This window comes from Micromonospora marina, assembly GCF_900091565.1.
In the GTDB taxonomy this organism is placed as follows: Bacteria; Actinomycetota; Actinomycetes; order Mycobacteriales; family Micromonosporaceae; genus Micromonospora; species Micromonospora marina.
In genome coordinates, this window is sequence record NZ_FMCV01000016.1 from 1 (window position 1) to 57671 (window position 57671).

The 57671-nt window shown below is 75.4% G+C and carries 6 protein-coding genes (1 of these 6 running past the window's edge); all 6 read left to right on the plus strand.

The features are described from left to right. Positions 1-8949 (plus strand): type I polyketide synthase (locus GA0070215_RS18550; protein WP_141708215.1); only part of this gene is annotated, 8949 nt, incomplete at its 5' end. Positions 8950-8960: 11 nt separating this feature from the next. Beyond that, positions 8961-20201, plus strand: coding sequence for a type I polyketide synthase (locus GA0070215_RS18555; protein WP_482194116.1), 11241 nt, complete (start codon positions 8961-8963; stop codon positions 20199-20201). Positions 20202-20247: 46 nt separating this feature from the next. Beyond that, the gene (locus tag GA0070215_RS18560; RefSeq protein WP_091047927.1) at positions 20248-34380 is read left to right on the plus strand and encodes a type I polyketide synthase; all 14133 of its coding nucleotides are present in this window, start codon (positions 20248-20250) and stop codon (positions 34378-34380) included. Between the two features lie 47 nt (positions 34381-34427). Beyond that, entirely contained in the window at positions 34428-45377 is a 10950-nt protein-coding gene (locus tag GA0070215_RS18565) for a type I polyketide synthase (protein WP_091047932.1), read from the plus strand. A gap of 36 nt (positions 45378-45413) precedes the next feature. Continuing rightward, positions 45414-50408: a type I polyketide synthase gene (locus GA0070215_RS18570; RefSeq protein WP_091047936.1), complete on the plus strand. Its 4995-nt coding sequence runs from the start codon at positions 45414-45416 to the stop codon at positions 50406-50408. Between the two features lie 46 nt (positions 50409-50454). After that, on the plus strand, positions 50455-57671 hold the 5' portion of the coding sequence (locus tag GA0070215_RS18575) for a type I polyketide synthase (protein ID WP_091047939.1). The gene runs 2272 nt beyond the window's last position; only the first 7217 of its 9489 coding nucleotides appear in the window; it begins with the start codon at positions 50455-50457; the stop codon falls past the right edge of the window.

Sequence of the window (57671 nt, forward strand, 5' to 3'; positions counted from 1 at the left end):
GATCCGCAGCAGCGGTTGCTGCTGGAGGCGTCGTGGGAGTCGTTCGAGTCCGCCGGGCTGGACCCGCAGCAGTTGCGGGGCAGCCGGACGGGTGTGTTCGCGGGTGTGATGTATCACGACTATGCGTCGCAGCTCATGGGGTTGGCCGACGAGGTGGAGGGATACGTCGGTACGGGTACGTCGGGCAGCGTGTTGTCGGGTCGGGTGGCGTACACGTTCGGCTTGGAGGGCCCGGCGGTCACGGTGGACACCGCCTGTTCGTCCAGTCTCGTCGCGTTGCATCTGGCCGCGCAGGCGTTGCGCAGTGGCGAGTGTGATCTGGCGTTGGCCGGTGGCGTGACCGTCATGGCGACGCCCGGCACGTTCATCGAGTTCTCGCGGCAGCGTGGCCTGTCGGCCGACGGCCGCTGCCGGTCGTTCGCGGCGTCGGCGGACGGTACGGGTTGGTCCGAGGGTGTGGGCGTGTTGCTCGTGCAGCGACTCTCCGACGCGCAGCGGGAGGGCCGGCGGATCCACGCCGTGGTGCGGGGCACGGCGGTGAACCAGGATGGTGCCTCGAACGGGCTGACGGCCCCCAACGGCCCGTCGCAGCAGCGGGTGATCCGGCAGGCCCTCGCGAACGCGCGGCTCACCACCGCCGACGTGGACGCCGTGGAGGCGCACGGCACCGGCACGACCCTGGGTGACCCGATCGAGGCGCAGGCGTTGCTGGCGACGTACGGGCAGGACCGGCCCGCCGACCGGCCGCTCTGGCTGGGCTCGATCAAGTCGAACATCGGGCACACGCAGGCGGCAGCCGGTGTGGCCGGTGTGATCAAGATGGTGTTGGCGATGCGCCACGGCGTCGTCCCGGCGACGCTGCACGTGGACGAGGCATCCCCGCACGTCGACTGGACGGCCGGGGCGGTCGCCCTCGCTACCGGGCCGACGCCGTGGCCGCGGATGGGCCGGCCGCGTCGGGCAGGGGTGTCGTCGTTCGGGATCTCCGGCACCAACGCGCACGTGATCATCGAGCAGCCGCCCGCCGAGACGGTCGGCGCGCGGCCCACCGACCGGCCGCGCGCCGACCTCGTACCCCTCGTGCTCTCCGCCGTGGACGCCCCGGCGCTGCGCGACCAGGCGGCCCGGCTGGGCGCGCACCTCGCGGCGCACCCGGAGCTGGCGCCGGCCGACGTCGCGCGCGCCCTGGTCACCACCCGGGCCACGTTCGACCACCGCGCCGTCGTCCTCGGCCGCGACACCGTCGACCTGACGCGGGCCCTGGAGTCGTTCCACCTCGGCGAGGCCACCGCCGCCGTCACCGGCGTCGCGGCGCGCGCCGCCGACCCGGTCCTCGTCTTCCCCGGCCACGGCGACCCGTGGCCCGCCGCGACCGTCGAGCTGCTGGACCGGGCACCGGAGTTCGCCGCCGCGATCGTCGCCTGCGAGGCGGCCCTCGCCCCCCACGTGGACTGGTCGCTCGCCGCCGTGCTGCGCGGCGCGGACGGCGCCCCCACCCCGGCCGACCCCGAAGTGGCGCCGGCCGTCCGGTGGGCCGTGGCCGTCTCGCTGGGACGCTGGTGGCGCTCCCTCGGCGTACGACCCGCCGCCGTGCTCGGGCACGCTCACGGCGCGCTCGCGGCCGCCTGCGTGGCCGGCGCGCTGTCGCTGGAGGACGCGGCGAGGACGATCGCCCTCGCCAGCCCGGCGGAGGACGGCGCGGACGCGCTGGCCGGCATCACCCTCCGGGCGGCCGAGGTGCCGCTGTACCCGGCGACGACCGGCGGCCCGGTCGACACCGACGGCCTCGACGCCGCCCGCTGGTACCGGGACCTGACCGCCGACGCCGACGCGGAACCGGCCGTACGCGCCCTGCTCGACGAGGGCCACCGGGTCCTCCTCGAGGCTGCCCCGGCGACCGTGCTGGCAGCCGGCATCCGCGAGAGCGCGCGGGCCGACGACGCCGTCGTGGTGGCCGCCGACGACACCGTGGCCGGCGGCTGGCAGCGCATGCTGACGGTCCTCGCCGGGCTGCACGTGCACGGCGTGCCCGTCGACTGGACGGCGATCCTGGGCGCCCCCACCGGCCCGCCGCTCCCGCTGCCCACGTACGCCTTCCAGCGTCAGCGCTACTGGCCGCAGCCGACGGCGGCGACCGCCCCCGCCCCCGCCGGCACCGACGAGGCGGACCGGCACTTCTGGGAGGCAGTGGAACGCGCCGACGCGTCTGCCCTGGCCGCCGCCATGCGCATCGACGAGGCCACGGTCAGCTCCCTCGACCCCGCGCTGCCGCTGCTGTCCTCCTGGCGCCGGCGCCGCCGCGACGAGTCCACCGTGGACTCGTGGCGCTACCGGGTGACCTGGAAGCCGCTGGCCGTCGCGCCGGAGGCCACCCTCGCCGGCACGTGGCTGCTGGTCGTGCCGGCCGCCGAAGCCGAGCACCCCCTGGTCGACGGCGTCGCCCGGGCGCTGGGCGAGGGCGGGGCCGAGGTCGTCCGGATCGACGTGCCGGAGACGGGCCGGCCGGCGCTGGCCGAGCGGCTGGCGCGTACCGGCGGGCCCGTCGCCGGAGTGCTCTCCCTGCTCGGCCTGGACGACGCGCCGCACCCGGCCCACCCGGTCGTCCCGGCGGGTCTGGCCGCCACGTACGCCCTGGTCCAGGCCCTCGGCGACACCGGCGTCACCGCCCCGCTGTGGTGCGCCACCACCGGCGCGGTCTCGGCCGGCCGCGCCGACCAGCTCGACCGCCCCCGCCAGGCGATGCTCTGGGGGCTCGGCCGGGTGGTCGCCCTGGAACACCCGGACCGCTGGGGCGGACTGCTGGACCTGCCCGCCGAGCTGGACCCCCGGGACCGGGCCCGGCTCGGGGCGGTGCTGGCAGGCGTCGACGCGGAGGACCAGCTGGCGCTGCGCCCCTCCGGGGTGTTCGCCCGGCGACTGGTCCGCGCCCGCGCCGAGCGCACCGCGACGCAGGACTGGCGTCCCGCCAGCGGCGCCGTCCTGGTAACCGGCGGCCTCGGGTCCATCGGGGCCCAGGTGGCCCGCTGGCTGGCCCGCGAGGGCGTGGGTGAGCTGGTGCTGACCGGCCGCCAGGGCCCCGCCACGCCCGGCGCCGACGAGCTGGCCGACGAACTGCGCGCCACCGGCACCACAGTCACCGTGGCCGCCTGCGACGTCGCCGACGCGGCCGCCGTACGGGCCCTCGTCGGGCGGCTCGCCGGGCAGGGCACCCGCGTCGGGGCCGTGTTCCACATCGCCGGCGTCGCCCACGCCGCGCCCGTCGCGGCCACCGACGTCGCCGACCTCGCCGACGCCCTGCGGGCCAAGGTGGCGGGCGCGGTCAACCTCGACGAGGCGTACGGCGACGAACTGTCGGCGTTCGTGCTCTTCTCCTCCGGCGCGGGCGTCTGGGGCGGCGGGCACCAGGGCGGCTACGCCGCCGCCAACGCCTTCCTCGACGCGCTCGCCGAGGACCGGCGACGGCGCGGACGGGCCGCCACCGCCATCGCCTGGGGCGCCTGGGACGGCGGCGGCATGGTCGACGCCGAGGGCGCCGCCGACCAGATGTTCCGCTCGGGAGTCCGGGCCATGCGCCCCGACCTCGCGGTCTCCGTCCTGGCCGAGGCGCTCGACCACGGCGACACCACGCTCACCGTGGCGGACATCGCCTGGGACCGGTTCCTGCAGACCTACACGCTGGCCCGCCCCCGGCCGCTGATCGCCGACATTCCCGAGGCGGCCCGGCTGCTGGCGGCCGGGCAGCGCGACGGCGGCACGCCCGACGCGGCGTCCCCGCTCCGCGGCCGGCTGGCCGGCCTCGCCGCCCCGGAACGCCGCCGGGTCCTGCTCGACCTCGTACGCGTCCACGCGGCGGCGGTGCTGCGCCTGTCCTCGCCGCAGGCGCTGGCGGCGGACCGGTCGTTCCGGGAGATCGGCTTCGACTCGCTCAGCGCCGTCGAGATGCGCAACCGCCTCGCCGAGGCGGTGGGGCTGAACCTGCCGGCGACCCTGGTGTTCGACCGCCCGACGCCCGACGCCCTCGCCGAGCACCTGGCGGGCAGGCTCGCGGGCGACGACACCCCGGCGGCCGAGCCCGTGCGGTCCGCCACCGCGCTGGACGAGCCGATCGCCGTCGTCTCGATGAGCTGCCGCTACCCCGGCGGCGTCGCCGGCCCCGAGGACCTGTGGCGACTCGTCGCCGAGGGACGCGACGGCATAGCGGAGTTCCCGACCGACCGGGGCTGGGACCTGGCAGCCATCTACGACCCCGATCCCGACCGGCCCGGCACCTCGTACGTGCGCGAGGGCGGCTTCCTCACCGACGCCGCCGGCTTCGACGCCGCCCTGTTCGGCATCTCCCCGCGCGAGGCGATGGTGATGGACCCGCAGCAACGGGTGCTGCTGGAGAGCGCCTGGGAGCTGTTCGAGCGGGCCGGCACCGCGCCCGCCGACATGCGGGAGACAAACACCGGCGTCTTCGTCGGCACCAACGGCCAGGACTACGCGACGCTGCTGATGGCCGCCCGGGTCGAGACCGAGGGCTACCAGGCCACCGGCAACGTCGCCGCCGTCATCAGCGGTCGGCTGGCCTACCACTTCGGGTTGCAGGGCCCCGCCGTCAGCGTCGACACCGCCTGCTCGTCGTCGCTGGTGGCGCTGCACCTGGCCTGCCAGTCCCTGCGGCAGGGCGAGTGCGACGTCGCGGTCGCCGGCGGCGTGACGGTGATGGCCACCCCCGGCCCGTTCCTGGAGTTCGCCCGGCAACGGGGGCTCGCCCTCGACGGCCGGTGCAAGTCGTTCGCCGGGGCCGCCGACGGCACCGGCTGGGGCGAGGGCGTCGGCTTGGTGATGTTGCAGCGGCTCTCCGACGCCCAACGCGACGGCCGGCGGATCCTCGCCGTCGTGCGCGGCTCGGCGATGAACCAGGACGGCGCCAGCAACGGCCTGACCGCCCCCAACGGGCCCGCGCAGGAGCGGGTGATCAACCAGGCGCTGGCCAACGCGCGGTTGAGCGCCGTCGACGTGGACGCCGTCGACGGGCACGGCACCGGCACCCGGCTCGGCGACCCGATCGAGGCGCAGGCCCTGCTGGCCACGTACGGGCGGCAGCGCCCCGCCGACCGGCCGCTCTGGCTCGGCTCGGTGAAGTCGAACATCGGCCACACCCAGGCAGCCGCCGGCGTCTCCGGCGTGATCAAGATGGTGCTGGCCCTCCAGCACGACCTGCTGCCGCCCACCCTGCACGTGGACGAGCCGTCGCCGCACGTGGACTGGTCGGCCGGCGCCGTCGCGCTGCTGACCGAGGCGCAGCCGTGGCCGGACGTGGACCGGCCGCGCCGCGCCGGCGTGTCGTCGTTCGGGGTCAGCGGCACCAACGTGCACGTCATCCTCGAACAGGCGCCCGCCACGCCCCCGGCCGACACCGGCGCCGCCCGTCCGGCCGGCGCCGACGCGCCCACCACCAGCTCCAGCCGCGGCACGCTCGGCGCCGCCGAGGGGACGCCGCTGCTGCCGTGGCTCGTATCGGCAGACACCGCCGACAGCCTGCGGGCACAGGCGGCCCGGCTGGCCGACTGGCTGCCGGGCAGCGGGACGCCCGCCGCCGACGCGGCCCGGGCACTGGCCACCGGACGGTCCCCGCTGCGGCACCGCGCGGTGCTGCTCGCCGCCGACGCCGACGCCGCCCTCGCCGGCCTGCGGGCCCTGGCCGCCGGGCAGGACCACCCCGGGCTCACCCGGGGCGCCGCCGAGCCCGGCGGCGCGCTGGCGGCGCTCTTCTCCGGCCAGGGCGCGCAGCACGCCGGGATGGGCCGACGCCTGTGGGAGACGTTCCCCGTCTTCGCGGCGACCCTCGACGAGGCGTGCCAGCACCTGGACGCGTACCTGCCGCGGCCGCTGCGCACGGTGCTGTTCGCCGAGCCCGGCACCGCCGAGGCCGACCTGCTCGACCAGACCGTCTTCACCCAGGCCGGGCTCTTCGCGGTCGAGGTGGCGCTGTTCCGGCTGCTCGAACACTGGGGGATCCGGCCCGACTTCGTGGCCGGGCACTCGGTCGGGGAGATCAGCGCGGCCCACGTCGCCGGGGTGCTCGACCTGGCCGACGCCTGCGCGCTCGTCGGCAACCGGGGGCGCCTGATGCAGGCCCTGCCACCCGGCGGCGGGATGCTCGCCGTCGCCGCGCCCGAGGTCGACGTGCTGCGGGCCCTGTCCGGCACGCCGGGACAGCCCGCCGTCGCCGCCGTCAACGGGCCGGCCGCCGTCGTCGTCGCCGGGGCCGAAGACGTGCTGACCGAACTGGCCGCCCACTTCACCGACCTCGGCGTACGCACCAAGCGGCTGCGGGTCAGCCACGCCTTCCACAGCCCGCTGATGGAGCCGATGCTCGCCGAGTTCGCGGCCGTCGCGGCGACCCTGTCGTACGCCCCGCCGACGGTGCCGCTGGTGTCGAACCTGACCGGCACGGTCGTCGACCCCGAGCAGCTCTGCACACCCGACTACTGGGTCCGCCACGTCCGCGAGGCGGTCCGCTTCGCCGACACCGTGACCCACATGTACTCCCACGGGGTGACCCGGTTCCTGGAGATCGGGCCGGACACCGTGCTGACCGCCCTGACCGCCGACGCGCTGCCGGTGGACGCGCCGGTCGTCGTGACCGGCGTGCAGCGGCCCGGCCAGGACGAGGTGGCCACCCTGCTCGGCGCGGTGGCCCGGCTGCACTGCCACGGCGTGCCCGTACGTTTCCCGGCACTGCTGCCCGCCGCCGCCCCGGTGGACCTGCCCACGTACGCGTTCGCCCACCAGCGGTTCTGGCCGACTCTCGACGCCGCGGCGACCCACACCCCCGCCGCCGCGCACGACGACGTCGACTCGGCGTTCTGGCGGGCCGTGGCATCCGGCGACGGCGACGCGCTCGCCGGCCGGCTCGGCCTCGACGCGGACCGGCCGCTGCGGGAACTGCTGCCGGACCTGGACCGGTGGCGGCGCCAGCAGCAGGAGGACACCCTCGCCGGCGGCTGGCGCTACCGGATCACCTGGCGCCCGCGGGCGCTCGTCGCGGGTGCCGTCGACGGCACGTGGACCCTGGTGCACAGCGGTACGGACCAGCCGGTCGTCGACCGGCTCGCCGAACTGCTCACCGCGCGGGGCGGCACCGTGCGGCAGCTCGCCGTCGACCCGGCGACGACCGACCGGAGCGCGCTCGCCGGGCAGCTCGCCGCCCCGGCGCCCACCCGGATCGTGTCGCTGCTCGCCCTCGACGAGCGGGCGCACCCCGACCGCCCGGCCGTGCCGCTGGGCCTGACCGCGAACCTGGCCCTGGTGCAGGCGGTCACGGACGCCCTGCCACCGGTGCCGCTGTGGCTGCTGACCCGGCAGGCCGTGGCCACCGGCGCCGACGACCCCGTCGCCCACCCCGCCCAGGCCACCACATGGGGCCTCGGCCTGGTGACCGCGCTGGAACACCCCCGGCACTGGGGCGGCCTGCTGGACCTGCCCGCCACCCTGGACACCGCCGCCGAGGGAGTCCTGGCGGCCCTCACCGCCGCCGGCGACGAGGACCAGCTCGCGGTGCGCGACTCCGGGACGTACCTGCGGCGGCTGGAGCGCGCGCCCCGCGCCGAGGCGCCGGCCGGCTGGCAGGCGCCGGGCACCGTCCTGGTCACCGGCGGCACCGGCGCCGTCGGCCGGTACGCCGCCGGCTGGTTCGCCCGGCACGGCGCGCGGCGACTGCTGCTGGTCAGCCGGCGCGGCGCGACGGCCCCCGGCGCGGACGAGGCGGTGGCGGAACTGGCCGCCCTCGGTGCCGAGGCGCGGGTGCTGGCCTGCGACCTGGCCGACCGGGACGCGGTCGCCGACCTGATCCGTGGGCTGCGCGCCGACGGTGAGACCGTGCACGCCGTGGTGCACGCCGCCGGGGTGGGCCGGCTCGCCCCGGTCACCGCCGTGACCGAGGCGGAACTCGCCGACGTCGTCTCCGGAAAGATCGCCGGCGCACGGCACCTCGACGAGTTCCTCGACCCGGAGCCGCTCGACCTGGTCGTGCACTTCTCCTCCATCGCGGCCGTCTGGGGCGTCGGCGACCACGGGGCGTACGCCGCCGGCAACGCCTTCCTGGACGCCTGGGCGCAGTCCCGGCCGGCCGGGCGGGCCCGGCACCTCTCGGTGAACTGGGGACCGTGGGCCGGCGGCGGCATGGTGACCGACGCGCACGCGGCGGCCATGAGCCGGCGCGGGGTGTCCCTGCTCGACCGGGAACCGGCGATGGCCGCCCTGCGCGCCGGCCTCGACGGCGACGACACCGCCCTCACCGTCGCCGACATCGACTGGGAACGCTTCGCGCCGGTGTTCGCCTCCGCCCGGCCCCGGCCGCTGATCAGCGAGATCGCCGAGGTGGCCGCCCAGGCCGCGGCGGCGCGCGCCGACGCCGAGGGCGGCGACCACGTCGCCGGCGAACTGCGCAAGCGGCTCGGCGAGCTGTCGCAGGCCGAACAGGCACGGCTGCTGGTCGATCTCATCCGCACCGCCGCGGGCGAGGTCATCGGCCACGACAGCCCGTACGCAGTGGAGGCCGGGCGGCCCTTCCGGGACCTCGGCTTCGACTCGCTCACCGCCGTGGAGCTGCGGGGCCGGCTGGCCCGCTCGACCGGGCTCAGCCTGCCCAGCTCGGTGGTGTTCGACCACCCGACCCCGCAGGCGCTGGCCGAGCACCTGCGGGCCGAACTGCTCGACGAAGTGTCGGTGGAGGCGCTGCCCACCCTCACGGAGCTGGACCAGTTGGAGAGCGCCCTCGCGCTGCGCGACCCGGACGACATCGGCCGGGTGCGGATCACGATGCGCCTGCACAGCCTGCTCGAACGGCTCGGCGCCGCCGAGGAACGTCGGGAGGACGCCGCCGAGGTGGCCGGCCGGCTGCGGGCGGCCAGCAACCAGGAGCTGTTCGACCTCATCGACCAGGACCTCGGGCTCTCCTGAGCCGCCCGGGGATCTGTGGTGTCACGAGAAAGCGAGATGTCATGGCGGACGAAGATCGGCTGCGTGAATACCTGACGCGGGTCGTCGCCGAGCTGCAGCAGACCCGCCAACGGCTGCGCGAGGTCACCGCCGAGGAGTCCGAGCCGGTGGCGATCGTGGCGATGAGCTGCCGCTACCCGGGCGGCATCAGCTCGCCCGAGGAGCTCTGGGAGTTCGTCTCGTCCGGCGGGGACGCCATCGGCGACTTTCCCACCGACCGCGGCTGGGACCTGGACCGGCTCTACCACGCCGACCCGGACAACGCCGGCACCTCGTACACCACCGCCGGCGGCTTCCTGCGCGACGCGGGGCAGTTCGACGCCGCGCTCTTCGGCATCTCGCCGCGTGAGGCGGTCGCCATGGACCCGCAGCAGCGGCTGCTGCTGGAGGTCACCTGGGAGCTGTTCGAACGCGCCGGAATCGCCCCGCTGTCGCTGCGTGGCAGCCGCTCCGGCGTCTTCGTGGGCACGTCCGGGCAGGACTACGCCGCCGTGCTCCACCGGGCGCCCGGCGTCGAGGGGTACGTGCTGACCGGCACCGCCGCCAGTGTCGTGTCCGGTCGGCTGGCGTACACGTTCGGCCTCGAAGGCCCGTCGGTCACCGTGGACACCGCCTGCTCGTCGGCGTCGGTCGCCATCCATCTCGCCTGCCAGGCGCTGCGCCAGCGCGAGTGTGGTCTCGCCCTGGCCGGCGGCGCGACCGTGCTGGCCACCCCCGGCCCGTTCGTCGAGTTCTCCCGGCAGCGCGGCCTCGCCGCCGACGGCCGGTGCAAGTCGTTCGCCGCCTCCGCCGACGGCACCGGCTGGTCCGAGGGCGTCGGCATGCTGCTGCTGGAACGGCTCAGCGACGCCCGCCGCAACGGCCACCCCGTGCTCGGCGTCATCCGCAGCTCGGCGGTCAACTCCGACGGCGCGTCGAACGGCCTCACCGCCCCCAACGGCCCGTCCCAGCAGCGGGTCATCCGGCAGGCCCTGGCCGGCGCGAAGCTCACCCCCGACCTGGTCGACGTCGTGGAGGCGCACGGCACGGGCACCACCCTCGGCGATCCGATCGAGGCCCAGGCCCTGCTCGCCACGTACGGCCGGGAGCGGGGCGACGCCGCGCCGCTGCTGCTCGGCTCGATCAAGTCCAACATCGGGCACACGCAGGCCGCCGCCGGCATCGCCGGTGTGATCAAGATGGTGCTGGCGATGCGGCACGGCGTCGTGCCGGCCACCCTGCACGTCGACGAGCCCACCCCGCACGTGGACTGGGCCGCCGGCGCGGTCACCCTCGTCACCGAGGCCACGCCGTGGCCGGCCGTGGACCGGCCGCGACGGGCCGCCGTCTCGTCGTTCGGGATGAGCGGCACCAACACCCACCTCATCCTCGAACAGCCCGAACCGGCCGGCGTCGAGGCGGACCACCCGGTGGCGCCCGCGCCGGTGCTACTCACCGGCCGCACCCGCACCGCGCTGCGCCGCCAGGCCGAGCGCTGGTCGGCCTACGTCGCCGACGACGCGCACCTGCGCCCGGCCGACGTCGCCTGGACCTCGGCGGTCTCCCGCTCGCCCCTGGAGCACCGGGCGGTCGTGCTCGCCGACGACCGCGACGGCCTGCTCGCCGCGCTGCACGCCCTCGCCGACGACCGGCCCGCCCCCGGGCTGGTCACCGGCGCCGCCGCCGACCGCGGCGGGGTCGCGTTCCTCTTCTCCGGCCAGGGCGCCCAGCGCGCCGGCGCGGGCCGGGAGCTGTACGAGGCGTACCCGGTCTTCGCGGAGGCGCTCGACGAGGTCTGCGGCCACCTCGACCACCGGCTGCCCCGGCCGCTGAAGCCGCTGCTGTTCGCCGAGCCCGGCACCGCCGAGGCCGACCTGCTCGACCAGACCGTCTTCACCCAGGCCGCGCTGTTCGCCGTCGAGGTGGCGCTGCACCGGCTGCTCGGCTCCTGGGGGCTGGCCCCCGACGTGGTCGCCGGGCACTCCGTCGGTGAGCTGACCGCCGCCCACGTGGCCGGCGTGCTCAGCCTCGACGACGCGTGCGCCCTCGTCGCCGCCCGGGGGCGGCTCATGCAGGACCTGCCCACCGGCGGCGCGATGCTCGCCGTGGCCGCCGACGAGGCCCGGGTCGCCGAGTCGATCGCCGCGCTGACCGGCCGGGTCGCCGTCGCCGCCGTCAACGGCCCCGACGCCGTCGTCGTCTCCGGCGACGCGGCGGCCATCGACGAGCTGGCGGAACTCTGGACCGGCCGGGGGGTGAAGGTGCGGCGGCTGCGGGTCAGCCACGCCTTCCACAGCCCGCTGATGGAGCCGATGCTCGCCGAGTTCGCCGCCGTCGCCGCCCGCCTCGACCTGCGTGCCCCCACCCTGCCGGTGGTGTCCAACGTGACCGGCGAGCTGGCCGACCCGGCACAGCTCACCGACCCCGGCTACTGGGTGCGCCACGTCCGGGAGGCGGTCCGCTTCGCCGACGGCGTACGCGCCCTGCGGGCCCACGGCGTCGGCACCTTCGTGGAGGTCGGGCCGGACGCCGTGCTCACCGCCAGCGTCCAGGAGACCCTCGCCGGGATCGAGACCGACGCCGTCGACGCCGCCTCCGCCGTGGTGGTGCCGGTGCTGCGCCGGGACCGCCCGGACCGCCGTGCCCTGCTCGCCGCCCTCGCCCGGTTGCACGTCGCCGGCACCCCGCCGCACTGGGCGGACGTCCTCGCCGGCCGGCTCGTCGACCTGCCCACCTACCCGTTCGAGGGGCAGCACTACTGGGTGCCGGCCGAGGCGCCCGCCGACGACACCACGACGGGCGGGGCCGGCGCGCTCGACCGCCGGTTCTGGGCGGCCGTCGAACGCGCCGACCTCGACGCGCTGCGCGACACCCTCGCCGTCACCGACACCGCCGCCGCCGAGTCGCTGCGTACCCTGCTGCCCGTCCTCGCCGACTGGCGGCGGCAGCGGCAGGAACACTCGGTCCTCGACGGCTGGCGGTACCGGGAGGAATGGCAGGTGGCCCCCGAGCCCGCCTCCGCCCGGCTGGCCGGCACCTGGCTGCTGGCGCTGCCCGCCGACGACGCCGACGACCCGGCGGCACGGGCCGTCCGGGCCGCGCTGACCGGCGCCGGCGCCGACGTGCTGCCACTGACCGTGGAGCCGGACGCCGACCGGGCCGGCCTCGCGGCGGCCCTCGCCGGCACCGAGCCCACCGGCGTCGTGTCCCTGCTCGCCGGGGAACCACGCACCGCCGACGGCACCGTCCTGCCCGGCCTGGCCGCCACCCTCGCCCTCGTGCAGGCGCTCGGCGACGCCGGCGTGGCGGCGCCGCTGTGGCTGGTCACCCGGGGCGCGGTCGCCGCCGCCTCGTACGACCGGCTCGCCGACCCGGCGCAGGCCGCGATCTGGGGCCTCGGCCGGGTCGTCGGCGTCGAGGCGCCGCACCGCTGGGGCGGCCTGGTCGACCTGCCGTCCGACCCCGACGACCGGGCCGCCTTCCGGCTCGCCGCGATCCTCACCGGCTCGACCGGTGAGGACCAGCTCGCCGTACGCGGCCCCGGCGTCTTCGCCCGCCGCCTCGTCCGCGCCGCCCTCGGCGACCGTCCGCCGGCGCGCCGGTTCACGCCCACCGGAACCGCCCTGATCACCGGTGGCACCGGCGGGCTCGGCGCGCGCGCCGCCCGCTGGCTCGCCGCCGCCGGAGCCGAGCACGTCGTGCTGGTCAGCCGGCGCGGACCCGACGCCCCCGGCGCCGCCGAGCTGGAGGCCGAGCTGGCCGGCCTCGGGGCCCGGGTCACCGTCGCCGCCTGCGACATCGCCGACCGGGCCGCCCTCGCCGACCTGCTCGACCGGGTCGAGTCCGACGGCCCGCCGGTGCGTACCGTCGTGCACACCGCCGGCGTCGCGCAGTCCACCCCGCTGGCGGAGGTCACCCCCGCCGAGCTGGCCGAGGTGACAGTCGGCAAGACCGCCGGGGCCACCCACCTCGCCGGCCTGCTCGCCGACCGGGAGCTGGACGCCTTCGTCGTCTACTCGTCCATCGCCGCCACCTGGGGCAGTGGCGGGCAGGCCGGGTACGCGGCCGGCAACGCCTACCTGGACGCGCTCGTGCGGCGGCGGCGCGCCGACGGCCGGGCCGGCACCGCCATCGCCTGGGGCCCCTGGTCCGACGGCGGCATGCACGCGGCGGACGCCGAGCGCAACCTGCGCCGCCGGGGCCTGCCCGCCATGGACCCGGCCGTCGCCGTGGCCGCGTTGCAGCAGGCCCTCGACCACGACGACGTCACAGTGACGGTGGCCGACGTGGACTGGACCCGGTTCGCCCCCGCGTACGCCTCCGCGCGCCGCCGGCCGCTGCTGGAGGGCGTACCGGAGGCGCGGGCCGCCCTCGACGGCGGCGCCGCGGCCGACGACGGCGACGACGGCCCGGCGGCCACGCTGCGCCGCCGCCTCGCCGCGCTGACCCCGGCCCGCCGCGAGGAGATCGTCGCCGACCTGGTCCGCGAACTCGCCGCCGACGTGCTCGGCCACGACGGCGGGGCTGCCGCCGTGGGCGCGACCACCGCGTTCCGCGACCTCGGCTTCGACTCGTTGACCGCCGTGGAGCTGCGCAACCGGCTCGTCGCCGCCACCGGGCAGGCGCTGCCCACCACCCTGGTCTTCGACCACCCCACCCCGGTGGTGCTGTCCCGCTTCCTGCTCGCCGGCCTCTTCGGCGCCGACGCCGGGGCTGCTCCCGCAGCCGTCCCGGCCGCCGTGGGCGACGACGAGCCGGTGGCCATCGTCGCTACGGCCTGCCGCTACCCCGGTGGCGTCGACGGCCCCGAACGGCTGTGGCGCCTCGTCGCCGACGGCGTCGACGCGATCGGCGACTTCCCGACCGACCGGGGCTGGGACCTCGACCGGCTCTACGACCCCGACCCGGCCAACCCCGGCACCACGTACGCCGACAAGGGCGGCTTCCTGCACGGGGCGGGCGAGTTCGATGCCGGTTTCTTCGGGATCTCGCCGCGCGAGGCGGCGGCGATGGATCCGCAGCAGCGGTTGTTGCTGGAGGTTTCGTGGGAGGTGGTCGAGCGGGCAGGGGTTGAGCCTGGGGTTCTGCGGGGTTCGCGAACAGGGGTGTTCGTGGGCACGAATGGTCAGGACTATGGGGCCCTGCTGATGGCTGCGGGGGAGCAGGCCGAAGGGTTCGGGGCCACGGGCAACGCCGCGAGTGTGGTGTCGGGCCGGGTGGCGTACGCGTTGGGGTTGGAGGGGCCGGCGGTGTCGGTGGACACGGCGTGTTCGTCGTCGCTTGTGGCGTTGCACCTGGCGGTGCAGTCGCTGCGGCGTGGCGAGTGCGACCTGGCTCTCGCCGGCGGCGTCACGGTCATGGCCACCCCCGGCACCTTCTTCGAGTTCTCCCGGCAGCGGGGTCTCGCGGCTGACGGCCGGTGCAAGGCGTTCGCGGCGGGCGCGGATGGCACGGGCTGGGGTGAGGGTGTGGGTGTGCTGCTGGTGGAGCGGTTGTCGGACGCGCGGCGCAATGGTCATGAGGTGTTGGCGATCGTGCGGGGCAGCGCCGTCAACCAGGATGGTGCGTCGAACGGGTTGACCGCCCCGAACGGTCCGTCGCAGCAGCGGGTGATCCGGCAGGCCCTCGTGGACGCCCGGTTGGGCAGCGCGGATGTCGACGTGGTCGAGGCGCACGGCACGGGTACGACGCTCGGTGACCCGATCGAGGCGCAGGCCCTGCTGGCGACCTACGGCCAGGGCCGCGAGGGCGGCGAGCCGCTGCTGCTCGGTTCGGTCAAGTCGAACATCGGTCACACGCAGGCCGCCTCGGGCGTCGCTGGTGTGATCAAGATGGTGCTGGCGATGCGGGAGGGCGTGGTCCCGGCGACGCTGCACGTGGACGAGCCGTCCCCGCACATCGACTGGACGTCCGGCGCGGTGGAACTGGTGACGCAGTCGCGTCCGTGGCCGGTGGTGGACCGGGCGCGCCGGGCGGCGGTGTCGTCGTTCGGCATGTCCGGCACGAACGCGCACGTGATCATCGAGCAGGCCGACGGGATGGCCGAGGTCGTCGCTCCGGTCGAGCACGGCCCGGGCCTGGTTGCCTCGGATGTCGTGGTGTGGCCGGTGTCGGCACGGTCGAAGAGTGCGCTCGCGGGGCAGGCGGCCCGGCTCGCGGACTTCCTGCGCGAGCGCGGCGACGGCGGCGCCGGTCAGCTCCGGCGGACCGCCGGAGCCGTGGTGGATGCGGCGGCGGTGGGTTGGTCCCTCGCCGTCACCAGGTCGGTGTTCGACCAGCGGGCGGCTGTGGTCGGGTCGGGTATGGAGGAGTTGCTGGCGGGGCTGGACGCTCTGGCGTCGGGGTCGCCGGCGGGGAACGTCGTGACGGGTATGGCCGCCGGAACCGGTGCGGTGTTCGTGTTTCCGGGTCAGGGTGCGCAGTCGGTGCGGATGGCGGCGGGTCTGGTGGGTCGGACGCCGGTGTTCGACGCGCGTCTGGGGGAGTGTCAGCGGGCTCTCGCGCCGTATCTGGATGTGGACCTTGTTGCGGTGTTGACCGGTGAGGATGAGTCGTGGTTGGCGCGGGTGGAGGTCGTGCAGCCGGTGTTGTGGGCCGTCGGTATGGCGCTGGCGGCGGTGTGGCAGCACGTGGGTGTGGTTCCGGTGGCGGTGGTTGGTCATTCGCAGGGTGAGATCGGTGCGGCGTGTGTGGCGGGGATCCTCAGCCTGGAGGACGCGGCGAGGGCGGTGGCGTTGCGGTCGCGGGCGTTGACGGTGTTGCGGGGTACTGGGGCGATGGCGTCGGTTGATCTTTCTGCGGAGGCGGTGGCGGAGCGGTTGTCGGGGTTTCCGGGTGTTGGGGTGGCGGCGGTGAACGGTCCGTCGACTGTGGTGGTGTCGGGTCCGCCGCAGCCGGTTGCGGATCTGGTGGCGGCGTGTCAGGTCGATGGGGTGCGGGCGCGGTTGATTCCGGTGGACTATGCGTCGCATTCGGTGGCGGTGCGGGAGGTGGCGGAGGGGTTGCGCGCCGATCTGGCCGGTGTGACGCCGCGGCCCGGCAACGTTCGGATGGTGTCGACGGTGACCGGTGACTGGGTGGACCCGTTCTCGATGACGGCGGACTACTGGTACGACAACCTGCGGCAGACGGTGCGGTTCGACGCGGCTGTGCGGGTGGCGGTCGGGGCGGGGCACACGACGTTCGTGGAGATCAGTCCGCATCCGGTGTTGACGATGCCGGTGACGGCGATCCTGGACGACGCCGGTGTCACCGGGCACATCCTGGGCAGCCTGCGTCGTGGTGACGACGATCCGATGCGGTTGCTGACGAACCTCGCCACCGCCCATACGATCGGTCTGCCCGTCGACCTGACGGCCGTCCTCGCCGAGACCGGCGTGGTGGCACTGCCCACCTACGCCTTCGAACGGGGACGCTACTGGCTGGACGCTCCCGCGCACCTCGTACGCGACGTCGGCTCGGCCGGTCTCCAGGACACCGGGCACCCGCTGCTCAGCGCGGCCGTACCCGTCGCAGACGACGGGACGGTGGTGCTGACCGGTCGGCTGTCGGTGCGTACCCACCCGTGGCTGGCCGACCACGCCGTCGGCGGGGCGGTGATCGTCCCGGGCACCGGCGTCGTCGACATGGTGGTCCGGGCCGGCGACGAGGTCGACGCCGGCCAGGTGGGCGACCTGACGCTGATCAACCCGCTGGTGCTTCCCGCGACCGGCGCGGTGCAGGTGCAGGTACGCGTGGGCCCGCCCGCCGACAGCGGCGAGCGGAGCGTCACCGTGCACTCCCGCCCCGAGGAGGACGCCGACGCCGAGTGGACCCGGCACGCCGAGGGACTCCTGCTGCCGCAGCTGCCCGCCCCGGCGGCCGTACCGGGGCAGTGGCCGCCGGCCGACGCCGTCGAGGTCGACGCCGACCTGGACGCCTGGTACGTGCAGACGGCCGAGGGTGGCCTCGGCTACGGCCCCTCCTTCCGGGGGCTGCGCCGGGTGTGGCGCGGTGACGGCGAGGTCTACGCCGAGGTGGCCCTGCCCGAGGAGGTGAGCGCCGACGCGTCCCGCTTCGGGCTGCACCCGGCCCTGTTCGACGCGGCCCTCCAGGCCGGCGGGGTCACCGCCCTGCTCGGCGACGCGGCGGACACTCCCGGGGCGGGCTGGATGCCGTTCGCCTTCCGTTCGGTCGCCCTGCACGCCCACGGCGCCACCCGGCTGCGGGCGCGGCTGCGCCCCCTCGGCCCGGACACCGTCGCGGTCACGCTCGCCGACACCGCCGGCCAGCCGGTCGCCACCGTCGAGTCGCTGACGTTCCGCCCGGTCGCGGCGGGCCGAGCGGACGAGGCCGCCGCCCTGCGCCGCACGTCGGTGTTCCACCTGGACTGGACGCCGCTGACGGACACCGGCGCGGCGGCCGGGGAAGCCCGCTGGGCGCTGCTCGGCGACGACACCCTCGGCCTCGCCGGGGCCCTCGCCGCCGCCGGGCAGCCGGTGCGGTCCCACGCCGACCTGGCGGCCCTGGTCGCCGAGATCGGGGAGTCCGGGGACGTACCCGATGTGGTGCTGGACCTGCGCTCCGGCGCGGAGTCGGACCCGCAGCGGGCCGCTGAGGCCGCGCACGACGCGGCCCGCGACGCCCTCGCGCTGGTGCGGCAGTGGCTGGGCGAGCCCCGGCTGGAGCGGTCCCGGCTGGTGCTGCACACCCGGGGCGCCGTCGGCGCGGCCCCGGGCGAGGCTCCCTGCGACCTGGCCCAGGCGAGCCTGTGGGGGCTGGTCCGCTCGGCGCAGTCCGAACACCCCGGCCGGTTCACGCTGCTCGACACCGACGACGCCGCCGCCTCCCTGGCGGCCGTCCCGGCGGCCGTCGCCTCCGGCGAGCCGCAGCTCGCGCTGCGTGACGGCGCGCCGCTCGTGCCCCGGCTGGCCCGGGCCTGTGACGCCGGTGTGTTGCCGCTGCCCGCCGACGAGGTGCCGTGGCGCCTCGACGTCACCGAGAAGGGCACGCTGGAGAACCTCGCCCTGCTGCCCGGCCCGGAGGCGGGCGGGGAGCTGCCGGCGGGCCACGTCCTGGTCGGGATGCGCGCCTCCGGGCTGAACTTCCGCGACGTGGTGCTGGCCCTCGGCATGGTCCCCGACCAGGAGGTGCTGGGCAACGAGGGCGCCGGCGTGGTGCTCGGCGTGGGGCCGGGCGTCGCCGACCTCACCCCCGGCGACCGGGTGATGGGCATTTTCTCCGGCTCGTTCGCCTCGGCGGCGGTCACCGACCGCCGGCTGGTCACCCGCATCCCCGACGGCTGGTCCTACACCGACGCCGCCGCCGTGCCCGTGGTCTTCCTGACCGCCTGGTACGGGCTGGTGGAGCTGGCCCGGCTGCGCGCGGGCGAGTCCGTGCTCGTGCACGCGGCGGCCGGCGGCGTGGGCATGGCCGCCGTGCAGATCGCCCGCCACCTCGGCGCGGAGGTCTACGGCACGGCCGGCCCCGGCAAGTGGCCGGCGCTGCGCGACACCGGCTTCGACGACGCGCACCTCGCCTCCTCCCGCAGCCTCGACTTCGCCGACGAGTTCGCCCACCGCACCGGCGGGCGGGGCGTCGACGTGGTGCTCAACGCCCTGCGCGGTGAGTACGTCGACGCGTCGCTGCGGCTGCTCGCCGACGGCGGCCGGTTCGTCGAGATGGGCAAGACCGACAAGCGGGACCCGCGGCGGGTCGCCGCCGACCACCCGGGCGTCAGCTACCAGGTCTTCGATCTCATCGAGGCCGGCCCGGAGAAGATCGGCGCGATGCTGGGCGGGCTGATGGCGCTTTTCGCCGCCGGTGCGCTGCGGCCCCTGCCCCGGCGCACCTGGGACGTGCGGCGCGCCCCCGAGGCGTTCCGCTTCCTCAGCCAGGCCCGGCACGTCGGCAAGCTGGCCCTGAGCATTCCGCAGGCGCCCCGGCTCGACGGCACGGTCCTGGTCTCCGGGGCGACCGGCACCCTCGGCGCGCTGCTCTGCCGGCACCTGGTCACCGCGCACGGCGCCCGGCAGCTGCTGCTGGTCAGCCGGCGCGGCCCGGACGCCGAGGGCGCCGACGAGCTGCTCGCCGACCTGAAGGCGCGCGGCGCGGACGTGTCGATCGTCGCCGCCGACCTGGCCGACCCGGACGCCGTGGCGGACGTACTGTCCATGGTGGACCGGCGGCACCCGCTGCGCGCCGTCGTGCACGCCGCCGGCGTCCTCGACGACGCCACAGTCGAGTCGCTCACCCCCGACCGCCTCGCCGCGGTGCTGCGGCCCAAGGTCGACGTGGCGTGGAACCTGCACCGGGCCACCCTCGGCCACGACCTGAGCGCGTTCGTGCTCTTCTCCGCCGCCGCGGGCGTGTTCGGCGGTCCGGGCCAGGGCAACTACGCCGCCGGCAACGCGTTCCTCGACGCCCTGGCGGAGCACCGGCGGGCCCTCGGCCTGCCGGCGGTCGCGCTGGCGTGGGGCCGCTGGGCACAGGCCAGCGGCATGACGGGCCATCTCGACTCGGCCGACATCCGCCGCCTCGACCGGGGCGGCATGGCGGCGCTCTCCGACGCCGAGGGGCTCGCCCTGTTCGATGCTCTCTGGCGCTCGGAGCGGGCGACACTCATGCCCGCCAAGATCGTCACCGGCGTGGCCGCGCCCGGGTCGCCCGTACACCCGCTGCTGACCAACCTGGTCCGCGCCGCCGGCCGCCGGGCCGCGGCCGGCGAGGCCGCCGACGGGCAGGCGTACGCCGAGACGCTGCGCGCCCTGCCCGACGACAAGCGGGTACGCGCCCTGCGCGACCTGGTGCTGGCGCACGTGGCGGTCGTCCTCGGCCACGGCGACCCGGCCGGCATCGAGCCGACCCGCGCGTTCCGGGAGCTCGGCTTCGACTCGCTGACCGCCGTGGAGCTACGCAACCGGCTCGGCGCGGCCACCGGGCTGCGGCTGCCGGCGACGCTGGTCTTCGACAACCCGACGCCCGAGGCGCTCGCCGTCCACCTGGCCGGGCAGTTCGCCCCGGTGAGCCCGCCCGGCGAGCCGTCGGCGGCGGGCCGGGAACTCGACCGGCTGGAGGCGGCGCTCGTCGGGCTGGACCCGGCCGACGACGAGTTCCGCCGGATCACCGACCGGCTGCACGGCCTGCTGGGCCGGCTGACCGAGCGGCAGGCGGACGCGGACGGCGACGACGACCTGGAGTCGGCCACCGCCGAGAACATCTTCGACCTGATCGACCGCGAGCTGGAGACGTCGTGAGCACCAGCCGCAACGACATCGGCATGCCGAGTGAGGTAGGTCCACGGTGAGCAACGAGGACGAGAGGTACGTCGAGTACCTGAAGCGTACGACCTCGGAGCTGCGGCGTACCCGGCGTCGGCTGCGCGAGCTGGAGAGCCGGGACTCCGAGCCCATCGCCATCGTGGCGATGAGCTGCCGCTACCCGGGTGGCGTCGACAGCCCCGAGGCGCTGTGGCAGCTCGTGCACGACGGCGGCGACGGGATCGGGCCGTTCCCCGCCGACCGGGGCTGGGACCTGGAGAACCTCTTCCACCCCGATCCCGACCACCCGGGCACCAGTTACGTGCGCGAGGGCGGCTTCGTCTACTCCGCCGCCGACTTCGACGCCGACCTGTTCGGCATCTCGCCCCGCGAGGCCGTCGCCATGGACCCGCAGCAGCGGCTGCTGCTGGAGGCATCCTGGGAGGCGTTCGAGCGGGCCGGGCTGCCGCTGCCGGCCGTCCGGGGCAGCCGTGCCGGCGTCTTCGTCGGGGCGTCGTCGCACGGCTACGACGGCATGATGGCGCAGGCCGAGAACGGCGAGGGCCACCTGCTCACCGGCAACGCCACGAGTGTCATCTCCGGCCGCGTCGCGTACACCCTCGGGCTGGAGGGGCCGGCGGTCACCGTCGACACCGCCTGCTCGTCCTCGCTCGTCGCCATCCACCTGGCCGCGCAGGCCCTGCGCAACGGCGACTGCGAGCTGGCCCTGGCGGGCGGCGTGACGGTGATGCCCACCCCGGCGGTCTTCGTCGGCTTCAGCCGGCAGCGCGGTCTCGCCGCCGACGGGCGGTGCAAGGCGTTCGCCGCCGCCGCGGACGGCACCTCGTGGTCCGAGGGCGTCGGCATGCTGCTGCTCACCCGGCTCTCCGACGCGCAGCGGCACGGCTACCCGGTGCTCGCCGTGGTACGCGGTAGCGCGGTCAACTCCGACGGCGCGTCCAACGGGCTCAGCGCCCCGCACGGCCCCTCCCAGGTGCGGGTCATCCGCCAGGCCCTCGGCAACGCCCGGCTCACGCCCGATCAGGTCGACGTGGTGGAGGCGCACGGCACGGGCACCCGGCTCGGCGACCCCATCGAGGCGCAGGCGCTGCTGGCCACGTACGGGCAGGACCGCGACGAGGCCGCGCCGCTGCTACTCGGGTCGGTGAAGTCGAACATCGGTCACGCCCAGGCCGCCGCCGGCGTGGCCGGTGTGATCAAGATGGTGATGGCGATGCGGCACGGCGTCGTGCCGCCCACCCTGCACGTCGACGAGCCGTCCCCGCAGATCGACTGGACCGCCGGGGCCGTCACCATCGCCACCGCCGCCACGCCGTGGCCGGCCGTGGACCGGCCGCGCCGGGCCGCCGTGTCGTCGTTCGGCGTCTCCGGCACCAACGCGCACACCATCATCGAGCAGGCCCCGGCTCCCGCCGAGACCGAGACCGAGCCCGAGCCGAGGGGCCCGGCGGTCCGCACGGTGGCCCCCGTGCTGCTCTCCGCCCGCTCCGACGCCGCGCTCGCCGCCCAGGCGGGCCGCTGGGCCGCCCGGTTCGCCGACGACGACACCCTGCGCCCGCTCGACGTGGCCTTCTCGTCGGTGACCTCCCGCTCCACCCTGGACCGCCGCGCCGTACTGTCCGCGACCGGCCGCAACGACCTGCTCGCGGGGCTGCGCGCCCTCGCCGCCGGGGAACCGGCCGGCACCGTCGTGCTCGGCGCCGGCGCGCCGCGCGGCCAACTCGCGGTCCTCTTCTCCGGTCAGGGTGCGCAGCGTGCCGGCATGGGCCGCGAACTGTACGCCGAGTTCCCTGTCTTCGCCGCCGCCCTCGACGAGGCGTGCGGGCACCTGGACAGGGCCCTGCCGCGCCCCCTGCGCGAGGTGCTCTTCGCCGAGTCGGGTTCGGTCGAGGCGGAGTTGTTGGACCGGACGGTGTTCACGCAGGCCGGGCTGTTCGCCGTCGAGGTGGCGTTGTTCCGGCTGGTCGAGTCCTTCGGCGTCGCCCCCGACCTGGTCGGCGGCCACTCGGTCGGCGAGGTCACGGCCGCGCACGTGGCCGGGGTGTTGTCGCTGGAGCACGCCTGCGCGTTGGTGGCGGCGCGGGGCCGGTTGATGCAGGCGTTGCCCGCCGGTGGTGGGATGCTGGCCGTCGCGGCGGCTGAGGCCGAGGTGGCGGCCACCCTGGACGGGTTGGCCGGTGTGGGGATCGCGGCCGTGAACGGGCCCGCGTCGGTCGTGGTCTCCGGCGCCGTCGAGGCCCTCGACGAGGTGGAGCGGGTCTGGCGTGAGCGGGGCGTCCGCACACGTCGGCTCGCGGTCAGTCATGCGTTCCACAGTCCGTTGATGGAGCCGATGCTCGTCCGGTTCCGCGCGGTGCTCGACAAGCTCACCTTCGCCGCGCCGTCGCTGCCGGTCGTGTCGAACGTGACCGGGGCGCCGGCCGACACCGACGAGATCCGCACGCCCGACTACTGGGTGCGGCACGTGCGCGAGGCCGTACGTTTCGCCGACGGGGTGGCGGCGCTGCGCGCTGCCGGGGTGGACACGTTCCTGGAGGTCGGCCCGCGTAGCGTGCTGACCGCGATGGTCGGCGACATCCTGCCCGCCGAGGACGCCGTGCTGGCCGTCGCCGCGCAGCGCGCGGACCGGCCCGCCGTGCACGGGCTGCTGGCCGGGCTGGCCGAGTTGCATGTGCACGGGGCGGCCGTCGACTGGCGGCAGTGGTTCGTCGACACCGGCGCGCGGCGGGTGGACCTGCCCACGTACGCGTTCCAGCACCAGCGCTACTGGCCCGAGGCCGGCGGCAGCGCCGTGACCGCCGTGCCGGGCGACGCCGCCGAGGGAGACTTCTGGGCGGCCGTCGAGCGTGGCGACCTGACCGGGGTCGCCGCCCACCTGGCCGTGCAGGACGATCCCGCGGCAGTGGAGGCCCTCGCCCCGGCCGTACCGGTGCTGTCGTCGTGGCGGCGGGCCCGGCAACGCGACGCCGTGGTGGACGGCTGGACCTACCGGGTCGAGTGGGAGCCCGTACGCCCCGCCGCCGTGCCGGCGCTGACCGGCCGCTGGCTCGTCGTCACCGCCGACAACGACGACGCCGGGGCGGCCGGCACGCTGACCGGTGCCGGCGCGCCCGTCGACACCCTGACCGTCGCCCCGGGCGTCGATCGCGCCGAGCTGACCGGACTGCTGCACGGCCACGGCGAGCAGGGCTGGACCGGCGTGCTCTGCGTGCTGCCCGCGACCGACCGGGCGCTGCCGGACGCCCCGGCCGTCTCCGTCGGCGCCGCGCTGCTGCTCACCCTCACCCAGGCGCTCGCCGACGCCGGACTGCCCGGCCGGCTCTGGTGCCTCACCCGGGGTGCCGTGCGCGCCGGGGCCGGCGAGACCCTCACCGACCCGTGGGCCGCCCTGGCCTGGGGCCTCGGGCGGGTCGTCGCCCTCGAACAGCCGGACCGCTGGGGCGGACTGGTCGACCTGCCCGCCCGCGCCGACCGCGCCACGGCCGCCGCGCTGCTCGCCGTCCTCGCCGACGCCGGGCACGACCAGGTGGCGATCCGCCCCCAGGGCGTCCTCGGCCGGCGGCTGGTGCCGGCCGTGCCGCCCGTGGGTGCGGGTTGGCGGCCTGCCGGGACGGTGCTGGTGACCGGTGGTACGGGTGCGTTGGGTCGGCATGTGGCGCGCTGGTTGCTGGCGAACGGGGCCGGTGAGGTGGTGCTGGCTTCGCGGCGGGGTCCGGGGGCGCCGGGTGCGGCGGAGTTGGTGGCCGAGTTGGGTGCGGTGCGGGTGGTGGCGTGTGACGTCACCGACCGGGTGGCGGTCGAGGCTCTGGTCTCCGGGCTGCCGGAGCTGACCGCCGTCGTGCACACCGCCGGCGTGATCGACGACGGCGTCCTCGACGGGCTCGACCTGACCCGGATGCAGGCCGTCCTCGACGGCAAGGTCCGCGCCGCCCGGGTCCTGCACGAGGCCACCGCCCACCGCGACCTCGACGCGTTCGTGTTCTTCTCCTCCCTCGCCGGCGTCATCGGCAGTGCCGGGCAGGGCAACTACGCGGCGGCCAACGCCTATCTCGACGCGTTCGCGGCCTGGCGACGCGACCAGGGCCTGCCCGCCACCGCCATCGCCTGGGGCGCCTGGGCCGAGGACGGCATGGCCGCCGCGCTGACCGCCCGGCTCGCCCGGGGCGGCGTCGACGCGCTCCCCGCCGCCGAGGCCGTCACCGCCCTCGGCCGGCTGGTCAACACCGCCGAACCGGCGGTCACCGTCGCCGCCGTCGACTGGGGACGCCTCGCCGCCTCCTGGGGCCGGCCCACGCCACTGATCGCCGCGCTGCCCGGGGTGCCCGCCGTGCCCACCGGCCCCGCCCGCGCCGTGGTGGTCGGCCGGTCCCTGCCGCAGCTCGCCGACCTCGTACGCACCCAGGCCGCCGTCGTGCTCGGCTACCCGGCCGGCCAGCCGCTGCCCGAGCGCACCTTCCGTGACCTCGGCTTCGACTCGCTCACCGCCGTCGAGCTGCGCAACCGGCTGACCGCCGAGACCGGCATGACCCTGCCCGCCACGCTGGTCTTCGATCACCCCACAGTCGCCGAACTCGCCGCCCACCTGTACGGCCTCACCGCCGGGCACACCACCGGTGAGGTGGTCGCCGACGGCACCGGCCGCGACCGCGAACCGATCGCCATCGTCGCGATGAGCTGCCGCTTCCCCGGCGGGGTCACCTCGCCCGAGCAGCTCTGGGACCTGCTGGCCACCGGCACCGACGCGCTGAGCCTGATGCCCGGCGAGCGCGGCTGGAACCTCGCCGAGCTGTACCACCCCGACCCCGAGCATCTCGGTACCAGCTACGTCCGGGAGGGCGGCTTCGTCGCCGGCGCCGGCGAGTTCGACCCGGCGTTCTTCGGCATCAGCCCTCGCGAGGCCCTCGCCATGGACCCGCAGCAGCGGCTGCTGCTGGAGGCCACCTGGGAGGCGTTCGAGCGGGCCCGGATCGACCCGACCGCCCTGCGCGGCAGCCGCACCGGCGTGTACGTCGGCACCAACGGCCAGGACTACGGCTCGCTGCTGATGGCCACCGGGGACGTCGACGAGAACTACCTCGCCACCGGCACCTCCGCCAGCGTCATCTCCGGCCGGCTGGCGTACACCTTCGGACTGCACGGCCCGGCCGTCACCGTCGACACGGCCTGCTCGTCGTCGCTGGTCGCGATGCACCTGGCCGCGCAGGCCCTGCAAACGGGGGAGTGTGACCTCGCCCTGGCCGGCGGCGCCACCGTGATGGCCACCCCCGGCATCTTCGTCGGCTTCTCTCGCCAGCGCGGTCTCGCCGCTGACGGCCGGTGCAAGCCGTTCGCCGGGGCCGCGGACGGCACCGGCTGGGGCGAGGGCGTCGGCCTGCTGGTGCTCCAGCGGCTCTCCGACGCCCGCCGCGACGGCAACCCGGTCCTCGCCGTGCTGCGCGGCAGCGCCGTCAACTCCGACGGCGCGTCAAACGGCCTCACCGCCCCCAACGGCCCCGCCCAGCAGCGGGTGATCCGGCAGGCCCTCGCGAACGCCGGACTCACCGCCGAGCAGGTGGACGCCGTCGAGGCGCACGGCACCGGCACCACCCTCGGCGACCCGATCGAGGCGCAGGCCCTCATCGCCACGTACGGCCAGGACCGGCCCGCCGACCGGCCGCTCTGGCTCGGCTCGATCAAGTCGAACATCGGGCACACGCAGGCGGCGGCGGGTGTGGCCGGGGTGATGAAGATGGTGCTGGCGATGCGGCACGGGGTGCTGCCGCCCACGCTGCACGTGGACGAGCCCACCCCGCACGTCGACTGGAGCGCCGGCAGCGTCGAACTGCTCACCTCCGCCCGTCCGTGGGAGCCCGCCGACGGCGTACGCCGCGCCGCCGTCTCCTCGTTCGGGATCAGCGGCACCAACGTGCACACCATCCTCGAACAGGCCCCCGCCGACGAGCCGGAGCCCGGACCGGCGGCCGACGTGCCGACCGGGGAACTGCCCTGGGTGCTCTCCGGGCGCACCGTCGACACCCTCACCGCCCGCACCCGGGACCTGCGCGAGCACCTCGGCACCGTCGACGACGACGCGCTCGCCGACGTCGGCTGGTCGCTGGCCGCCACCCGCGCCGCCCACGACCACCGGGCCGTCGTCTTCGCCGCCGGCCGCGACGAGCTGGCCGCGTCCCTCGACGCGCTCGCCGCCGGCCGGCCCGGCCCGCAGACCGTCACCCGCGTCCCCGGCACGCCGGGCGAGGTCGCGTTCGTCTTCCCGGGCCAGGGATCGCAGTGGGCCGGGATGGCCGCCGAGCTGCTCGACACCGCCCCCGTCTTCGCGGAGACGTTCGCCGCCTGCGCCGAGGCGCTGCGCCCGTACGTCGACTGGTCACCGACCGACGTGGTGCGCGGCGCGCCCGGCGCACCGTCGCTGGAGCGCGTCGACGTCGTGCAGCCCACCCTGTTCGCGGTCAGCGTCTCGCTCGCCGCGCTCTGGGAGTCGTACGGGGTGCGCCCCGGAGCGGTCGTCGGCCACTCCCAGGGCGAGATCGCCGCCGCGTACGTCGCCGGTGGCCTCACCCTCGACGACGCGGCGGCAGTGGTCGCGCTGCGCAGCCGGATCATCGCCGGCATCGCCGGGGACGGTGGCATGGTCTCGGTCGCCACCACGGCCGACGAGGCCACCGCGACGATCGCCCGCTGGGCCGGCCGCATCGCCCTGGCCGCCGTCAACGGACCCACCTCCGTCGTGGTCTCCGGCGACGGCGCCGCCCTCGACGAGCTCGTCGCCCACTACGAGTCCCGCGAGGTGCGGGTGCGCCGCGTCCCCGTGGACTACGCCTCCCACTCCGCCCACGTCGAGCAACTGCGCGAGCAGCTCCTGGAACTGCTCGCCGGGCTGCGGCCCCGCACCGGCGAGGTCCGGTTCCGCTCCACCGTCGAGGGGGACTGGCTCGACACCGCCGCCCTCGACGCCGACTACTGGTACCGCAACCTGCGGCAGACCGTCCGCTTCGACGAGGCGGTACGCAGCCTCGTCGCCGCCGGCTACCAGACCTTCGTCGAGGTCAGCGCCCACCCGGTGCTGACGATGGCCGTGCAGGAGAGCGTCGAGCTGGCCGCCGCCGACCCGGGCGCGGTCACCGTCACCGGCAGCCTGCGCCGCGGCGAGGGCGGCCTCGGCCGCTTCCTGCGCGCCCTGGCCGAGGTCTGGGCCGGAGGTACGGCCGTGGACTGGCGGCCCGCCTTCGCCGGCCTCGCCGGGCGTCGCCTCGACCTGCCCACGTACCCGTTCCAGCGGCAGCTCTACTGGCCGCAACCGTCGACCGCACCCGCCCCCGCGGTCGGGACCGCCGGTGCCGTGGCCGACGACGAGGTCGACGCCCGGTTCTGGGCGGCCGTCGAGGCGGAGGACCTGACCGCGCTCACGGCCGAACTCTCCACCACGACCGAGTCGCGGCCCGTCCCGGAGACGGCGTTCGCCGACGTGCTGCCGGTGCTCGCCGCCTGGCGTCGCCGGCACCGCGACCAGACCACCGTGGACTCGTGGCGGTACCGGGACAGTTGGACGCCCGTCGCCCCCGACTCCTCCGGCGAGCCGGCCGTCACCGGCACCTGGTGGCTGCTCACCGGCCCCGACGACACCGGCGCGGCCGAGGCCGACTTCTGCGCCGAGGCGTTGCGGCGCCACGGCGGCACCGTCGTACCGCTGGCGCTGGACGCCGACCGCACGGACCGCGGGGCGCTCGCCGCCCGGCTGCGCGACCTCGCCGACGGCGGCCCCCGCCCCGCCGGGATCGTGTCGCTGCTGCCGCTCGACGAGACGCCCGCCCCGGCGCACCCGTCCGTGCCGGTCGGCTTCGCCGGCACCGTCACCCTCGTGCAGGCGCTCGGCGACGCCGGCGTCCGCGCGCCCCTGTGGTGCCTCACCCGGGGCGCCGTCTCGACCGGCCCGGCCGACCCGCTGCCGCACCCGCTCCAGCAGCTCACCTGGGGCTTCGGTCGGGTCGCCGCGCTGGAGCACCCGGACCGCTGGGGCGGCCTCGTGGACCTGCCCGACGAGCTCGGCGACGCGGCCGGCCGCCGCCTCGTGCGCGTCCTCGCCGGTGCCGACGGGGAGGACCAGGTCGCGCTGCGGTGGGCCGGCGCGTTCGGCCGGCGACTGCTGCACGCCCCGCTCGGCGACACGCCCGCCCCGCGCACCTGGCGGCCCTCCGGCACCGCCCTGGTCACCGGCGGCACCGGCGCGCTCGGCGGGCACATGGCCCGCTGGCTCGCCGCCAACGGCGCCGCCCACCTGGTGCTGGTGAGCCGGCGCGGCCGGCAGGCCGAAGGCATCGCCGACCTCGAGGCCGAGTTGGTCGCGCTGGGCGCCCGGGTGACCGTCGCCGCCTGCGACGCCGCCGACCGTTCGGCGCTCGCCGCCGTCCTCACCGACCTGCCGTCCGAGCACCCGCTGACCACCGTCGTGCACACCGCAGCCGTGCTCGACGACTCGGTGATCAACTCGCTGACGCTGGACCAGGTCGACTACGCGCTCAGCGCGAAGGTCACCGCCGCGCTGAACCTGCACGAGCTGACCCGCGAGCTGGACCTCGACGCGTTCATCCTGTTCTCGTCGATGGCCGGCACCGTCGGCAGCTCCGGTGTGGGCAACTACGCCCCCGGCAACGCGTTTCTCAACGCCCTCGCCGAGCACCGCCGCGCCCTCGGCCTGCCCGCCACCTCCATCGGTTGGGGCGCCTGGGGCGGCGGCGGCATGGCCGACGGCGAGTTCGGCCGGATGCTGCACCGCCACGGCGCACCCGAGATGCCGCCGCGGCTCGCCGTCGCGGCCCTGCACCAGGCCGTCGAGCACGACGAGACGTTCCTGACCATCTCGAACATCGCCTGGGACCGGTTCTTTGTCGCGTTCACCGCGACCCGACCCGGCCCGCTGATCTCGGAGATCCCCGAGGCGCAGCGGTTGCAGGCCACCAAGGGACTCGCCGAGACGAAGGAGACCGACGAGGCCGGCCCGGCCGGCGCGTTCATCCGGATGAGCGCCGCCGAGCGCCAGCAGGCGCTGCTCGACCTGGTCCGCGATCAGGCGGCCATGGTCCTCAGGTACGCCGACGGCCAGGCCGTCGACCCGCACCACGCGTTCCGCGACCTCGGCTTCGACTCGGTGACCGCGGTGGAGCTGCGTAACCGGCTCGCCACCGCCACCTCGCTGCGGCTGCCGGTGACCCTGGTCTTCGACTACCCGTCGCCGACCGCGCTCGCCCGGCACCTGCACGAGGAACTGGGCGGGGAGGCCGCCGTGGCCGTCGCGGCGGCCCCGGTGGCGCTCGGCGAAGACGAGCCGGTGGCCATCGTGGCCATGTCCTGCCGCTTCCCCGGCGGAGCCAACGATCCCGAACGGTTCTGGCAGATGCTGCACGCCGGCCGCGACGCCGTGTCGGACCTCCCCGGCGATCGGGGTTGGGACGTCGAGCGCCTCTACGACCCCGACCCCTATTCCACCGGCACCTCCTACGTCCGCAGCGGCGCCTTCCTCTACGAAGCGGCGGAGTTTGATGCCGGTTTCTTCGGGATTTCCCCCCGCGAGGCGTTGGCGATGGATCCGCAGCAGCGGTTGTTGCTGGAGGTTTCGTGGGAGGTGGTCGAGCGGGCAGGGGTTGAGCCTGGGGTTCTGCGGGGTTCGCGAACAGGGGTGTTCGTGGGCACGAATGGTCAGGACTATGGGGCCCTGCTGATGGCGGCGGGGGACCAGGCCGAAGGCTTCGCGGCCACGGGCAACGCCGCGAGTGTGGTGTCGGGCCGGGTGGCGTACGCGTTGGGGTTGGAGGGGCCGGCGGTGTCGGTGGACACGGCGTGTTCGTCGTCGCTTGTGGCGTTGCACCTGGCGGTGCAGTCGCTGCGGCGTGGCGAGTGCGACCTGGCTCTCGCCGGCGGCGTGACCGTGATGGCGACGCCCGGGCTGTTCGTGGAGTTCTCCCGGCAGCGGGGTCTCGCGGCCGACGGTCGGTGCAAGGCGTTCGCGGCGGGCGCGGATGGCACGGGCTGGGGTGAGGGTGTGGGTGTGCTGCTGGTGGAGCGGTTGTCGGACGCGCGGCGCAATGGTCATGAGGTGTTGGCGATCGTGCGGGGCAGCGCCGTCAACCAGGATGGTGCGTCGAACGGGTTGACCGCCCCGAACGGTCCGTCGCAGCAGCGGGTGATCCGGCAGGCCCTCGCGGACGCCCGGTTGGGCAGCGCGGATGTCGACGTGGTCGAGGCGCACGGCACGGGCACGACGCTCGGTGACCCGATCGAGGCGCAGGCCCTGCTGGCGACGTACGGGCAGGAGCGTGAGGAGCCGCTGCTGCTCGGTTCGGTCAAGTCGAACATCGGTCACACGCAGGCCGCCGCCGGGGTGGCCGGTGTGATCAAGATGGTGCTGGCGATGCGGGAGGGCGTGGTACCGGCGACGCTGTACGTGGACGAGCCGTCCCCGCACATCGACTGGACCTCCGGGGCCGTCGAGCTGGCGATCGAGTCGCGTCCGTGGCCGGCCGTGGACCGGGCGCGCCGGGCGGCGGTGTCGTCGTTCGGCATCTCCGGCACGAACGCCCACGTGATCATCGAACTGCCCGAGGACCTGCCCACCGAGACCGCGGCACCCGAGACCGCCGCCGGCCGGAGCGCGGGGCTCGTGGCCTCCGACGTCGTCGTCTGGGCGGTGTCGGGGCGGTCGAAGCGCGCCCTGGCCGGTCAGGCGGCCCGGCTGGCCCGGCACGTGCGCGAGCACGGCGAGGTCGATGCGGCGGCGGTGGGCTGGTCTTTGGCCGTGACCCGGTCGGTGTTCGATCAGCGGGCGGCTGTGGTCGGGTCGGGTATGGAGGAGTTGCTGGCGGGGCTGGACGCTCTGGCGTCGGGGTCGCCGGCCGGCAATGTGGTCGCGGCGACGTCGTCGTCGCACGGTGCGGGCCCGGTGTTCGTGTTCCCGGGTCAGGGTGCGCAGTCGGCGCGGATGGCGGCGGGCCTGGTGGGTCGTACGCCGGTCTTCGACGCGCGGTTGGCGGAGTGCCAGCGGGCGTTGGCGCCGTATCTGGACGTGGACCTCGTGTCGGTGCTCACCGGTGACGACGAGTCGTGGCTGGCGCGGGTGGAGGTCGTGCAGCCGGTGCTGTGGGCCGTCGGCGTCGCCCTCGCCGCCGTGTGGCAGCACGCGGGTGTGGTTCCGGTGGCGGTGGTTGGTCATTCGCAGGGTGAGATCGGTGCGGCGTGTGTGGCGGGGATTCTGTCGTTGGAGGACGCGGCGAGGGCGGTGGCGTTGCGGTCGCGGGCGTTGACGGTGCTGCGGGGCACCGGGACGATGGCGTCGGTCGACCTGTCGGCGGATGCGGTGGCCGGGCGGCTGCCGGCGTTCCCGGGGGTCGGGGTGGCGGCGGTGAACGGTCCGTCGACCGTGGTGGTGTCGGGTCCGCCGCAGCCGGTTGCCGATCTGGTGGCGGCGTGTCAGGCCGACGGGGTGCGGGCGCGGTTGATTCCGGTGGACTATGCGTCGCATTCGGCGGCGGTGCAGGAGGTGGCGGAGCGGTTGCGCGCCGATCTGGCCGACGTGACGCCGCGGCCCGGCCATGTCCGGATGGTGTCGACGGTGACCGGTGACTGGGTGGACCCGTTCTCGATGACGGCGGACTACTGGTACGACAACCTGCGGCGGACGGTGCGGTTCGACGCGGCTGTGCGGGTGGCGGTCGAGGCGGGTCACACGACGTTCGTGGAGATCTCTCCGCATCCGGTGTTGACGATGCCGGTGACGGCGATCCTGGATGACGTCGGTGTCACCGGGCACATCCTGGGCAGCCTGCGTCGTGGTGACGACGATCCGACGCGGTTGCTGACGAACCTCGCCACCGCCCACACGATCGGTCTGCCTGTCGACCTGACGGCCGTCCTGGCCGAGACCGGCGTGGTGGCACTGCCCACCTACGCCTTCGAACGCAGCCGCTACTGGCCCACCGCCGTGACCGGGCAGGACGGCGCCGAGGAGACCCCGGACGGCGTCGACTCCGCGTTCTGGGCGGCCGTCGAGCGCGAGGACCTGACCGCGCTCGCGGAACTCACCGAGCAGGACGCGACGGAATCCGTGGAACGGCTGGGCGGGGCCCTGCCCGTGCTCGCCTTCTGGCGACGCCGGCAGCGCAACCGGTCCAGCCTGGACGACCTGCGCTACCGCAGCGTCTGGCAGCCGTACACCGGGACGCCCGTCAGCTTCCTCCCTGGCGCCTGGTGGGTGATCGCCGACGCGCGGCACCCGGAGGAGGGCGAGGCCGCCGTCGCCGAGCTGTCGCGCCGGGGCGCCGATGTCCGGCTGGTGTCGCTGCCGGAGAACCTGACCGACCGGGCCGCCCTCACCGCGCACCTGGGCGGTGTCACCCGAACCGCCGACGGGGGGCCCGCCCCGGTCGACGGGGTGCTGTCCCTGCTCGCCCTCGCGGACGGCCCGGTCGACGACACCCAGCCGGTGCCGCCGTTCCTCGCCCGGTCGCTCGCGCTGATCCAGGCGCTCGGCGACCTCGACGTCGCCGCACCGTTGTGGTGCGTCACCCGGGGCGCCGCCGGCACCACCCGGGGCGGCACCGCCGGCCGCCCGGAGCAGTCGCTGCTCTGGGGCCTCGGCCGGGTGGTGGCCCTCGAACACCCCGAGCGGTGGGGCGGCCTGGTCGACGTCCCGGCCACCCTGGACGACCACGGCTGGGACCTGCTCTGCGCCGCCCTCGCCGGTCTCGACGGCGAGGACCAGCTCGCCGTTGACGGCGCCACCGTCCTCGTCCGCCGGCTGGTGCGCTCGCCCGGCGGGGAGGCACCCACCGACGAGGCCGGCTACCCGGGCACGACGCTGGTCACCGGCGGCACCGGCGCGCTCGGCGCGGAGGTGGCCCGCTGGCTGGCCGCCCGGGGAGCCGAACACCTGATGCTCGTCAGCCGCCGCGGCGCGGACGCCCCCGGCGCCACGGCACTCGTCCGTGAGCTGACCGGGGCGGGCACCCGGGTGACCGTCGCGGCCTGCGACGTGGCCGACCGGGCCGCGCTGGCCAAGCTGCTCGACGAGGTGCCCGCCGACGCGCCGCTGACCAGCGTCGTGCACGCCGCCGGCGTGCTGGAGGACGGGGTGCTCGACGGGCTCACCGCCGACCGGCTCGCCACCGTCCTGCGACCCAAGGTGCTCGGCGCCCTGCACCTGCACGAGCTCACCCTCGGGCGGGAACTGCGCGCGTTCGTGCTGTTCTCCGCGATGGCCGGCCAGCTCGGCGCCGCCGGTCAGGGCAGCTACGCCGCCGCCAACGCCTACCTCGACGCGCTCGCCGAGCAGCGGCACCGTCAGGGCCTGCCGGCCACCTCGGTCGCCTGGGGCCCCTGGACGGCCGGCGGGATGGCCGCCACCGACCAGGCCGTCGAGGAGCGCCGCCGGCGTACCGGCGTGGCCCGCCTCGACACCGGGCCCGCGCTCACGGCGCTCGCCCAATGCGTCGCGCGGGGCGAGCCGGCGACGATGGTGACCGACATCGACTGGGCCCGCTACGTGCCCGGCTTCGTGGCCGTGCGGCCCAGCCCTCTCATCGCGGGCGTGGCCGAGGCACGGCGGGCCGTCGCCGAGCGGGCACAGGACACCGGCGTCTCCGCGGAGTCCCTGACCGCACTGCTCGCCGGGCAGACCGACGCCGAACGACGCAAGACCCTGCTGGAGCTGGTACGCGGGCAGGCCGCCGCGGTGCTCGGGCACGCGTCGATGGACGCCGTCGAGCCGGACCGGGCGTTCCGCGAACTCGGCTTCGACTCGCTGACCGCCGTGGAGCTGCGTAACCGGCTCACCGCGGCGACCGGCGTGCGGCTGCCCGCCACCGTGGTCTTCGACTACCCGACCGCCGCCGGGCTGGCCGAATACGTGCGGGCCGCGATCGTCGACGGCGGCGTGGCCGGGGTCGCACCGGTCTTCGGCGAGCTGGACAGGTTGGAAGCGGCACTCTCCGGCTCGGCACCGGACCGCAGCGCCCGAGTTCGGATCACCGAACGGCTGCGGGCGCTGCTGGCCTCCCTCAACGAGGCCGACGCCCCGGCGGACGGCGAAGCCGTCGCCGAGAAGCTCCAGGACGCGACGCCGGACGAGGTCTTCGACTTCATCGACCGCGAGCTGGGGATGTCCTGACGTGATCGCTGCTGCGACGACGGGTCAACACAAGGAGTGCGCGGTCCATGGCTGACGAGGCGAAGCTTCTCGACTACCTCAAGCGGGTCACCGCTGACCTGCACCAGGTGCGCCAGCGCCTGCGCGAGGTGGAGGCCGGTGAACAGGAACCGGTCGCCATCGTCTCCATGAGCTGCCGATTCCCCGGCGGGGTGCGCTCTCCCGAGGACCTGTGGGAGGTGGTCGCTTCCGGCCGGGACGTGGTCACCGACTTCCCCGAGGACCGCGGCTGGGACCTCGGGTCGCTCTACGACAGCGACCCCGAACAGAGCGGCACGTCGTACACGAGGCAGGGCGGCTTCGTCCACGACCTGGCCGACTTCGACCCGGGCTTCTTCGCGATCTCCCCCCGCGAGGCGCTGGCGATGGATCCGCAGCAACGCTGGCTGCTGGAGACATCGTGGGAGGCTCTGGAGCGGGCCGGCATCGACCCGCACTCGCTGCGCGGCAGCCGCACCGGCGTCTTCGCCGGCAGCACCGGCCAGGACTACGGCACCGTGCTGATGGGTGCCGCGCAGGGCCTGGAAGGGCACCTGATGACCGGCAACGCCGGCAGCGTGGTCTCCGGCCGGATCGCCTACACCTTCGGGCTGGAGGGCCCGGCGGTCACCATCGACACCGCTTGCTCGTCCTCGCTGGTCGCCCTGCACCTGGCGGGGCAGGCGCTGCGGCAGCGGGAGTGCACCCTGGCGATCGTCGCCGGGGTCACCGCCATGTGCACCCCGGCCGCCTTCGTCGAGTTCTCCCGGCAGCGTGGCCTCGCCGCCGACGGCCGCTGCAAGGCGTTCGCCGCCGCCGCCGACGGGACCGGCTGGTCCGAGGGCGTCGGCGTCCTGGTGCTGGAGCGGCTGTCGGACGCGCAGCGCAACGGCCACCCCATCCTCGCCGTGGTGCGAGGCAGCGCCGTCAACTCCGACGGCGCCTCCAACGGCCTGAGCGCCCCGAACGGGCCGTCACAGCAGCGGGTGATCCAGCAGGCGCTGGCCAACGCCGGCCTCGCCACCGGCGGCGTGGACGTGGTGGAGGCGCACGGCACCGGCACCCGGCTCGGCGATCCGATCGAGGCGCAGGCGCTGCTTGCCACGTACGGGCAGGACCGGGGGGACTCGGCGCCGCTGCTGCTCGGGTCGGTCAAGTCGAACATCGGTCACGCCCAGGCCGCCGCCGGTGTCGCCGGTGTGATCAAGATGGTGATGGCGATGCGGCACGGCGTCGTCCCGCCCACCCTGCACGTGGACGAGCCGACGCCCGAGGTCGACTGGTCGGCCGGCGAGGTGTCGCTGGTGACCGAGGCGACGCCGTGGCCGGCGGTGAGCCGGCCGCGCCGCTCGGCCGTCTCCTCGTTCGGGGTGTCCGGCACGAACGCCCACACCATCCTGGAGCAGGCTCCGGCGCCCCAGCAGTCCCCGTCGGCCGCCGCCGCGTTGCTGGTCGAGCGGCCGGTCGTGCCGGTGCCGGTGTCGGCCCGGGACGCGGCCGGCCTCGCCGCGCAGGCGGGCCGCTGGGCGGCCTGGATCGCCGCCGACGAGACCCTGCGGCCCCTGGACGTGGCCTTCTCGTCGGTGACCTCCCGCTCCGCGCTGGAGCATCGGGCCGTGGTTTCCGCGACCGGCCGTGAGGAGTTGCTGGCCGGGTTGCGTGCCCTGGCTGCCGGGCGGCCGTCGGGCGCGTTGCTCGTCGGGCAGGCGGCTGGGCGGGGCTCGCTGGCGGTGCTGTTCTCGGGTCAGGGTGCGCAGCGTGCCGGCATGGGTCGGGAGTTGTATGCCGAGTTCCCTGTCTTCGCCGCCGCCCTCGACGAGGCGTGCGGGCACCTGGACGGGGCTTTGCCGCGTCCTTTGCGTGAGGTGCTCTTCGCCGCCGGGGGTTCGGCTGACGCCGAGCTGCTGGACCGGACGGTGTTCACCCAGGCGGGGTTGTTCGCGGTCGAGGTGGCGCTGTTCCGGCTTGTCGAGTCGTTCGGTGTGGTGCCGGATTTCGTGGGCGGGCACTCGGTCGGTGAGGTGACGGCCGCGCACGTGGCCGGGGTGTTGTCGCTGGAGCATGCCTGTGCGTTGGTGGCGGCGCGGGGCCGGTTGATGCAGGTGTTGCCGACCGGTGGCGGGATGCTGGCGGTCGCGGCGGCCGAGGCCGATGTGGCGGCGGCGCTGGACGGGTTGGCCGGTGTGGGGATCGCGGCGGTCAATGGTCCGCAGGCTGTTGTGGTCTCCGGTGCCGTTGAGGCCCTCGACGAGGTGGAGCGGGTCTGGAAGGACCGGGGTGTGCGTACGCGTCGGCTCGCGGTCAGCCACGCGTTCCACAGTCCGTTGATGGAGCCGATGCTCGCTGATTTCCGGGCCGTTCTCGACGGGTTGGAGTTCGCCGCGCCGGTGCTGCCGGTCGTGTCGAACGTGACCGGTGCCCTGGCCGGCGATGAGATCCGCACGCCGGAGTACTGGGTGCGGCACGTGCGCGAGGCGGTGCGGTTCGCTGACGGGGTCGCCGCGCTGCGCGCCGCCGGGGCGGACACGTTCCTGGAGGTCGGCCCGTGTAGCGTGCTGACCGCGATGGTCGGCGACATCCTGCCCGCCGACGACGCCGTGCTGGCCGTCGCCGCGCAGCGCGCGGACCGGCCCGCCGTGCACGGGCTGCTGGCCGGGCTGGCCGAGTTGCATGTGCACGGGGCGGCCGTCGACTGGCGGCAGTGGTTCGTCGACACCGGCGCGCGGCGGGTGGACCTGCCCACGTACGCGTTCCAGCACCAGCGCTACTGGCCCGAGGCCGGTGCCGGGTGGACCGGCGACGTCACCGCCGTCGGCCTGCGCCCCGCCCAACACCCCCTGCTCGGGGCCGCCGTCGGCGTCGCGCACGCCGAGGGATTCCTGTTCACCGGCCGGCTGGCCCGGCGTACCCACCCGTGGATCTGTGACCACGTCGTCTTCGACACCGTGCTGCTGCCCGGCACTGGCTTCGTCGAACTCGCCCTCCAGGCCGGCGCGCACGTCGGCGCGGACCACGTCCGCGAACTCACCCTGGAGTCGCCGCTGATCCTGCCGGAAACCGGGGGCGTCGACATCCAGCTCTGGATCGGCCCGGCCGACGAGACCGGCTGCCGGTCCGTGTCGCTGCACTCCGTCCAGGACGGCGAGCCGGCCGAGGGCACGGGCGAGCGGACCTGGACCCGCAACGCCAGCGGCGTGCTGGCCAGCGGCCCCGCCACGCCGAGCGGCCCCGCCGGCTGGTCCGACCTGACCACCTGGCCGCCGCCGGGCGCCACCGAGGTCGGCACCGACGACCTCTACCTGAACCTCGCCGCCCAGGGCTACGACTACGGCCCGTCCTTCATCGCCCTGCGCTCCGCGTGGCGGCGCGGCGACGACCTCTTCGCCGAGTTGGTGCTCCCCGAGGCTCCCGCCGCCGAGGCCGGCGGGTACGGCCTGCACCCGGCCCTGCTCGACGCGGCGCTGCACACCCTCGGCCTGACCACGCCGGCCGGAGAGCCTTCAGGGGCGGGCATGCCCCCGGGGTACGGCCGGCTGCCGTTCTCCTGGAACGACGTCGCCCTGCACGGCGCCGGGGCCGCGGCGGCCCGCGTCCGGGTCTCGCACACCGGCCCCGACAGCATCTCGCTGCTGCTCACCGACGTCACCGGCGCGCCCGTCATCTCCGTCGGCTCCCTGGTCCTGCGGCCGGTCTCCGCCGACCAGCTCCGCACCGCCTCCGGCGGCGGCACTGAGTCGCTCTTCCGGGTCGAGTGGGCGCCGCTCGCGCTGCCGGCCGGGCCGTCCACAGTCGACTGGGCGGTCATCGGCGACGCCGCGGCGCTCACCGACGCGGTCGCGGCCACCGGCACGGCCGTGGCGGCGTACCCCGACCTGACGGCCCTGGCCACGGCGATGGACGACGGTACGGACGCGCCCCGCGTGCTGGTCCTTCCGTTGCTCGACCCGCCCGCGTCGGCGGACGTGCCGCGCGCTGTCGCCGAGGCGACCCACCGGGTGCTTGCCGTGCTCCAGCAGTTCCTCGCCGAGGAGCGCTACGCGGTGTCCCGACTGGTGGTGCTGACCTCGGGCGCGGTCGCCACCGACCGGGACACCGACCTGACCGACCTGGCCGGTGCCGCCGTGATCGGTCTGCTCCGCTCCGCCCAGTCGGAGAACCCCGACCGGTTCGTACTTGTCGACGTCGACGACGTGGCCGGCTGCGCCGCCGCGCTCGTCCCGGCCGTCGCGACCGACGAACCGCAGGTCGTGATCCGCGCGGGCGTCGCCGCCGGTGCCCGGCTCACCCGGGTTCCCGCCCCGGCCGAGCCGCCGGCCGCCCCGTTCGACTCCGACGGCACCGTCCTGATCACCGGCGCCACCGGCACCCTCGGCCAGCTGATGAGCCGGCACCTGGTCGGCACGTACGGCGTCCGGCACCTCATCCTCACCAGCCGGCGCGGCCGCGCTGCCGGGGGCGTCGCGGAACTCTGCGCCGAGTTTGAGGCGCTCGGCGTGGGCATCACCGTCGCCGCCTGCGACGTCGCCGACCGCGCCGCAGTGGCCGAGTTGCTGGCCGGCATCCCGGCGGAGCACCCCCTCACCGCCGTCGTCCACGCCGCCGGCGTCCGCGACGACGGCGTCATCTCCTCGCTCACCCCCGAGCGGATGGACGGCGTGCTGCGGCCCAAGGTCGACGCCGCGTGGCACCTGCACGAGCTGACCGCCGGCCTCGGCCTGAAGGCGTTCGTCTCGTACTCCTCGCTGGCCGCCACCGCAGGCGGCCCCGGCCAGGGCAACTACGCCGCCGCCAACGCGTTCCTCGACGGGCTGGCCCACCACCGCAAGGCGCGCGGCCTCGCCGCGCTCACCCTCGCCTGGGGCCTCTGGGCCGACCGCAGCGGCATGACCACCGAGCTGGACGACGTCCACCTCAACCGGATCTCCCGCTCCGGCGTCGCCGCCATGGAGGCCGAGGAAGGGCTTGCGCTCTTCGACGCGGCCTGCCGCACCACCGACGCCGCGCTCGTCCCGGCCCGGCTGGACCTCGCCGCGATGAAGGTGCAGTTCGCCGGCGGGAGCATCCCGCCGCTGTACCGGGCGCTGATCCGCACGCCCGCGCGCGCCACCGCGGCCACCACCGGCGCGTCGCTGGTGCAGCAGCTCGCCGGGCTCGGCGACGCCGAGCGGGCCGCCGCGCTGGTCGAGATCGTCCGTGGGCAGGCCGCCGCCGTGCTCGGTTACCCCGACCCGGCGGCCATCGAGCCGCGGCGGGCGTTCAGCGAGTTCGGCTTCGACTCGCTGACCGCCGTCGAGATGCGCAACCGGCTCAACAACGCCTTCGGGATGCGGCTGCCGGCCACCCTCGTCTTCGACTACCCGACCCCGCACGACCTGGCGGGCTTCCTGGGTACGGAGATCGCCGGCACCCCGGTCACCGTGCGCCCCGCGACGACCACCGTGCCGGTCGGCGACGACGAGCCCCTCGCGATCATCGGCATGGCCTGCCGGCTGCCCGGCGGCGTGTGGTCGCCCGACGACCTGTGGCGGCTGGTGGTCGACGGCGTCGACGCGATCAGCGACCTGCCGACCGACCGTGGCTGGGACCTCGACAGCCTCTACAGCCCCGACCCGGACGCCCCCGGTACCTTCTATGCCCGCGGCGGCGGCTTCCTCAGCGGCGTCGACCGGTTCGACCCCGGCTTCTTCGGCATCTCGCCCCGCGAGGCCCTGGCCATGGACCCGCAGCAGCGGCTGCTGCTGGAGACCACCTGGGAGTCCTTCGAGTCCGCCGGCATCGACCCGGCCGACGTACGGGGCAGCAGCACCGGCGTCTTCGTCGGCACCAGCGGCCAGGACTACGGCTCGCTGCTCGCGTACTCGCCGGAGGCCGCCGAGGGCTACATGCTGACCGGGATGACCAGCAGCGTCATCTCCGGCCGGGTGGCGTACACGTTCGGGCTGGAAGGGCCGGCGGTGTCGCTGGACACGGCCTGCTCCTCGTCGCTGGTGGCCCTGCACTGGGCCGGCCAGGCGCTGCGTCGGGGCGAGTGCGACATGGCCCTCGCCGGTGGCGTGATGGTGATGGCCACCCCGACCGCCTTCGTCGAGTTCTCCCGGCAGCGCGGCCTGGCCGCCGACGGCCGGTGCAAGTCGTTCGCCGCGTCGGCCGACGGCACCGGCTGGTCGGAGGGCGTAGGCATGCTGCTCGTGCAGCGGCTCTCCGACGCGCGCCGACAGGGCCGCACCGTGTACGCGGTGGTGCGCGGCTCGGCGATCAACCAGGACGGCGCCTCGAACGGGCTGACCGCCCCGAACGGCCCCGCACAGCAGCGGGTGATCCGGCAGGCGCTGGCGTCGGCGCGGCTCTCCACCGCCGACGTGGACGTGGTCGAGGCGCACGGCACCGGCACCACGCTCGGTGACCCGATCGAGGCGCAGGCCCTGCTGGCCACGTACGGGCGGGAGCGGCCCGCCGACCGGCCGCTGCTGCTCGGCTCGATCAAGTCGAACATCGGTCACGCCCAGGCCGCCGCCGGGGTGGCCGGTGTGATCAAGATGGTGCAGGCCATCCGACACGGCCTCGTCCCGGCGACGCTGCACGTGGACGAGCCGTCCCCGCACATCGACTGGACCTCCGGCGCCGTCGAGCTGGCCACGGAGTCGCGGCCGTGGCCGGCGGTGGACCGGCCGCGCCGCGCGGCGGTGTCGTCGTTCGGCATCTCCGGCACGAACGCCCACGTGATCATCGAGCAGGGTGACGAGCCGGTCGACGCCGCACGCGTGGACACTCGGCCCGGCCTCGTGGATTCCGGCGTCGTGGCATGGCCGCTGTCGGGGCGGTCGAGGGAAGCCCTGACCGGCCAGGCGGCCCGGCTGGCCCGGCACGTACGCGAGCACGGCGAGGTCGATGCGGCGGCGGTGGGCTGGTCCCTGACGACGACCCGGTCGGTGTTCGACCAGCGGGCGGCTGTGGTCGGGTCGGGTATGGAGGAGTTGCTGGCGGGGCTGGACGCTCTGGCGTCGGGGTCGCCGGCCGGCAATGTGGTCGCGGCGACGTCGTCGTCGCACGGTGCGGGCCCGGTGTTCGTGTTCCCGGGTCAGGGTGCGCAGTCGGCGCGGATGGCTGCGGGTCTGGTGGGTCGTACGCCGGTCTTCGACGCGCGGTTGGCGGAGTGTCAGCGGGCGTTGGCGCCGTATCTGGATGTGGACCTTGTTGCGGTGTTGACCGGTGACGACGAGTCGTGGTTGGCGCGGGTGGAGGTCGTGCAGCCGGTGCTGTGGGCCGTCGGCGTCGCCCTCGCCGCCGTGTGGCAGCACGCGGGTGTGGTTCCGGCTGCGGTGGTCGGTCACTCGCAGGGTGAGATCGGCGCGGCGTGTGTGGCGGGGATCCTCAGCCTGGAGGACGCGGCGAAAGCGGTGGCGTTGCGGTCGCGGGCCCTGACCGCGCTGCGGGGCACCGGGACGATGGCGTCGGTCGACCTCCGCGCGGACGCGGTGACGGAGCGGCTGCCGGGCTTCCCCGGGGTGGGCGTCGCGGCGGTGAACGGTCCGTCGACCGTGGTGGTGTCGGGTCCGCCGCAGCCGGTCGCCGACCTGGTGGCGGCCTGCCAGGCCGACGGGGTGCGGGCGCGGTTGATCCCGGTGGACTACGCGTCGCATTCGGCGGCGGTGCAGGAGGTGGCCGAGCGGTTGCGCGCCGATCTGGCCGACGTGAGCCCGCAGCCGGGGCACACTCGGCTCGTCTCGACGTTGACGGGGGACTGGGTCGAACCGTCCTCGATGGACGCCGGCTACTGGTACGACAACCTGCGGCAGACCGTGCAGTTCGACGCCGCCGTGCGGGTGGCGGTCGAGGCGGGGCACACGACGTTCGTGGAGATCAGCCCCCATCCGGTGCTGACGATGCCGGTCACGGCGATCCTGGACGACGCCGGCGTCACCGGGCACACGCTGGGCAGCCTGCGCCGCGGTGACGACGATCCGACGCGGCTGCTGACGAACCTCGCCACCGCCCACACGATCGGCCTGCCCGTCGACCTGACGGCCGTCCTCGCCGAGACCGACCCTGTTGCCCTGCCCACGTACGCCTTCGACCACCAGCGGTACTGGGTCGAGCCGCCGGCGCACCGGGCCCAGGACGTCAGCTCCGCCGGTCTCCAGGACGCCGGGCATCCGCTGCTCAGCGCCACGCTGACGTTCCCCGACAGCGAACGGATGGTCTTCACCGGGCGGCTGTCGGTGCGTACCCACCCGTGGCTCGGCGAGCACCGGGTGATGGACAACATCCTGCTGCCCGGCACCGCCTTCGTGGAGCTCGCCACGTACGCCGGTGCGCAGGCCGGCTGCCCGACGGTGGAGGAGCTGACGCTGCTCGCCCCGCTCGTCCTGCCCGAACTCGGCGCGCTCCAGGTGCAGCTGACGGTCGGCGACCGCGACGACGACGGGCGGCGCACCGTCCAGCTCTACTCCCGGCCCTACCGGGACGGCTCCGACGAGATCCTCGCCGACGTCGCCTGGACCTGCCACGCCACCGGCCTGCTCGGCCCGCAGCCCGCCGACGCCGCGCCCGCCTTCGACCTGGGGGTGTGGCCGCCGCCCGGCGCGACGCGCGTGGAGTCCGACGACTTCTACTCCGGCATCGAGGCGACCGTCTTCGGGTACGGGCCGGCGTTCCGGGGCCTGCGCGCCGCGTGGACCCGCGACGACGAGGTCTTCGCCGAGGTCGAGCTGCCCGCCGGCCACCACGCCGAGGCCGGCCGCTTCGGCGTGCACCCGGCGCTGCTGGACGGCGCGCTGCAGGCCATGTCGATCGGCGGCTTCCTCGGCCGGATGGGCGACGGCGCCGACGCCGGCGCGCCCCGTCTGCCGTTCGCCTGGACCGGGGTCTCCCTGCTCGCCGCCGGGGCCACCGCCCTGCGCGTGCGCGTCGCCGCGGCCGGCGAGGTCGGCGTCTCCTTCCAGGTGGCCGACGCCACCGGCGCCCCGGTGCTGCACGTCGACTCGCTGATCATGCGCCGTGTCTCCGGGGACTCCCTCGGCGCGGCCCGCTCCGGCCGGCACGAGTCGCTGTTCCAGGTGGACTGGCCTGTGCTCCCGGTGCCCACCGGCCCCGTGCCGGCGGCCATCCGCTGGGTGGCGCTCGGCGACGACCTGGTGCTCAGTGCGGCCTGCGAGGCGGCCGGCGCCCGGGTGCGTACCGACGTCGGGCTCGACACCCTCGGCGACCTGCTCGCCGGGGGTGAGCCGACGCCCGAGCTGGTGATCGTCCCGGTCGGCGACGCCGGGAACCCGTCGGACCCGGAGGTCGCCGCGCAGGCGCGCGCCACCACGCACCGTACGCTCGCCGCGTTGCGGACCTGGCTCGCCGACGACCGGTTCGCCGACTCGCGGCTGGTGCTCGTCACCCGGGACGCGGTCGCGGCGGGGGAGCAGGAGCCGGTGAACCTGCGCCAGGCCCCGGTCTGGGGCCTGCTGCGTGCCGCCCAGCTCGAGCACCCGGGCCGGTGCCAGCTCGTCGACCTCGACGACGCCCCGGACAGCGCCGCCGCGCTGGCCGCCGCCATCGCCTCCGGCGAGCCGCAGCTCGCCGTGCGCGACGGGCAGGTCCGCACACCACGGCTCGGCCGGGTTCCGGCCGGTGTGGAGCCGCTGCCCGGTGGGATCGACCCGGCCGGCACCGTGCTGATCACCGGCGGCACGGGCGTGCTGGGCCGCATCCTGGCCCGCCACCTCGCCACCAGCCACGGCGTACGGCACCTGCTGCTGGCCGGGCGGCGCGGCGCGGCGGCCGAGGGGATCGGCGACCTGGTCAGCGAACTCGCCGGCACCGGTACGGAGGTGACCGTCGCGGCCTGCGACGCCGCCGACCCCGAGGCCCTGTCGGCGCTGCTGGCCGGGGTGCCGGCGGCGCACCCGCTCACCGCCGTGGTGCACGCCGCCGGCGTCCTCGACGACGGCGTGCTGGAGTCGATGACCCCCGAACGGGTGGACGCGGTCGCCGTGCCGAAGATCGACGCCGCCTGGCACCTGCACCGCCTCACGGCCGACGCGAACCTCGCGGCCTTCGTCCTGTTCTCGTCGGCGGCGGCCACGCTCGGCAGCGCCGGCCAGTCGAACTACGCGGCGTCGAACGCCTTCCTCGACGCTCTCGCAGCGCACCGCCGGGCGCGCGGGCTCGCCGGCATCTCGCTCGCCTGGGGCCTGTGGGCGCAGGCCAGTGGCATGACGGGCCACCTCGGCGACGACGACGTGCGGCGGATGGCCGAGCAGGGCGCCACCGGCCTGTCCACCGAGCAGGCGCTGAATCTCTTCGACGCCGCGTGGCGGCTCGACGCGACAGCCGTCCTGCCGATGCGCCTGGACGTCGGGACGCTGCGCGGGCAGGCGGAGACCGGCACCCTCGCCCCCATGCTGCGGGCCCTGGTCCGGGTGCCGCTGCGACGCTCCATGGACGCCACCGGCGCCCGCTCCGGCGGGGTGCAACTCGGCCGGCGGCTCGCCGGACTGGCCGCCCCGGAACGGCTCAAGGTGGTGCTCGACGTGGTACGCGCGAACATCGCCGCCGTCCTCGGCCACGCCGGTGCCGACGCGGTCGACCCGAGCCGGCTCTTCACCGACCTGGGCTTCGACTCGCTCACCGCCGTCGACCTGCGCAACCGGCTCAACAGCCTGTCCGGCCTGCGGCTGCCGGCGACGCTCGTCTTCGACTACCCGACGCCGACGGCGCTCGCCGAGAAGCTGACAAGCGAGATCGCGGCCGACGCGGCGCCCTCCACCCAGCCGCTCTTCCAGGGCATCGACACGGTGGAGAGCCTGCTCACCGCCATCCCGCTCGACCCGGCGGCCCGCGCCCGGTTCACCGCCCGGATGCAGGACCTGCTCGCCAAGGCGTCCGACCTGGCGGCCGGGCCCGCCGTCGAACCGGACCGGCCAGACCTCGACTCGGCCAGCGACGACGAGATCTTCGACTTCATCAGCAAAGAGTTTGGAATCTCCTGAGATGACCAACCTTCGGATCGAGGCAGGGGCCAACCGATGAGTGACGACAAGCTGCGGTACTTCCTGAAGCGGGTGACAGCCGACCTGCACGACACCAGGCGCAAGCTGCAGACCGTCGAGGCCCGCGACCAGGAACCCCTGGCCATCGTCTCGATGAGCTGCCGCTTCCCGGGTGGGGTGCGGTCGCCGGAGGACCTGTGGGAGCTTGTCGCCGACGGCCGGGACGCGCTCACCGAGTTCCCGGACGACCGGGGCTGGGACCTGGAGGCGCTCTACGACCCCGACCCGAACAAGCCGGGTAAGAGCTACACCCGCATCGGCGGGTTCCTCGACGGCGCCGGTGACTTCGACCCGTCCCTGTTCGGGATCTCGCCGCGTGAGGCCCTCGCCATGGACCCGCAGCAGCGGTTGCTGCTGGAGACGTCCTGGGAGGCCGTCGAGCGGGCCGGCATCGACCCGCTGTCGCTGCGCGGCAGCTCCACCGGTGTCTTCGTCGGGCTGAGCACCTCGAACTACGGCATGGGTCTGCCGAACGTGCCCGAGGGCGTCGACATGTACATCGGCACCGGCAACACCACGAGCGTGGCGTCCGGCCGGATCTCGTTCACCCTCGGCCTCAACGGCCCGGCCGTCACCGTGGACACCGCCTGCTCCTCCTCGCTGGTGGCCCTGCACCTCGCCGTGAACGCCCTGCGCCGCGGCGAGTGCGACCTGGCCATCGCCGGTGGCGTCACCGTCATGGTCACTCCCGGCGTGTTCGTCGTCTTCTCCCGGCAGCGCGGCATGTCCGTCGACGGCCGGTGCCGGGCCTTCGCGGCCGGCGCGGACGGCACCGGCTGGGGCGAGGGCGGCGGCGTGCTCGTCGTGGAGCGGCTGGCCGACGCCGAACGCAACGGTCACCCGGTCCTCGCCGTGATCCGGGGCAGCGCCCTCAACCAGGACGGCGCCTCCAACGGGCTCACCGCCCCCAACGGCCCCTCTCAGCAGCGGGTCATCCGCCAGGCCCTCGCCAACGCCCGGCTCGGCTCCGCCGACGTCGACATGGTCGAGGCGCACGGCACCGGCACCACCCTCGGCGACCCGATCGAGGCGCAGGCGCTCATCGCCACGTACGGGCAGGACCGCCCGGCCGACCGTCCGCTGTGGCTCGGCTCGGTGAAGTCGAACATCGGCCACACCCAGAGCGCCGCCGGCGTCGCCGGGCTGGTCAAGATGGTGATGGCGCTGCGTAGCGGGGTGATGCCGGAGACCCTGCACATCGACGAGCCGTCCCCGCACGTGGACTGGACGGCCGGGGCGGTCTCCCTGCTCACCGAGTCCAAGCCGTGGCCGGAACTGGACCGGCCGCGCCGCGGCGGCGTCTCCTCCTTCGGGGTCAGCGGCACCAACGCCCACGTCATCCTGGAGGAGTACCGCCCGCGCGTCGCCGAGGCGGCGACCGTCGACGGCGGGCAGGCGGACGGCACCGGCGCGGTCGAGCCCGCGCGCCGGCCGGGCCTGGTCGCCTCGGACGTGACCCTCTGGCCGGTGTCGGCCCGGTCGAGGACCGCCCTGGGCGGGCAGGCGGCCCGGCTCGCGGACTTCCTGCGCAGGCGCGGCGAGATCGATCCGGCGGCGGTCGGCTGGTCACTGGCCACCACCCGCTCGACGTTCGACCACCGTGCCGCCGTCGTCGGGTCGACCGCCGACGAGCTGCTGGCCGGGCTGGACGCCCTCGCCGCCGGCCAGCCGGCCGGGAACCTCGTCACCGGTACGGTCACCAGCCCCGGCGCAGGTCCCGTCTTCGTGTTCCCGGGTCAGGGGGCGCAGTCGGCGCGGATGGCGGCCGGGCTCGTCGGTCGTACGCCGGTGTTCGACGCGAAGCTGGCCGAGTGCCAGCGGGCCCTGGCGCCGTATCTCGACGTGGACCTCGTCGCGGTGTTGACCGGTGACGACGAGTCGTGGCTGGAGCGGGTCGAGGTCGTGCAGCCCGTGCTGTGGGCCGTCGGCATCGCCCTGGCGGCCGTGTGGCGCGCGGCGGGCGTCGTCCCGGACGCGGTGATCGGTCACTCGCAGGGCGAGATCGGCGCGGCCTGTGTCGCCGGGATCCTGAGCCTGGAGGACGCTGCGAAGGCAGTGGCGTTGCGGTCGCGGGCGCTGACGGTGCTGCGGGGGACCGGGACGATGGCGTCGATCGACCTGTCGGCCGACGCGGTCACCGAGCGCCTGCCCGCCTTCCCGGGTGTCGGTGTCGCGGCCGTCAACGGGCCGTCCACCGTCGTGGTGTCCGGCCCGCCGCAGCCCGTGGCCGACCTCGTGCAGGCGTGCCAGGCGCAGGGCGTCCGCGCCCGGCTGATCCCCGTGGACTACGCGTCGCACTCCGAGGCCGTGCAGCAGGTGGCCGAGCAGCTCCGCGCGGACCTGGCCGGCGTCACCCCGCAGACCGGCCACACCCGGCTGGTCTCCACCCTCACGGGCGAGTGGGCGGACCCGCTCACCATGGGCGCGGAGCACTGGTACGACAACCTGCGGCAGACCGTGCAGTTCGACGCCGCCGTCCGGACGGCGGTCGCCGCCGGGCACACCACGTTCGTCGAGGTCAGCCCGCATCCGGTGCTGGCGATGCCGGTCACCGCGATCCTCGACGACACCGGTGCGAGCGGGCACACCCTGGGCAGCCTGCGCCGGGGCGACGACGACGCGACCCGGCTGCTGACCAACCTCGCCACCGCGTACGCCGTCGGCCTGCCCGTCGACCTGGCGGAAGTCCTCGCCGAGACCGAGGTCACGCCGCTGCCCACGTACGCCTTCGACCACCAGCGGTTCTGGCTCGACGGCAGCGGCGGGCCCGGCCTGGAGAGCCTGCTGTCGGGCATGAGCGGCGACCCGGGCGACGCGGGCTTCTGGGCCGCCGTCGAGAGCGGGGACGTCACGGCCCTCGCCGAGACCATCGCCACCGAGGAGACCCCGGCACACGAGGTTCTCGACGCGCTGCTGCCGGCCCTGCCGATGCTCACCTCCTGGCGCCGGCAGCGGCGCCGGCAGGCCGACATCGACAGTTGGCGCTACCAGGACACCTGGAAGCCCCTGACCGGCGTCGCCAACCGGGGCATGGACGGCACCTGGGTCGTGGTCATGCCGACCGGCGACATCATCGAGCCCTGGCAGGACGCCTGCGTCGAGGCGATCGCGACGGCCGGCGCGACGCTGGTGCCGGTGGCCGTCTCCACGCCCGACGTCGACCGCGACCAGTTCGGCAAGTTGCTGCAGGAGGCGCTCGCCGGCGCACCGGGCGGCGACGCCACCGCCGACGTCGCCGGCGTGGTCTCGCTGCTCGCCTTCGACGAGCTGGCCCACCCGCTGTACCCGTCCGTGCCCGGCGGCTTCGCCGCCACCGTCGCGCTCTTCCAGGCCCTCGGCGACATCGGCCTGAGCGCGCCGATGTGGAGCGTCACCTCCGGCGCCGCGTCGGTAGGCATGGCCGACCTGTTGCGCTCCCCGGCGCAGTCGCTGGTCTGGGGCTTCGGCCGGGTCGCCGCGCTGGAGCACCCGCAGCGCTGGGGCGGCCTCGTGGACCTGCCCGAGGCCGTGGAGGACCGCTGTGCCGACCTGCTGGTGGCGGCCCTCACCACCGCCGGGGACGAGGACCAGATCGCGGTACGCCCGAGTGGCCTGCTCGCCCGCCGGCTCACCCGCGTCCCGCTCGGCGACAGTCAGCCCGCCAACCCGTGGCAGCCGTACGGCACGGCGCTCGTCACCGGCGGCACCGGCGCGCTCGGTGGGCACGCCGCCCGCTGGCTGGCCCGCAGTGGTGTGGAGAACATCGTCGTCGTCAGCCGGCGGGGCATGGCCGCGCCCGGCGCGCAGCAGCTCGTCGACGAGCTCACCGCGCTGGGCGCCCAGGCCACAGTGGTCGAGTGCGACGCCTCCGACCGCGACGCCCTGGCCGAGCTGATCGACGCGATCCCCGCCGAGTACCCGCTCACCGCGGTCGTGCACGCCTCCGCCGTCCTCGACGACGCCATGATCAACGACATCCGGCCCGAGCAGATCGAGCGGGTGCTGCAGGCCAAGGTCGACGTCGCGTACAACCTGCACGAGCTGACCCTCGACCACGAGCTGTCCGCATTCGTCATGTTCTCGTCCTTCGCCGGCAGCGTGGCCAGCTCCGGCGTCGGCAACTACGCCCCGAGCAACGCCTTCCTCGACGCGCTCGCGCAGCACCGTCGCGGCCTCGGCCTCACCGCCACCTCCGTCGCCTGGGGGGCGTGGGCCGGCGGCGGTATGGCCGCCGGGCCGCTCGGCGAGCTGCTGCACCGCCACGGCGTACCCGAGATGACCCCGGAGGCGGCGATCACCGCGCTGCACCAGGCCGTGGACCATGGCGAGGCGTTCCTCACCATCGCCGACATCGCCTGGGAACGGTTCTCCGTCGCGTTCACCGCCACCCGGCCCGGTCCGCTGATCAGTGACCTGCCGGACGTCCGGCGGCTCGCCGCCGCCGAGGAGATGGGCAGCGTGCAGGCCGGCGACGGCCCGGAGTCGTTGCAGGAGCGGCTCGCCGGGCTGCCCGCCGCCGAGCGGTTCGCCGTGCTGCTCGGCCTGGTCCGTGGCCAGGTCGCCGCCGTGCTCAACTACCCGTCCGCCGACTCCGTGGACGAGCATCGGGCGTTCCGGGAGCTGGGCTTCGACTCCGTCACCGCCGTCGAGCTGCGTAACCGGCTCGGCGCGGCCACCGCCGTGGCCCTCCCGGTCACCCTGGTCTTCGACTACCCGACCCCGACGACGCTGGCGGAGTACCTCTACGCCGAGGTCGCCCACGAGGACGTGGTCACCCCGAACGCGCTCCTCCACGATCTGGACCGGATCGCCGAGGGCCTCGACGTGGTCGCCCGGGACGAGGCGGCCCGGGTGCGGGCCACCGTACGCCTGCAGGCAATGCTCTCCCGGCTCGGCCAGGACAGCGGTGGCGCCGACGTCGGCCGGCACCTCGACGACGCCACCGACGACGAACTGTTCGCGATGGTGGACAAGGACCTCGGCATCTCCTGACCCAGCTCCAGCTCTCTCCCGTCTCTTTCGAGGAAGCGGCACTCCGATGGCCAACGAAGACAAGCTCCGCGACTACCTCAAGCGGGTCATGGCTGATCTCCACGACACCCGCCGCCGACTCAGCGAGGCCCAGTCCCAGGAACTGGAGCCGGTGGCTATCGTGGCGATGAGCTGCCGGTTGCCGGGCGGGGTGCGCAATCCCGACGACCTGTGGGAGCTGTTGCGGGACGGCCGGGACGCCGTCGCGCCCTTCCCCGACGACCGGGGCTGGGATCTGGAGCGTCTCTACCACCCCGACCCCGACCACCCGGGCACCTCGTACGCCCGGGAGGGCGGGTTCGTCGACGGGGCCGGCGACTTCGACTCCGCCTTCTTCGGCATCTCGCCGCGCGAGGCGCTGACCATGGACCCCCAGCAGCGGCTGCTGCTGGAGACCTCCTGGGAGGCGGTAGAGGCCGCCGGCATCGATCCCGCCTCGCTGCGGGGCAGCCGGACCGGGGTGTTCGTCGGCACCAACGGGCAGGACTACGGCACCCTGCTGATGATGTCGCCCGACGGCGACGAGGGGCACTCGATGACCGGGGGCGCGGCGGCCGTCGCGTCGGGCCGGGTGTCGTACGCCCTCGGGCTCGAAGGACCGGCCGTCTCCATCGACACGGCCTGCTCGTCGTCGCTGGTGGCGCTGCACCTCGCCGTGCAGGCGCTGCGGGCGGGGGAGTGCGACCTGGCGCTGGCCGGCGGGGTGACCGTGATGGCCACCCCGGGGCTCTACATCGGATCGAGCCGGCAGCGCGCACTCTCCACCGACGGGCGCTGCCGGTCGTTCGCCGCCGCCGCCGACGGCGCCGGTTTCTCCGAGGGGGTCGGCTGGCTGCTGGTCGAGCGGCTGTCGGACGCCCGCCGCAACGGCCACCGCGTCCTGGGCGTGGTCCGCGGCACCGCCGTCAACCAGGACGGCGCGTCGAACGGGCTGACCGCGCCCAACGGGCCGGCCCAGCAGCGGGTCATCAGCCAGGCCCTCACCTCCGCCCGGCTCTCCACCGCCGACGTCGACGTGGTGGAGGCGCACGGCACCGGCACCAGGCTGGGCGACCCGATCGAGGCACAGGCGCTGATCGCCACGTACGGGCAGGACCGTGGCGAGGCCCCGCCACTGCTGCTCGGCTCGGTGAAGTCGAACATCGGCCATGCCCAGGCCGCAGCGGGCGTGGCCGGCGTGATCAAGCTGGTGCTCGCCATCCGGCACGGCCTCGTGCCGGCGACGCTGCACGTCGACGCGCCCTCCCCGCACGTCGACTGGACGGCCGGCGCGGTGGAACTGGTGACGGAGGCACGCCCGTGGCCCGAGACGGGCCGGGTACGCCGGGGCGCCGTCTCCTCGTTCGGCATCTCCGGCACCAACGCTCACGTGATCATCGAGCAGTCGGCCGAGCTGGTCGAGTCGGGTGCGTGTGGGCGTGGGGCGGGCTTGGTCGCTTCGGATGTGGTGGTCTGGCCGGTGTCGGCGCGGTCGGGGACGGCGTTGGCCGGTCAGGTTGGCCGGCTTGCGCGGCACGTGCGTGAGCGGGGCGGGCTCGATCCGGTGGAGGTGGGTTGGTCGTTGGCGGCTACCCGGTCGACCTTCGATCATCGCGTCGTTGTCGTCGGGTCGTCCGTCGAGGGGTTGCTTGCCGGGCTGGATGCCTTCGCTGCTGGTCAGCCGGCGGGGAACGTGGTCACGGGAGTGGCGTCGAGTCCGGGTGCGGGCCCGGTCTTCGTGTTTCCGGGTCAGGGTGCGCAGTCGGCGCGGATGGCGGCGGGGCTGGTCGGTCGTACGCCGGTGTTCGACGAGTGCCTGGCGGAGTGCCGGCGGGCGTTGGCGCCGCATCTCGATGTGGATCTCGTGTCGGTGCTCACGGGCGAGGACGAGTCGTGGCTGGACCGGGTCGAGGTGGTGCAGCCGGTGCTGTGGGCCGTCGGTGTCGCTCTGGCGGCGGTGTGGCGTGCGGCGGGTGTGGTTCCGGACGCGGTGATCGGTCACTCGCAGGGTGAGATCGGTGCGGCGTGTGTGGCGGGCATTCTGAGCCTGGAGGACGCGGCGAAGACGGTGGCGTTGCGGTCGCGTGCGCTGGCGGTGCTGCGGGGTACCGGGACGATGGCGTCGGTGGACCTGTCGGCCGAGGCGGTGACCGAGCGGCTGCCCGCGTTTCCAGGTGTCGGGATCGCGGCGGTCAACGGCCCGTCCACCGTCGTGGTGTCGGGTCCGCCGGAGCACGTCGCCGACCTCGTGCGGGCGTGCGGGGCCGAGGGTGTTCGTGCCCGGCTGATCCCCGTGGACTACGCGTCGCACTCGCCCGCGGTGCAGGAGGTCGCCGAGCAGCTTCGGGCGGACCTGGCCGGTGTCAGTCCGCAGGCCGGTCATACCCGGCTCGTGTCCACTCTCACCGGGGACTGGGTGGATCCGGCGGTGATGACCGCTGACTACTGGTATGACAACCTGCGGCGGACCGTGCTCTTCGACGCGGCCGTGCGGACGGCTGTGGCCGCCGGGCACACCACGCTCGTCGAGATCAGCCCGCATCCGGTGCTGGCGATGCCGGTCACCGCGATCCTCGACGACGCCGGTGTGCGCGGGCACACCATCGGCAGTCTGCGTCGTGGTGACGACGACGCGACCCGGCTGCTGACCAACCTCGCCACCGCGTACGCCGTCGGCCTGCCCGTCGACCTGACGAGGGTGCTGCCCGCCACGGCCACCGTCGACCTGCCCACGTACGCCTTCGACCACCACCGGTACTGGCCCGCGCCGCCGCTCTTCCGCACCGCGGCCGACGCCGCCCCGGACATCGACCGCTGGCGCTACCGGGTCACCTGGCAGGCCCTGCCCGACCTGCCGCTGACCTGGCTCGCCGGCACCTGGCTCGTGCCGGTGCCCGCGGCGCTGGGCGACGACCCGCTGGTCACCGACGTGCTGTCGGCCCTCCGCAACTTCGGCGCGGACGTCGTCCCGGTGGAGCTGGACGTCACCCACGACCCGGCGGCGCTCGCCGAGCGGCTGAGCGCCGCGCTCACCGGCCCGGACGGACCCGTCGCCGTGCTCTCGCTGCTGGGCCTGGACGAGCGGGCGCACCCGGAGCACCCGGCCACCTCGCTGGCCGTCTCGGGCACCGCCCTGCTGGTGCAGGCGCTCGCGCTGCTCGGCGTCGAGGCGCCACTGTGGTGCGCCACCCGGGGAGCCGTCGTGGCCTGCGCCGACGACCCGGCGCCGCGCCCCGCCGCCGCCTCCGTCTGGGGGCTCGGCCGCGCCGTCGCGCTGGAACACCCCGCCCGCTGGGGCGGCCTGCTCGACCTGCCCGACGTGCTCGACGCGCAGGCCGGCGCGCTGCTCTGCGCGGCGCTCGGCGCCAGCGGTGGCGAGGACGCCTTCGGCGACGACGGCGCGGAGCGGTCCGGCCGGGGCGAGGACCAGCTCGCCGTCCGCGCCTCCGGCGTCTTCGTCCGCCGCCTCACCCGGATCACCGAACCCGAGCCGGCCGACTCCGGCGACGCGGACGACACCCGGCGGATGCACGGCACCGTGCTGATCACCGGTGGCACCGGCGGACTGGGCGGGCATCTGGCCCGGTGGGCGGGCCACTGCGGCGCCGCACACGTCCTGCTGGCCAGCCGGCGCGGCCCGGACGCCCCGGGCGCCGCCGAGCTGGAGGCGGAGCTGACCGGCCTCGGCGTACGGGTCACAGTGGCCCGCTGCGACGTCGCCGACCGGGCACAGGTGGCCGACCTGCTCGCCGCCGTTCCCGCCGACGCCCCGCTGAGCGCCGTGCTGCACACCGCCGCCGTCCTCGACGACGGTATCGTCGACACCGTCACCGCGCAGCGCCTGCACACCGTCGCCGCGCCGAAGTGCGTCGCCGCGCTGCACCTGGACGAGCTGACCCGCGACCTCGACCTGGACGCCTTCGTGCTCTTCTCCTCGGTGGCCGGAACCACCGGCAACGCCGGGCAGGGCGCGTACGGGGCGGCCAACGCCTTCCTCGACGCCCTCGCCGAGCGGCGCCGGGCCGAGGGACTGCCAGCCCTCTCGGTGGCCTGGGGCGCCTGGCGCGGGGCCGGCCTACCCGCCGAGAACGAACGCGCCCAGGAACGGCTGCGTCGGGGCGGCATGATCGGCATGGACCCGGAACTGGCCGTCGAGGCCCTCGCCCGGGCACTGCGCCGCGACGAGCCCACCACGGTCGTCGCCGACATCGACTGGTCCCGTTTCGCCCCCGCGTTCACCCTGGTGCGGCCCAGCCCGCTGATCGGCGACCTCGCCGAGGCCCAGGAGGCGACGCAGCCGGCCGGGCAGGAGGCCGCCGAGGAGGGGACGGGCCTACCATCGGCCCTCGCCCGGCGGCTCGCCGCGCTCGCGCCGGGGGAGCGCACGGCGACACTGCTGGAGCTGGTGCGGCAGTGCGCGGCGACGGCCCTCGGCTACGGCGCCGCCGACGACATCCCGGCCACCCAGCCCTTCCGCGACCTCGGCCTGGATTCGCTGACGGCAGTCGACATGCGCAACTTCCTGGCCGCCGCCACCGACCTGCGGCTGCCCGCCACGCTCGCCTTCGACTATCCGAACCCGACGGTGCTCGCCGCGCACCTCGGCGAACTGCTCACCGGGATCGTCCCCGACGCGACCACCTCCGCCCCGGCCGCCGCGGCCGAGGACGACGACCCGATCGCCATCGTGGCGATGAGCTGCCGCCTGCCCGGCGGGGCGGACACCCCGGAGCAACTGTGGCAGCTCCTGGCCGCCGGCGGCGACGCCATCGGGGAGTTCCCCACCGACCGGGGCTGGGACCTGGACCGGCTCTTCGACTCCGACCCGGAAAAGGAGGGCACCAGCTACGCCCGCGAGGGCGGCTTCGTCACCGGCGCCACCGACTTCGACGCCGGCTTCTTCGGCATCAGCCCCCGCGAGGCCCTCGCCATGGACCCGCAGCAGCGGCTGTTGCTGGAGGCGTCCTGGGAGGCGGTCGAGCGGGCCGGGATCGACCCGCACACGCTGCGCGGCAGCGCCACCGGCGTATTCGTCGGCACCAACTACCAGGACTACCGCAACCTGATGTTCAGCGCCGAGGGCGCCGAGGGGCATCTGATGACCGGCAACGCCGGCAGCGTCCTGTCGGGCCGGGTGTCGTACACCCTCGGGCTGGAGGGGCCCGCCGTCTCGGTCGACACCGCCTGCTCGTCGTCGCTGGTCGCGCTGCACTGGGCCTGCCAGGCGCTGCGCCGCTCGGAGTGCTCCCTCGCCCTGGTCGGCGGCGTCACCGTCATGTCCACCCCCGGGGTGTTCGTCGGCTTCAGCCGGCAGCGGGGCCTCGCCCCGGACAGCCGGGTCAAGGCGTTCGCCTCCGCCGCCGACGGCACCGGCTGGGGCGAGGGCCTCGGTCTGCTGCTCGTCGAGCGGCTCTCCGACGCCCGCCGCAACGGTCACCCAGTGCTCGCGGTCATCCGGGGCAGCGCCGTCAACCAGGACGGCGCTTCCAACGGCCTCACCGCCCCGAACGGGCCGTCGCAGCAGCGGGTGATTAGGCAGGCGCTCGCCAACGCCGGCCTCGCCCCGGCCGATGTGGACGCCGTCGAGGCGCACGGCACCGGCACGAAGCTCGGCGACCCGATCGAGGCGCAGGCCCTGCTCGCCACGTACGGCCGGGAGCGGCCCGCCGAGCAGCCGCTCTGGCTCGGCTCGATCAAGTCGAACATCGGTCACACCCAGGCCGCCGCCGGTGTCGCCGGGATCATCAAGATGGTGCTGGCGCTGCGGCACGGCTACCTGCCGCAGACCCTGCACGTCGACGAGCCGACCGACCAGGTGGACTGGAGCGTCGGCGCGGTCGAACTGCTCGGCGAGGGCCGCCCGTGGCCGGTCACCGACCACCCGCGCCGTGCCGCCGTCTCCTCGTTCGGTATCAGCGGCACCAACGCGCACACCATCCTGGAGCAGGCCCCGGAGCCGGTCGAAGCCGAGCAGCCGGCGGGTGACCCGGAGCGGCTGCCGGTGGTGCCGGTGCTGCTGTCCGGCCGTTCGGGGTTCGCGCTGGCCGCCCAGGCGCAGCGCTGGTCCGAGCAGCTCACCGGGCTGGAGGAGCCACGTACGGTCGACGTCGGCTGGTCGTCGGCCGTCGCCCGGGCCGCCCTGGAACACCGGGCCGTCGTGCTGGCCACCGACCGGATCGCGCTGGGCGCCGGGCTGCGCGCCCTCGGTGCCGGCGAGGACGCGCCGCTGGTGGTCACCGGCGTGGCGGTGCCCCGGCCGAAGGTGGCGTACCTGTTCTCGGGGCAGGGCGCCCAGCGGGCCGGGATGGGTCGCGAGCTGGCCGAGGCGTTCCCCGTCTTCGCCGCCGCCCTGGACGAGGCCTGCGCCGCCCTCGACGCGCACCTGCCCCGCCCGCTCAAGCCACTGCTCTTCGCCGAGCCCGGCACGCCCGGGGCCGAGGCGCTGGACCGCACCGAGTTCACCCAGCCGGCGCTGTTCGCCGTGGAGGTGGCGCTGTTCCGGCTGTTCGAGGCGTGGGGGGTCCGCCCCGACGCCGTCGCCGGGCACTCGATCGGCGAGATCGCCGCCGCCCACGCCGCCGACGTGCTCTCCCTGGCCGACGCCGCCGAGCTGGTCGCCGCCCGGGGCCGGCTGATGCAGGCGCTGCCGGCCGGGGGGGCGATGCTCGCCGTCGCCGCCACCGAGGCCGAGGTGACCGCCACGCTCGGCGAGCGGGCCGACCGGGTCTCCGTCGCGGCCGTCAACGGCCCCGCCGCGGTCGTGGTGTCCGGGGCCGGCGACGCCGTCGAGGAACTGGCCGCCGAGTGGGCCGCCCGGGGTGTCCGGGTCCGGCGCCTGGCGGTCAGCCACGCGTTCCACAGTCCGCTGATGGATCCGGTGCTCGACGACCTCGCCGCCGTCGCCGGACGGCTGCGGTACGCGGCTCCGAGCATCCCGATGGTCTCCACCGTCACCGGCGCGCCGGTCGACGCGGCGGAGATCGGCGCGCCCGGCTACTGGGTGCGCCACGCCCGCGAGGCGGTCCGCTTCGCCGACGCCGTCGTGGCACTGCGCGAGCGCAACGTCACCGGCTACGTCGAGATCGGCCCGGACGGGGTGCTCACCGCGCTCGCCCAGGCCGTCCTGGCCGAGGCCCCGGCCGGCGGTCGGGCCCCACTGGTGGTGCCCGCCCTGCGCCGGGACCGCGCCGAGCCGACCACCCTGCTGCGCGCGCTCGCCGCGCTGCACACCCACGGCGTCTCCCC

Bases quoted from the DNA above. Each gene is read 5' to 3' on its own strand.
- GA0070215_RS18565 (WP_091047932.1), top strand. From the start codon at position 34,428: ATGGCTGACGAGGCGAAGCTTCTCGACTACCTCAAGCGGGTCACCGCT.
- GA0070215_RS18570 (WP_091047936.1), top strand. From the start codon at position 45,414: ATGAGTGACGACAAGCTGCGGTACTTCCTGAAGCGGGTGACAGCCGAC.